The sequence below is a fragment of the Moraxella catarrhalis genome (assembly GCF_001632285.1).
Classification (GTDB): Bacteria; Pseudomonadota; Gammaproteobacteria; order Pseudomonadales; family Moraxellaceae; genus Moraxella; species Moraxella catarrhalis.
In genome coordinates this window covers 173,015-230,685 of the sequence record NZ_LWAH01000012.1, presented here as the reverse complement: position 1 = coordinate 230,685, position 57,671 = coordinate 173,015, and the positions used below count along the sequence as shown (strand labels likewise).

Here is a 57,671-nt window from a genome sequence, read left to right as displayed (position 1 = left end):
AAGCGCCTTGCCTTGAACAGTAAAGATTTTTGCATTTTCTTGAAGCAGGTCAGCACGCTCCATGCCAGGACCGCGTGGGCGAGCACCAACCAATAGTGCATAATCAGCATCTTTAAATGCTACTTTAGGATCATCGGTACCAATGACATCAACTAATAATGGAAAAGCACAGTCATCAAGTTCCATGATAACGCCTTGTAGTGCTTGTTGTGCTTTTTCAACAGGAATTTCAAGTAATTGTAAAATGACAGGCTGATCCTTACCCAGCATTTCACCTGATGCGATACGGAATAGTAAGCTGTAGCCAATTTGACCAGCAGCACCAGTGACAGCAACTCGTACAGGTTGTTTCATGAATAAAAATCCTTGTTTAAATTATTAAGAAATTTTAAAAAATAGATTGATTATACATTTTTAATAATAATATTATCGATAAAAATGTCAAATCATTGTTAGTGTATCATTTTATGGATTTAAAGACAAACCTTTTTGGTGTGTATAAGATGGCAAGTTTTGGATATGAGTTCGTAAAAACTGGCATTTAATCAGTCAAATAGACTCCCAAGTCCAGTCGCCACACTGGTCTTTTTAGATTTTAGAATAATTAGTAAGGGCTAACTGTACCCATACGCTGAGAAATTGGGGTATATTGACCTAAAAGTAGGCTATAAATTGTCGCATTTTCCATAACATGCTTGACATAAGCTCGGGTTTCAGCGTATGCGATGGCTTCTACATACTGATCGGCACTGATGGCACCATGTGTTGGTACCCAGCGACGAGCAGCATTAGGACCTGCGTTATAGCTTGCGGTTGCGACCGCAATTTGTCCTCTGGCACGGTTTGCCAAATCATTTAAAAACCAAGTTCCATAGCGTATATTAGTATCAGGATTGCTCATATTACCTGTAGATTCACCCAAGCTTCGGGCAATTTGGGTGGCTGTGCTGGGAATGATTTGCATCAAACCACCTGCACCTGCACCAGATTGAGCAGATGGCTGAAATCGGCTTTCTTGACGCATGATGCCATACGCCCAAGCAGGATCAATACCTGCATTGCGGCTGTGTTTTAAAGTACTGTCTTGATAAGGGGTTGGGTGTGATAATGCCGCATTACGGAGATAATCGGTAGTTTCGATGGCATGGATGCTACGGTGATAAAATCCTAAGTCATGGGCTTTTTTGGCGGCACTCAGCAGTAAAGTGGTATTGCCTAAGTCGCGTGCTTTTTTGACCGCCCAATTCCATTCACGATTAATATGTTCAAGGCTGGCATTGTTTTGCATGAGTAGTATTGCACGGGCAAAGTGCTGATCTGCCATCATACGCTGTTCATCGCTGGTGCTGATTGATGGTAATACATTGCCACCAATATCAGATAGACTTAAACGCTGTCCGATGCGATCTTTGGCAAGTAGCCCATAGTAATCGATCCCTTTTGCAAGATTGTGATAAATATGCTGTGCTTTGGCTTGCTGACCAAGCTGTTCATAAGCCCGAGCCAGCCAATACTGCCAAATCCGCTCTTGTTGTTCAACGGCTGTCATGGCACTAATTGCCGTAATGACATCTGACCATTGACCAAAATAAATTGCTGCTTGGGCATAGTCTTCTGCTTCTTCGTAATTAAAAGTTTCACCCAAGCTATTTCTAAACCAATGTACCGCATCCATACTATAGCCATCATCGGTGTTCATATTCATACGCTTGACCGCAATGCTACGCCAAGCATACTGACGAGCCATATCAGAGATGAGCTTTTGTGTTCTAAGTTCGTCTTGAGCAATGTCATAATTAAGCTGTATGGCAGCTTCTGAGTATGAACGGTGTGCCAGCAAACTGATGGCATAAACATATAGATATTGATTGGTGTTGCTGTAGCTTTCTTGAGAAAAGCGTGTCAAAAATTCATTGGGATTATTGCGAATTTCATTAATGGTTTGGTAGCTGACGGATATGTTTAATTGTCCAAGCAATGAGATGATATCGCCCGTTTTATCCAAAGGTGCTTGGCGGCTAGAAAGTTGCCGTTTATCAATGCGTAGCATACGCAAAAGTTGTTCATGTTTATCGATGTTGGTGATGCGTGGGTTATAAACCATTTCGGTGGCCAGTTTATCACATAAAGATTGGCGGATTTGAGTATTTAGCCATACATTGGGTTTTTGGTATAAAGCTCGCAGTGAATCACGACTTTGGTTAAATCCTAAGGCAATCGCACAAGCTTCAGATTCATCAGGGTTTTCAATGCTGTCTGCTACGGCACGCACAGACGCATAGTCACCTTGGCGAGCCTTAATCTCAGCATAGTCAGCGGCGAGTTTTTCACTCATGACAGTGCTTGGATATTGATGGACAAACTGATTGACTGCCTCGGGTGATTGACCAGATAGGTTATAATTTAGCCGCCAATAGGTAGGATACATCCCAAATAGTGTGCCTTGCATATTTTTTTCGTATTGGCGTAGGGCATTTGGGCTACTTTTTTGGCGTTCGACATCAAAAAATTGATAAATACTACCGTCGTTGGCATGACCTTGTGCACAGGCAGCTTGCATAATGCTGATTGTGGCAAGCAGTGCGGTGATGGTCAATTTATTTGCTGTTTTCATTATTAGCTTAAATGAGTTAAATTTTGCTTATTCTACCAATCACTGATAAAAAAGTCCAAAATTATCCAATACATGCATCAAATTGATATTGACAAAATGACACTGGCATATTGATATGATATAATAGACAAATTTTTTATTTTGCAGACCCTTGGAGAAAACCATGACCGTTGGCACTTTCAATCCTAAAACTCAAGCAACCGCCATCAAAAATCCAGCAACAGCCTTACATGAAATCAGGGAAGCTGATCGTGATACCGCTGTGCCAAAAAAAGTTTATATCGTTACCCAAGGTTGTCAAATGAATGAATATGACAGCCAAAAGATGGGCGATGTTTTGGGTAGTAGCCATGGTATGGTCATTACCAATGATATTAATGATGCTGATGTGTTGATTATGAATACCTGCTCAATCCGTGAAAAAGCACAAGAAAAAGTTTTTTCTGAATTGGGTCGTTGGCGTAAATTAAAAGAAAAAAACCCAAATCTTGTCATTGGTGTTGGTGGTTGTGTTGCCTCTCAAGAAGGTGATAATATCCAAAAGCGTGCGCCATATGTGGATATGGTTTTTGGTCCTCAAACCTTGCATCGCCTACCTGAGTTGTATGAAAGTACAACAAATCAAGCCAAAACTGATATGGGTCAAATCCCCAAAAATCGTATCGGTGTGGTTGATGTCTCCTTTCCAAGTATTGAAAAATTTGATTTTTTGCCTGAGCCAAGAGTTGAGGGTTATACTGCCTTTGTGTCTATTATGGAGGGTTGCTCAAAATATTGCTCATTTTGTGTTGTGCCTTATACTCGTGGTGAGGAATTATCACGCCCTTTGGATGATGTATTGGCTGAAATTGATAGCTTGGCTGAACAGGGTGTGCGTGAAGTCAATCTTTTGGGTCAGAATGTCAATGGCTATCGTGGTGAAAAAGATGATGGCAGTATTTGCCGATTCAGCGAGCTTCTACATTATGTGTCATACATTGATGGGATTGAACGCATTCGCTACACCACAAGCCACCCTTTGGAATTTACCGATGATATCATTGAAGCTTACCAAAGTATTGATAAGTTGGTATCACATCTGCATTTGCCGATTCAAAGCGGTTCAAACCAAGTTTTAGCCGCCATGAAGCGAAACCATACGGTCGATGTCTACATGAATCAAATTGCAAAATTACGCAAAATTCGTCCTGATTTACATTTATCAAGTGATTTTATCATTGGATTTCCTGGAGAGACAGACGAAGACTTTTTACAGACGCTTCAATTTGCAAAAGACTTAGATTTTGATCATTCATACAGTTTTATTTATTCTAAACGGCCTGGTACGCCCGCCTCTGATTTGCCTGATGATGTCAGCCTTGAAACCAAAAAACAACGCTTGGCAGTTTTTCAAGAGCTTATTAAGCGTTCAACTTTTGATAAAACACAAGCCATGGTCGGTCAGACGCTGCGTGTGTTGGCCGAAGAGCCTGCAAATCGCCGTCAGGGATATTTACACGGTACAGCGGATAATACCCGTTCGGTAATTTTTAAAGCAGATACTGATCTTTTGGGCAAGTTTGTTATGATTAAAATCACCAAGGCCATCAGCATGCATTTAGTTGAAGGCGAGTTGGTTGAGGTCTTGGGCTAATTTGATAGATACAGGCACGGAGTGGGATGTGAGATTAAATAAGCTGCGTGCTTGGTTAAGAGGGCAGTCTGATACGCCAACCATTGGTATATACTTTGGAGAAAAGGCGGTAACAGCAGTTTGGCTAGATGAGCATGATGGACGCTATCACTGGTTGGGTTCGGCATGTGTGTTTTATACCGATGTGGTGGTTTCTGGCAAAATTGTTGATAAAGAAAAACTTGCCCAGACGCTAAGACAGATGATGCAAACGCTTGGGTTAAGTCAGGCAAATGCCATCACTTGTGTACCTGATGATGCAGTCATGCAGACGCTCATCGATATGCCAGCTGATTTATCAGATGAGGATATCGAAGCACAAATCTTAGTTGATGCTGAGCGTTATATTGGGCGTAATATCCAAGATGTTTATTTTGATTTTCAAGTACTTGAGCGATCATCAGTAGCAACTCAAATCACTCTGACAGTGGCACACCAAAATAGTATCCATGACTGCTGTGAAGTACTTGCCATGGTGGGAATAGAGGCTGTAGCAGTTGATGTCCATACATCTTGCTTGGCACGCATGATGGCTAAAATGACAGCACAAGTCAGTGCTTTGGTGGAGATTACCGATCACGATATTGGCGGTTATATCACTCATCATGGCGTATTGCTATATCAGCAAAATGAGCCAATACATACATTGACAAATTTTGGCAATCAGCCATTGGATGAGCAATCAGAACTTGATCAGTTTTCTCAATTTACCCATGATGTTGATACGCCTAAAAATTGGCCCAATCAGTCACCCTTAACGATGAATTTTGGCGATTTGACAGATCGATTGTCCAAGACGAATGCATCAATCCAAAATGACTTTGTACAGCCTTTGCAAGACAATTTTATCCAAAAAACACCAGATATTGCGATAAAAGCTCAAACTGGCGACTACCATATCCGCTTTGATGATTGGGTGGATGACATGGCAGCCGATGAACTTTCATTTGGCGAAGCGTCGGCAAATACGCCACATATCAAATCATCTGATCGGTCTGAATTGGAAGTTGATCAGATGGCCACAAAAATCTTATCACTGATCAAGAATTGTCAGGCACAAACTGTTTTACCGATTGAGCGGCTATACATCAGCGGCACAACATGGACAAAAGCATCACAGTTAGCAGAGGCTTTACAGGCAAAGCTTGATATTTTGTGTCTGCCCATGCATCCTAAATACGCGGTCAATCACGCCATCGAAGATAATGATATGGAGCAAGCACCCATGTTAACAGCAGCAGCGGCACTGGCTTTGACAAGATCTGAGGGGATTAATCTTTTGCCATGGCGTGAAGAGCGTCGCAGTCAAGCTGATGCTAAGTTTCGTCAAATATTTGTGTCGGTGGTGGGGCTTGCTGTTTTGGTGATGATGCTGATTTTTGGTGCAATTTATTATCGGCTCAATCAACAACAAGCAATCAATGATGAGATTAAAACACGCATCAGCACCTTGGACGATAAGATCCATCAAATGCAGCAGCTCAAAGAACAGCTAGATACTGCCCAAAAACACAGTGAGGCGTTAAATGCTTTATCAGAAGATCGACAAGTTGCGTATCGCTGGCAACAATTATCAAACCTAATACCTGAGGGTGTGTATCTAGACGAAATGAGTCAGGCGGCAGATATGCTTAGCTTGACAGGAAAGGCGGTATCGACACAATCCGTGTCTGCATTTGCCCATCGGCTTGAGTTGTCTGGGCTGTATACTGATGTACTTGTGGTGTCTTTGCAACAAGCAGATCAAGCGATGAGTTTTACGCTCACTGCCACTCAGCTGCCACTTGATGCCAAAGATATGATACAGCCAGCGAACATAACAAATCACGATGAAAATACTGATGTGAACGAGCGTGGTAATGAATAATTTTGTGTATCAGCTACAAAGTTTTTGGTATGAGCTTAATCAGGTCAATCGTCATACCATTGCTCAATCACCCAAATATATACAGCTGACGGTACTTGGTTTGATCGTGATGATCATTGGCATTTTTGGCTGGCTACTTGCGATTTTACCAACCATTCAAAAGCTTAATGCAGCCCAAAGTCAAGAATCTGCCTTAATTGATGAATTTGCCACTAAATATCATAAAGCCCAGCAGTTTGACCATCTAAGCCATCAGGTCATACAAAAAAATACACAACTTGAAAATCAGCTCAATGCTCTGCCACGCACAGCACCGATGAGCGAGATTATCGGAATGATAAATACCAAAGCACAAGCGGTTAATGTGCAGGTGGTGAGTGCATCAGTTCAAGCAGGTCGTGAACAGGATTATTATACCGAACGCCCTATCGCAGTGAGTGCGACAGGGGATTATCATGCTTTGGGTCGATGGTTGCTTGAGTTGTCAGAGGCTAACCATTTGCTGACAGTGCATGATTTTGATCTGAAGGCTGGTTTGAACCATCAGCTGATGATGATTGTTCAGATGAAAACTTATCAAGCAAACAAACGCCCAAAACCAGTTGCTCAGCAGGTGCCTGATGTTCAATGAATATTATCGGTGGGGCATTTTGGGTGCTTGGATTTGGGTTGGGATTGGATGTGCTGATAGCACCAGTCAAGTTGTTGATGATAAGCTTGCACATATTACCCATGAAGAGCGTATGGCGATCAGTGAGCCTGTGCCGATACCCTTATCTGTGCCGATGATATATCAGCAAGGCAAAGATCCTTTTATCAATCCTTATAGAAATGTTGAGGTTCTTGATACCAATCATGCCGCTGATCAGCAAGATGAGCCAAAAACCGAATCTACCAAAGCTTGGCCTATGGCAGACACTATGCCATCTCAGCCATCTGATACTCATCAGTCTGCCAAGGCTCAGGCACAAGTCTTCAAAGGCGATCCGATAGTCATTGATACCAACCGTGTTCGAGAGCCTTTAGAAAGCTATGAGTTATCAAGCCTACGCTATCATGGTCGTATTTTTGATGATGTTAGACTTGTGGCACTCATTATGAGTCCTGATGGCATCGTTCATCGTGTGAGTACTGGACAATATCTTGGTAAAAATCACGGAAAAATTACCCATATTGACAGTCGTACGATACATCTGATTGAAGCGGTCGCTGATACACAAGGTGGCTATTATCGCCGTGATGTAAACATTCATTTTATTCATAAGCAATGACACATGGACAAAAAATTTTTAAAAAATAGCTTGGTAATCGCCGTGATGCTCGGTGTGGTTCATATGGAGGTACGTGCGGATACTCATATTGATCATGTGCCTGTCACTCAAACAGCAGAGCAAGCTTATACAGGTAAGCCCATTAGCCTTGAGTTTGCCGATATTCCTGTACGAGCGGTTTTTGATATTTTAGCAGGTTTTACAGGTATTAATATCATCACCGATGATAGTGTGACAGGCAGTATGACCATTCGCTTGATGAATATCCCTTGGGATCAAGCATTTGATGTGATTTTGCAAACACAAAATTTATCAGTATTAAAGCATGGTAATGTATGGCTGATCAGCTCAAAATCTATCCAATCCAATCAGCCGACAATAACCGAATACATTCGTCTAAACTATGCACTTGCCGATGATGTGGCAACACTCATCATGGGCGAAAAAACCCAGCGTGGTAATGTCAATCGAACCAATCACCGTGATGTTATTTATCCTGAAGCACCATTATCACGGGCCTATAATACCCAGACTGATGAACTTATTACCACCGCTGTGCGTGGGACATTACTGTCTGAGCGTGGCACAGTGACGGTGGATAAGCGTACCAATACTTTAATTATCCAAGATGTGCCTGCAAGCGTTGCCAATATCAAGGCACTGATTGAGCGTATTGATATCCCTGTTGAACAAGTGATGATTGAAGCTAGAATTGTTTCTGCTAATGAAAATTTTGGGCGAAAGCTTGGCGTAAGTTTTGGGGCGCATGGTCAAAATGGTAAAGTGCATTATGGCGGCTCTCAGGGAAGTTTGTGGACAATGCGGCAAGAGGGTGTGGCGGCAGGTGGTCATCAAAACAGTCATCTGAATGTTGATTTGGGCGTAGATAATGCCATGGGACGCATTGCTTTTGGGCTGTTAAATTTACCTGATATCATTTTAGATTTAGAACTCTCCGCCATGCAGGCAGAAAATCAAGGTGAGGTTATCTCAACACCAAAAGTCTTGACGGCTGATAAACAAACCGCGCGTATTTCATCAGGGCTACAAATTCCTTATCAAGAAACCACGCATTCAGGTGCCAGCACAACAAAATTTAAAGAAGCGTCTTTAATTTTGGAGGCGACACCAAATATCACACCTGATGGTAAAATTGGTCTTAAGCTAAATATCAAAAATGGCAATCCAGTACCAACACTTGGTCATATCGCCATCCAAGAAGATGCCATCGAAACGAATGTCATCATCGAAGATGGACAAACCGTCGTTCTTGGTGGTATCTATCGCACCAGCCAGAATGAAGGTGCAAATAAAGTGCCTAGATTGGGTGATATGCCTGTGCTTGGACGATTGTTTCGGCATGATTCCAAAGCGCATGATAAGTCGGAGCTTTTGATTTTTATTACACCCAAATTGGTAAGATAGCTGGCATTATATTGGTCAATAAAATAAATGAAATTTTTATCTAAGTAATCGGTATCTGAATGGTCAATACATAAAAATACTGGTAACAAATTGCCAAACATTGTATGATAAGATAATTTTCATTCATTTTATTAAGTCAAGTTGGCGCATAAATACCCATCATGGCGAATATGTTATATTAATTGGAAAATCACAATGCTTGATGACGATTCGGCTTTCATTGAAGAGGTGATGGTCGAAAAAGCAGGTAATGCCTTATCAAAACAACTACCTGCGATTTTTTTGGTGGGACCTATGGGTGCAGGCAAAACAACGATAGGAAAGCTGCTTGCCAAACATTTGGGGCGTAATTTCATTGATTGCGATTGGTATATCGTTGATCAAACGGGTGCTGATATCCCATGGATTTTTGAAAAAGAAGGTGAGGAAGGCTTTCGAGATCGTGAAACACGCGCACTACAAGAGCTGACCGCACTGCCTAATATTATCATGGCAACAGGTGGTGGGGCGGTTGGACGCACCAAAAATCGAGAACTGCTTAAAAAAGGCTTGGTGATTTATTTAGATGCCAGTGTCGATACACAGCTGGCTCGTACCAAAAAGGATAAAAACCGCCCACTGCTACAGGCACAAAATCCACGAGCAGTACTTGAGTCTTTGTACAAAAAGCGTCATCCGCTGTATCGTGAAGTAGCAGATATCATCATATTGACTGGACGAGCATATCCCAAGCAAATGATCGGAGAGATTTTAGAAGTGCTTGAAAATTATGCTTTGGATCATGCACCCAATAAATTAAAAACCGATCAACACGCTAAGGAAAATTCATGACCCAAGCACCACTTATTGTCAAAACCCAACGCCATGATTATCCCATTTTTATCCGAGCAAGTGATGATCAAATTGACTTGGTTAGCCAAATTATCCCATTTATCACCGCCAAACAAGTCCTTATTGTGACCAATGATGTGGTTGCGCCTTTATATTTGGCACAAATGCAAGAAAGGCTATTATCTGCTGGATTTCATGTTGAGGTATGCGTACTGCCTGATGGCGAGATTTATAAAAATCAAGACAGTATTAATGCAATCTATGATGTGCTACTTGGGGTGCATTTTGCACGAGATTGCACATTGATTGCACTGGGCGGTGGTGTGATTGGTGATATGACAGGATTTGCAGCTGCAAGTTTTATGCGTGGGGTAAATTTTATCCAAGTACCTACCACGCTGCTTGCCCAAGTGGATTCAAGTGTTGGTGGCAAAACGGGCATTAATCATCCATGTGGCAAAAATATGATTGGCGCATTTTGGCAGCCCAGCTGTGTTTTGGCAGATATGACGACATTTCAAACGCTGCCTGAGCGTGAATTTGCAGCAGGCATGGCAGAGGTCATCAAATATGCACTGATTATGGATGATGATTTTTTGATTTGGCTGGAAGAACATGCCGATCAAATCAATGCCAAAGATAGGCATTTACTTGCAGAGATGGTTTATCGCTGCTGTGATTTTAAGGCTCAAATTGTCGCTGCTGATGAGCGTGAATCTGGCAAGCGTGCGTTGTTAAATTTTGGTCATACCTTTGGTCATGTCATTGAGACACATCAAGGATATGGCAAATGGTTACATGGCGAGGCGGTGGCAGCTGGCATGGTGCAAGCTGCCCAAATGTCGTACAGATTGGGTCTAATTCGTGCTTGTGATGTCGAGCGTATTGAAAATATCATTAAAAAATATCATCTGCCGACCAAGCCTCCTAAGATAGATGTCGCACAAGCGCTGGATCTGATGGGGCATGACAAAAAGGTTAAACAAGGTCAAATCCGCTTGGTGCTACTGCGTCGTATCGGTGATGCGTTTGTAACAGCGGATTTTGAGTTATCAGACTTAGAAGCTGTGCTGGCAGGGCAAATAACGACCGCAAGTCTTTTAGTTGATGAATGAGTGGGTAAAATTATGTCAAAAATTCCCATGGTGAATGAAAAGTATTTTCGTCGTCAGGCACTTTATTGGTTGATTGCGGCGGCTATCATGGCAGGCTTGTGGTTGATTGTTTGGTTGACCAGCTCCGTACCAGCAATGATTAATAAACAAAACGCCAATCAAACATCGTCCTATGTTGCGACATTGCCGACCACAATCACAGCGTTAAATGAGCTTGATCATGTTGTTAAGCCCATGGATAATTCGGCACTTGTGCGAGACTTACGCAACTATCCACCTGAATTTAAGGACAAAGTTTATTTTAATGGTATTAGTGGTCGTTATACCATTGAGCTGATGAATGTTACCGAAAATGAAGTTATCGTGGATTATCTAAACAGCCGAGAAGATCGTAACAATTTTGCTTATTTTCGCTATACTGATGCCAATGATAATAAGCGATATGTACTGACTTATGGTAAATTTACCAGTCCAGCTGATGCAGAATCTGCTTTGCAAACCGTAAATTTTAGACTGCCAAAATCAGTGATACAAAAGACCACCAAAATCTCTGAGTTGGTCGCAGTAATGGACAATTATGAATTGGGTCAAGATGTGGTGGATTTGGCAGACTTCCAGCCTCGCCGAGTTCGCCTGCAAGCGACGCGTACCGAAATTCCAGTCAAAGCGGCCACGCCAGCAGATGAAGAATTGGCACGCCTAAGCCGTGAGCGTGCATTACAAACACAAATTTCCCAGCAAACTGAGTCGGTCAGGCAGCCGACTGATTTGGATATCCAAAACGATATCAATCGTTTGTCTAATCAAAGATCTCAAGTCAGCTCTAGCGATTTGCCTATGGCACCAACTGCACGCCCACAGTCACCGCAGCAAACAGCCGATATAGTACCCAAAAATGAAATATCTAAAGGCACTGCACCAACCCAAAGCCATTCGGCAGAGACAGAATCGCAATAAAAGATGGGCAAGGATATCCTATGTCAAATGAATATGCAAAACAGATTTTAAATGCACTTAAGGCAGGCAATGATCGATATGTGGAAAATCTATCAAGTACCAAAAAAACGCCATTATCACCACCAACTTTGGTTAAAGAGCACAAACCCAATGCCATTATTTTGGGGTGTTCAGATGCGCGTGTACCTGTTGAGCTGATTTTTGATCAAGGTTTGGGCGATTTGTTTGTGATTCGGGTTGCTGGTAATGTTGTTGCACCCAGCCAAATTGGTTCAATTGAGTTTGCTGCTGAAAAATTTGGGACACGATTGGTGGTGGTGCTTGGTCATTCGCATTGTGGTGCTGTGACCGCTTGTGTTGAAGCTTTAATCAATCCAGATCAATATTATTCACCAAATTTACAATCTATTGTAGATCGTATCCGCCCCAGTGTGTTAAACTTGCATGAAATTGCGACGGCATCAGGTGATGATGTGGATATGGATGAACTGATTGAACGCTCTGTGCGTGCCAATGTTGGTATGTCAGTTAGTCAAATCAAGTATGGATCGCGTATTTTAGAAGACATGGTCAGACAGGGGGATTTGCTGGTTATTGGTGCTGAATATGATGTCGCCACAGGCAAAGTACATTTTTTAGATGACTGACCAAAAACAAACCCATGATTAATGACAAAAGGAGAGTATGATGAGTATTCAACAACCCAAAAATGCTTTGGCTGCAGAAGGTGTTAAAGACATTCCTGTGCAGTCAGAGGGTTATATTCTTAATCACACCATGCTAAGAATCAAAGACCCAGTTCGATCTTTGGAATTTTATACTGGCATACTTGGTATGACTTTGCTAAAGCACAGTCGTTTTGCTGACAGTGGGTTTGATTTGTACTTTTTGGCCCGATTAACCGAAGATGAACGAGCAAATCTACCTGCTGGTGATGAGCTGAAAGATTTTGTATCACGCCAACGCAGTATTTTGGAGTTGACCCATAATTACGGTACCGAAAATCAGGCAGATTTTAGCTATCATGATGGCAATAGTGAACCACGAGGCTTTGGTCATATCTGTTTTAGCGTACCAAGTTTAAAAGAAGCGGTCGCTTGGTTTGATGAAAATGGCGTAGAATTTAAAAAGCGTCCTGAAGAGGGTACGATGAAAGACATCGCCTTTATCAAAGACCCAGATGGATATTGGATTGAAATTATTGAGATTAATAATAATCGCTAAATAGATGATAACACTAACACAAAAAACGCTGGCATTGTCCAGCGTTTTGATAAGATGGTGTGCTTGGCAGGAATCGAACCCGCGACCTTCAGCTTCGGAGGCTGACACTCTATCCAACTGAGCTACAAGCACAGAAATATTTTTTGGGTGCGTTTGGATGCATAAATATAAACCGCTCAATTGTAGCAAGTTTTTGGGAAAAATGCCACCTAAGCTGATAAAATAATGACAAATTTATGCAATTCTTGCTAAATTTTAACAGATTTTATAAAAAATATGGCTTTTTACCTGCCTTTTCCCTTATAATAATAGGGTGAATTTTATATTGTAGGGATGGTGGCTTTGCACAATGACTTGCACCGCTGTTCGACACCCCCAGAGCGATTGCTCAAGGCTAAAACGAGATGATGACAATGAAAAAAGCTGTTATGTTTTCTGTTGCTGCATTGTTAGCAGTGTCAACAATGGCAACCCAAGCACAAGAAGCTGTCGCACCTGCAGAAACTCAGACTGCTGATGCAACTGAAGTAACTACAGCGGAAGCCCCTGCTCAAGCGGCAGCGCCTGTAGAAGAAGCACCAAAAGAAAGTCCACAGGTTCAAAAGCTTGTGGCGATGTATCCCAATTTGATCGCTCGTATAGCACCTTATGGTAAAGTTTGTTTTGATGGAGAAGAATGTGATATTAATATCACAGTACTTGCACCAGCCGTTGAAGGTCAAGCTCGTGATGGCGAAAGCTTGTATAAAGCCATATGCTCAACTTGCCATGATGCAGGCTTGATTGGCGCACCAAAAATTGGTACCAGCGATTGGGCATCAAGAATCGGTAAAGGTACAGCAACGCTATATAATCATGCCATCAATGGTTTTAATGCGATGCCTGCTCGTGGCGGTGCTGATATCTCTGATGAAGAGGTTCAAAATGCGGTTGATTATATTATCCAGCAGTCAAGCTAAGCCATCATATAAATTATCTATTTAAACTATCCCAAATCATTGTTTGATGATTTGGGATTTTTTATGCCAGTCATTATAAGTCTTGAATGGTAAGCCTTGAAAATTTTACATTTGTCTATATTTATTTATCTTTTGTGGTATTATGATTTGTCTGATCAATCCAAAAGCATCAACCAATGTGCCAAAGCCTAAAATTTGTGATTCATCTTTAGAGTGCCATTATGACAAAAAGCCCAGATTATGCCCAACCAAACATACCCGCCTTGCAACTAAAAGGACTCAGTAAAACCTACCATAATGGTTTTACTGCTCTAAAAGGTATTGATTTGACTGTACCACAAGGTAGTTTTTTTGCGTTACTTGGTCCTAATGGAGCGGGCAAATCAACCACCATCAGTATTATCAGCTCTTTATTTCCCCCTTCTGCTGGGACTGTAGAAATTTTTGGTATTGATTTGGTCAAAAACCCTGCAAAGGCGAAGCAATTTTTGGGTATTGTTCCCCAAGAATTTAATTTTATGCAATTTGAAACAGTACAAGATATTTTAATCAATCAAGCAGGATATTTTGGCATTACCGCTAAAGATGCCAAGCTAAGAGCAGAAGAGTTGCTCAAAGCATTGGGTTTATGGGATAAAAAAGATACGACCGCAAGAATGCTTTCTGGGGGCATGAAACGCCGCTTGATGATAGCTCGTGCATTGATGCATCGCCCCAAATTATTAATTTTAGATGAGCCAACCGCAGGCGTGGACATTGAGCTGCGTCGCTCGATGTGGGAATTTATAGAATGCATTAACCAAGAAGAAAAAACCACGATTATTTTAACGACGCATTATCTTGAGGAAGCTGAGCAGCTGTGTAAATATATCGCTATTTTGGATAAGGGTGAAATTCGTATTAATACCGACATGAAAAGCCTGCTTGCCAGCTTGGATGTTGAAAGCTTTATTTTGGATTTTTCAAGACCATTTGAGCCGCCCATTGTGCTTGAGCAGGTCTTACATTATCAAAAAATTGACACACAAAGCCTTGAGGTCACGCTCAAAAAAGGTGAAAGTTTAAATGATGTCTTTGCACAATTATCCAATCAGGGCGTTCAAATTGCCAGCATGCGTAATAAATCAAATCGTTTAGAGGAGTTGTTTATGAATTTGGTTGAAGAAGGTATCACCAATCAGCTTGGTTAATCATACCTACTTAATTTTGACCAAATCGTTAATAACCACTCATCAGATAACCAGCCAATTTAAGAGTACGCCATGGATTTTAGTAAGCAATCGGTAGCATTTTTCACCATTTTAAAAAAAGAGATTAAAAGAATATTACGGATTTGGCTACAAACTTTATTGCCACCTGTCATTACGATGACTTTGTATTTTGTGGTTTTTGGGCAGATGATCGGTAGTCGCATCGGTGAGATGGGCGGCGTGTCTTATATGCAATTTATCGTCCCAGGCTTGATTATGATGGCGGTGATTACCAATAGCTACTCTAATGTTTTATCAAGTTTTTTTAGTATGAAATTTCAAGGTAGTATTGAAGAGCTTTTGGTTTCTCCACTTTCAAAACATACGATTTTATTAGGCTATGTGGGTGGCGGTGTATTTCGTGGCATTGTCATTGCATTGCTTGTAACGATAGTTGCACAGTTTTTTACTCAGTTGACGGTGGTGAATTTGGGTGTGATGCTGATGACTATCTTAGGTACTTCAGTACTATTTTCAATTGGTGGGTTGATTAATGCGATATTTGCTCGCTCATTTGAGGATATTTCCATTATTCCAAGTTTTGTGCTGACGCCATTGACTTATCTTGGCGGTGTCTTTTATTCGTTAGATAATTTATCATCATTTTGGCAAAATTTATCTTTACTTAACCCTATCGTTTATATGGTGAATGCGTTTCGCTTTGGTATTTTGGGGCATAGTGATGTCAATGTTTGGTGGTCGCTAATTGCAATTTTGGTATTTTGTATTCTGCTTTATGGTTGGGCGTATCGCTTGTTGGTCAATGGGTCGAGACTAAGATTATAATCTATTAACCAAAATTATTAAAAAATAATGAATAAAATCAACAATTTAAAGTATAAACTTAGCTTGAGTGATAAAGGAGCTAAACAATGAGTATTCATGGTGTTTTAGGTGAGACAACAAGTTATCCAAAAAATTATGATGCCAGTATATTATTTGCCATTTCTCGTAGTTTGGGTCGTGATGAAGTTTTAAAACAAACTGGCATTCAAGCTGATCAGCTGACAGATGGCGTGGATGTATGGCAAGCGTTTGAGTTGTCATGGCTAAACTTACAAGGTATTTGTAAAGTTGCGATTGCTCGCATTCGCATTCCTGCCAACTCACCTAATATTGTGGAATCCAAATCATTAAAACTTTATCTAAATAGCTTGAATTTTACCAAATTTGGTGACATGGCAGAGGTTCAAGCACTCATCCAAAAAGACTTGTCGGCTTGTGTGGGGATCAAGGTGAGTGTTGAGATTGTACCACTTGGCGGCAGCGGCTTTGAGGTACAAGAGCCACTGGGTGTCTGTATTGATGAGGTGCTTGATACAGAAGGTGAGGTTATTGCTTGTGATGATATTAATTCAGCGATATTAAGTCAGCCACCTGTGCATCAGATGATGACTTATCAATTTCATACCAATTTATTGCGCTCAAATTGCCCTGTGACCAGCCAGCCAGATTGGGGGACGCTGTCAGTTTCAATCACAACCAACAAAGCCTTAGATTACCAAAAAATCCTAAGATATGTACTTACCTTCCGTCAGCATAATGGTTTTCATGAACAATGCGTTGAGCGTATTTTTGCAGATTTTTTAGTGAATTTTGAGCCATCGGCCTTGATGGTGCAAGCCAACTACACTCGCCGTGGGGGTATTGATATCAATCCTGTCCGTGTGCTAAACCATGCTTTGCCAGCTGTAACCAGACAGGTGCGTCAATGAATGATGGATAAATTTGCTAAATTATTCAAAAACCTTGTCTTTATGACAAGGTTTTTTATAGCACTGATTTTATGATTTAAATTAAAATAATGCCAATAGTTCATCTAGGCTTAGCATTTGCTGATCACCTGTGGCTCGGTTGGTGTATTCGTATTTATTTTCGGCAAGATTTCTTTGTGAAACTACAATACGATGCGGAATACCAATCAATTCAAGGTCAGCAAATTTGACTCCTGCTCGCTCATCACGGTCATCAAGTAATACATTAATACCTCGAGATTTTAGGGTTTGGTATAGCGATTGGGCCTTAGCTTCCGCATCGCCATCTTTGGATTTCATCGGTACGATGGCAACATAAAAAGGAGCGATGCTATCAGCCTTGTCTTCTGGTTCTGCCCAAATGATGCCATTATCATCATGATTTTGTTCAATGGCAGCGGCGATGATACGGCTGACACCAATACCGTAGCAACCCATCATCAAAGTGACAGGTTTGCCTTCTTTTCCAAGGACAGAGCAGTTTAGGGCTTTTGAATATTTATCCCCAAGCTGGAAAATATGACCCACCTCAATCCCTCGCTTGATGCTAATGACACCGTTACCATCAGGAGAAGGATCACCATCAACGACATTACGAATATCAACAATTTGCGTGATGGTGGCATCACGATCCCAGTTCATGCCTGTGGTATGTTTGTGTTCAATATTTGCACCTGACACAAAGTCAGATAATGCCGCCGCCGCACGATCGACATAAACAGGCAGCTGCAAATCGGTACTGATATAGCCTTTGATAAGTCCAATTTCTTTGAGTTCATCTTCGGTTGCCATCGTCAAAGGCGTATGAGCATCGGCAATTTTTTCAGCCTTGATTTCATTGAGCGTGTGGTCACCTCGTAAAACCAAAGCAATAAATTTGGGTGCTTCTGGATTATCTTGGCTATGACGACCTTTGACAATCAGTGTTTTGACGGTTTGGCTGAGAGGAATATTTAGGTGCTCGGCAACCGCTTCACATGTGGTCATATTTGGTGTATCCACATCGGTGCGTGCTTGTGTTGGTGCTGCTCGCTTATCATAACAAACCGCCTCGGCAAGCTCTATATTGGCAGCAAAATCAGAATCGCTTGAGAACGCAATATCATCTTCACCGCTGTCTGCCAACACATGAAACTCATGTGACGCAAAGCCACCAATCGAGCCTGTATCTGCTTGTACGGCTCGAAAATTTAATCCTAAGCGTGTAAAAATGCGGTTGTAGGCATCGTACATGTCTTGATAAGTGTTGGCGAGCGATTCTTTATCAATATGAAAAGAATACGCATCTTTCATGGTAAATTCACGCGCACGCATCACACCAAAACGAGGACGGATTTCATCACGGAATTTGGTTTGAATCTGATAAAAGGTAATCGGCAGCTGCTTGTAGCTTTTAAGCTCATTGCGTGCAATATCAGTAATGACCTCTTCGTGTGTCGGCCCTAGCACAAAATCACGGCTGTGACGGTCTTTGAATCTTAAAAGCTCAGCACCGTAATCCTCCCAGCGTCCAGATTCATGCCACAGCTCTCCTGGCTGGGTAACTGGCATCAAAAGCTCTTGACTATCGATTTTCTCCATTTCCTCTCGGACAATACGCTCAACGCGTTTTAGTACACGCAACCCCATCGGCATCCAAACATACAACCCTGAGGCAAGCTTACGAATCAGACCTGCACGAAGCATCAGCTGGCTTGAGGCAATATCGGCATCATTGGGTGTTTCTTTTAAAGTGGCAAATATAAATTGGCTAGCTTTCATAAAATAACTCTTATAAGATGAAATAATTTAAACAAGATAATTTAAACAAGATAATTGATAATTTGATTTAAAATTAAGGTGTATTTACTGGATTTTATCCAATAAAGTGTGATAAAAATGACAATAAAAGTTTACCTGATTCAGCCAATTTGATGAAAAGATCATACAATCAACGCATGGCACTTCAAAAATCAGCATTCAATGACTTATATTACGGTAAATCTTAGATAATATGCAACAAATTTTTGTTGATTTTGCATACATTTGTAAGCTTTTGTGGTATTTTAAGCACTTATTATTTTCAGCTGTCAAATGTGTTTGGCTGATTGCGTGATTAAGGTGATATGAAACAAGTCAAATTTTGTGGTTTAACACGCCCTCAAGATGTCAGTGCTGCTGTTTGTGCAGGGGCTGATGCGATTGGACTGGTATTTTATCCACCCAGCCCCAGAGCGGTTGATGTCTTACAAGCCAAACAGCTTGTGGCAAATATTCCTGCGTTTGTCAGTGTTGTTGCCCTTGTGGTAAATATCGATGATGATATGCTGATTAAAATTGCCCAAGCAGTCAGCTTTGATATCATTCAGTTTCATGGCGATGAAACGGCGGATGAATGCCAACGGCAGGCGGCACTTGTAAATAAGCGTTGGATTAAAGCCGTGCGTGTTGATGCATTACGCTATGACGCCAAGGGTATTCAAAAGATTATCGATGATTATCATGCCAAAGGTGCTGCATCGATTTTACTGGATGCTTATCACGCTGATAAATTTGGTGGTACAGGCGAGCGTTTTGACTGGTCAATTATTCCAAAACAGTCATCATTACCGATTATTTTAGCGGGTGGCTTGACGCCTAACAATGTTGCACTAACTCGGCAATTGCCAATTTATGCAGTGGATGTTAGCGGTGGCATCGAATTAGCCAAGGGCATCAAAGATTTTGATAAAATGAAAGCTTTTATTGAAGCGGTTAGATAGATTTTGCTTGAAAATAGATGGTGGCTGGATTGGTGGTATCAATCTGCTCAAACCTATGCAAAACTTGCGATTGCATGAGATATTTAAATTGAATAACACCTAATTTAAACGATTAAAAAGGGCAATATATGACAACACAATTTAAGTTTGGACAATATCCTGATATCAATGGATATTTTGGTAGACACGGTGGTCGTTTTGTGTCCGAAACTTTGATGGCGGCACTTGAAGAGCTTGACGAAATTTATCAAACTGCCAAAGCTGACCCTAAGTTTTGGGATGAATTTATGGCGGATTTAACGGACTATGTTGGTCGTCCGACACCGCTATATTTTGCTGAACGCTTGACCCAACAAGTTGGTGGCGCTCAGATTTTTTTTAAGCGTGAGGATTTAAACCATACAGGTGCCCATAAAGTCAATAATACCATCGGTCAAGCATTGCTCGCCAAACTGGTGGGCAAAAAACGCATTATCGCTGAAACAGGTGCAGGACAACATGGCGTTGCAACCGCTACCATTGCCGCACGCCTTGGCTTGGAATGCGTGGTTTATATGGGTGCAGATGATGTTGAGCGTCAAAAGATGAATGTATATCGCATGCGCCTTTTGGGGGCAACTGTTGTGCCTGTTACTTCAGGTTCTCGCACCTTAAAAGATGCCATGAATGAGGCGATGCGTGATTGGGTGGCAAATGTTGACACCACTTATTATATCATTGGTACAGTCGCAGGCCCGCACCCATATCCGATGCTTGTGCGTGATTTTCAGGCGATTATTGGTCGTGAGGCACGCATACAACATTTACAAAAAACAGGCCGCTTGCCTGATGCATTGGTTGCATGTGTTGGTGGCGGTTCCAATGCCATTGGGCTATTTTATGATTTTTTAAATGATCATGAGGTGGTGATGTATGGTGTGGAAGCCAATGGGTTAGGCATTGATACACCCAATCACGCCGCTCCTTTGCAGGCTGGGCGTGTCGGTGTATTGCACGGCAACCGAACTTATCTAATGGCAGATGATGATGGTCAAATTCTAGGTACGCATTCGATTTCGGCAGGTTTAGATTATCCAGGTGTTGGCCCTGAACACAGCTTTTTAAAAGATATTGAGCGTGTTCATTATGTCGGTGTAACGGATGACGAGGCATTACACGCCTTTAAAGAAGTGACTTCAAAGGAGGGTATCATTCCAGCACTTGAAAGCTCACATGCGGTAGCTTATGGGCTAAAATTGGCGGCGACCATGAAGCCTGAGCAATCAATGATTATTAATATGTCAGGTCGTGGTGATAAAGATTTACATACGGTTATGGCAAAAGATGGCATGCAAATTGATTAAGCCACCCAAGCGACCGATAGCGAATGATTTGATGAGAATATGATGAAAACAAGAATTGAAATGACTTTTGAGACATTGCGTCAAGCGGGCAAAAAAGCCCTGATTCCTTATATCATGGCAGGCGACCCATGTCCTGATGTGACGGTTGATTTAATGCATAAGCTTGTTGAGCATGGTGCGGATATTATTGAGGTGGGGTTGCCTTTTAGCGACCCGATGGCAGATGGTCCCATCATTGCCCATGCTGCCGAAAGAGCATTGGCGGCAGGCGTTAGCACTCGTGATGCACTAAATATGATTGCTAAATTTCGTCAAACCAACCAAACAACGCCTGTTTTAGTCATGGGTTATTTAAACCCTGTTGAAATCATTGGTTATGATAATTTTGCTAATTTGTGTGCTGATGCTGGCGTTGATGCAATTTTGATGGTGGATTTACCGCCCAACGAAGCAGATGGCTATGCAAAATCACTGACCGAGCGTACCGATCATCCCATGAATCAAATTTTTTTGCTGGCACCAACCACAAAATCAGATCGCCGTACCAAGGTTATCGAAAACTGTAGTGGGTTTATTTATTATGTATCACTCAAAGGTGTCACAGGTTCAGGTGCGCTTGATGTCGCAGCCGTGCGTGAGCAGGTAGCAAAAATTAAGCAACAAACCACAATACCTGTGTGTGTGGGCTTTGGGATTCGTGATGGTGATTCAGCCAAGGCATTGGGTGCGGTTGCTGATGGCATCATTGTTGGGTCTGAATTGGTCAAGCATTTTGCTGATTGTGGTCATGATGAACAAAAAATTCAGCAAGCCAAGGCTGGGTTATTAAACAAAATGGATGAGCTTAGAAAATCACTTGACGAGCTTACATCAAGTACCAATTAATATTAAATTAACTTTAACAAGTTATTTAGTTTTATCATGATTAAGTGGTGCCAAAAATTTACAAAGTTTGGTTGATGAGTTTGGTTTATAATAAATGCATCATAAGACCAAAGAGTGATTGGGTAAATAGTGTTTGCCAAAATTAATTTACAAGTGTAAACTATATGCCGTATTGGGTGGATACCCAAGTATGTTTAAAGGATGAATTATGAGTCAAACCCAACCGACAGAGCCAGTTATTTGGCTAAAGCGTGAAGTACCGGGCGTTAAACGCACAACCGTTCCGACACTAACGGCTGTTGAAACTGAGCCATCAACCGAATGCCCAAACTGCCATGCACTGATTACCAATACCGCATTAATCTTAAATCAGTATGTATGCCCTGAATGTGATCATCATTTGACCATGACGGCTCGCCAGCGTTTGGAGTGGTTTTTAAGTAGTGTAGAAACAGAGCTTGGTCAAGAATTTATAACAGGCAACCCATTAAATTTTATTGATTCTAAGCCATATCCTGAACGTATGAAAGAAGCTCAAAATAAGACGGGTGAGTCTGAAGGCTTGGTGGTCATGGCAGGCAAGCTTAAACATTTGGATATCATTGCTTGTGCGTTTGATTTTCGGTTTATGGGCGGTTCGATGGGTTCTGTCGTGGGCGACCGCTTTGTACAAGCCGCCGAAAAAGCCTTGACAGAGAACAAGCCTTTGGTATGCTTTGCTGCCTCAGGTGGGGCTCGTATGCAAGAAGGCTTATTATCACTGATGCAAATGGCCCGCACTTCAGCAGCTATTGAAAGATTGAGGCTGGCAGGCGTACCTTATGTGGTTATTTTGACCAACCCTGTCTATGGTGGTGTGACAGCATCTTTGGCAATGCTTGGCGATGTACATATCGCCGAACCTAAAGCAATGATTGGCTTTGCAGGTAAGCGAGTGATTGAGCAGACTGTGCGAGAAGTGCTGGGTGAGCCTTTTCAGCGTGCTGAGTTTTTGCTTGAAAAAGGTACGGTGGATATGGTGGTGCATCGCCATGAGCTTATCAATACCACGCATCGTATTTTAGCAAAACTAACAAAATCTGCCGTTTAGCCTTCACTTAAATTTGATGCATTAAAGACGCTTTGTGGGCGTCTTTTTTATTATCAAAAGATCATCTTGAATAATGAATTGTATCTTGATAGAATTACTTCTTATTTGTAAATGAAAACTGGTTATGGAGAATCTTATGCATATAAAAATGGCTATGATGGTAAGCTTATTAAGTTTGGGTTTATTAAGTCAAAATACATACGCACAAACGCCCAGCGATGAATCGATCGCTCAGTGGGCGCGGATTACTGATTTTAAAAATGATTTTGAGCAAGGCGTGGTAATTGGCTATATCAACTCTGCTAAAACAAGAATCTTATTATCCATTAAAAAAGCTTATCCTGATGCCACGGCTGAACAAATTGCCGCTGCCGATCAGCTAATTGAAGATATGCTTAAGCAACCCGCCGAACGAGTTTCTGAAAACCCACACTTTTATCAGAAAGTGCAACAAGTATTTAATAAGACGGTAAAACAGCATTTCACGCAACAACAGATGGATGCTTTGATTGAGTTTTATAGTTCACCAATAGGTAAAAGTATACACAAAAAACAAATGGCGTTTAATCGAGATCTCATAAATAGCTTATCAAATATCGTCATGGAGATGGATGAATTGGGTACGCCCAAAGAAGAGCTTGAAGCGATATATGATAAATTGTTCCCGCAATTACATCAAATTTTTGAAAAATAAAGTCACACTACTGCCTTGAATAAAATCCTCCAACCCTGAGTGATTTTTGTTTTAAAAGCCCACCAAACCAAGTACAATAGCCTAAAGTATTTGGGAATCATAATTATGACAAGAACTTTAAGCCAGTGGCTAGAATATATTGGCGGCATTCATGTGTCTGCCATTGATATGGGGCTTGAGCGGGTGCTGCCTGTGGCAAGTTATTTGGGCATTATCCCGATAAAGACCCAACAAGATCAGACGGACAAAAAACCAATCATTTTTACTGTCGCAGGCACCAACGGCAAAGGCTCAACCACGAAAACTATCGCTGCCATTTGTGAAGCTTGTGGTCTAAAAACAGCACTGTATCAGTCGCCACATTTGGTATCTTTTACAGAACGCATTTGTATTAATGGCAATGAAATTAGTGAAAGTGATTTGGTGGCAGCGTTTGAGGCGGTAGAAAATGCACGAGTGGCCAAAAATGTCACGCTGTCATTTTTTGAGATGACGACTTTGGCGGCATTTTGGCATTTTAATCAAAAAAAATGTGATGTTTGGGTACTAGAAATTGGGCTTGGTGGGCGATTGGATGTGGTTAATATCATCAATCCTGATGTGGCAGTGATTACCAATATTGGTATTGACCATGTGGATTGGTTGGGTGATGACATTGAGCGTATCGGTCAAGAAAAAGCAGGTATCATTCGAGAAAATATTCCTGTCATCTTGGGTGCAAGGCAGCTACCAAATAGTGTGCATGAGCTTGCAAATCGTTTGACAAAGCATGTGCATCAGCTGGGTGTCAATTATGATTATATGGAGCAAGGTGAGACATGGATTTTTTCAAATGCAGCGTTAACCATACAATTACCCAAACCAAAATTATCGTTACAAAATGCTGTTAATGCTGTTGCAGCAGTGCTAGAAAGTGGGATAAAAATTCATTTAGATAGCGTGATAGACGGACTTCATCAGGTACAACTGGCAGGGCGATTTGATCGGCGTATCATTAATGATCGGCATTGGATATTTGATGTGGCACATAATTCACATGGGATAAGATTTTTTTTGGCACAATGGGCTGATGAATGGCATAAACACAAAAAAATATATCCGGATGCTAAGCTTAAGGTCATATTTTCAATGTTGGGCGATAAAGATGTTGATGCGGTTCTTGAGGTGATTAAAGCTGCCCTTGATGATAAAAAAATAAGCATCCATGATTGGTCTGTCGCCGCAATTAATCATCCTCGTGCGATGGATTTACAGACGCTTTTGGGCCATGTTCATACGCATATCCAGCCATCAAACCTTAAAATATACCAAGATTTAGCACAAGCTGCCCAAAGTGTCTCAACCGATGCCAGCACCCAAGATTTGATTGTGGTTTTTGGCTCTTTTCACACCATCAGCGAAACTTTGGTGGCGTTATTGGGCAGACCGTATTAGGACATCAATCAGCTTTTATGTACTGGTCATTTAGACAAGTGTGATTGTTATCGCTTTGGGCAGTAATCATAATGCCAAAAATAATAGCGTATGCAAGATTTACGCTATTATTTTGGTAGATAGTGATGCTATCCTGCTCTGCCATCAATACGAGGTGTTCGCCATATATTCATGTAGCTGACGCTAAGCAAGAAAAAGGCTATCAACCATAATATTTGTGTGTGAATGATCCATATTACCAGATGTTGTGGCATAAGCCACGGTAAAATCACACGAAAAACTGTTGCCACGCTTAATAAACTGATAGCCCAAGGCACTGTTTTTGGTGGTTGATGGATGCTACGCCCTGAGTGTCCAAGGCTGACGCGTGCCATCATAGAAAGACTGAGTATGCCAATGCCGCCAACTGCCATCATATGCATTGCTAATGAATTGGTGATGCCAAATTGGAAAATTCGCAAAAAATACATGAGCTGCCCAAATACAATGCAGGCCATCGAAATAAACATACTCCAGAGCAAAGGTTTTTTCCAAATCCCTCGCGTATACCACCCTTGAAGCCGCCAAGCTTGTACTAATGCACAAACCAACGCACATAAACTGGCAAGCAGCTGCTGTGAGGCAAAAACCTCAAGCAAGAAGAAAATCACGAAACTAATCAAGCTGATGCGATCGATGTAGTGATTATTGCGTGGTTCAAACGCATAGCCCACACCCCGTGAGATAAAAAAAGGCGTTACCCGCCTTCCTATGGTAAGGACAAGACCGATAATCACAAAAGCCCCTAAATAAAGTGCATAATACCAACCAATGTGCCAGCCTAATGTTGCTGCAAGACAGAATAAATTTGCAATCAGCATTAGGATAATTTTTGATAAAATGCCCATTTGTCGCCATTGTTTGGTTTTTATCACAGGCTTTGTAATACTTATTAAAAATAAAATCGTAAATACAATATCTGCCAATACACCTAGCCATAAAAACTGTGGTAAAACAATGAAAATAATGCGTGCAAATAACCACGGCAACCAAATAAGATAAAGTTGTTGTCCGCTCGGCATGGTTTTTCCTGTCCAGTTACCAACAGCGGTCAATAAAAATCCTGCCACAACTGCCATTGAGTAGCCAAAAACCATTTCATGACCATGCCAATATTGCGGTGCAATGCTCATATGGGCACTAAACACGCCGCCACGATATACAAATAGCCAAAGCACCATACTAATCACAGCATATACCGCCGCACTTGCAAAAAATATTCGGAAACCCAAATTAAAAATTGCTCGATCTGCCAGATTCGGAAGCATTTTATTCATCAAAAAATCCTTACTCGCCAAATTTTTGATTTAAATTCATCATATATATGATTTAAATCATAAGTATATTATAGTCAATTCATTTCAAAATAACACATGATTTTAAAATTAATTATCATATGACATTCATCTAAGAGGTTTGATAGAATCAAAGGTATTTTGATAAGATTGATGATAAAATAAAATATTTTGGTGGCAGATTGGTCATATCACACAAATTTTATCCATGATAATCTTGACAATTTGATAAAAAAACTATATTTTTAATGGTTTGGGATAAAATTAGCCTTATGATTACACATGCAAATTCTATCCATAAAGTCAATAACAGGTCGGTGGTTTGGTTATGATTTCTAAACAAATTGTATTGGGCATTACGCTGGTCATTGGTAGCGGCGTGGCTTTTTTTGCCTTGGCAAAAAATGACACTCAAACAACCAAATCAGTACAAACGCCCCAGCAGATACCAAGTGATACCAAGGTGGCAAAACCTGTGGTTCAGCCTTTGACGGCAGATATAGCTACCGAAGAAAAGCTACTTGCCGAAAAGCAGCGTGTGCGTGAAGCACATACGCTTCAAATGCAAAAGCAAGCGGCTGCCTTGCTTGAAGAACAAAATAATGCACGCAAACAAGCACTTGAAAAAGCCAGTGCCGAAGCTAATGGACGCATGACGAACGATACCCAAACAGTTTCAGCGGACAGTGCTGCCAAAAGTGAGTTGATCGCAGCACCAACAGTTCAGACACGCCCCGAAGCAATCGAAGCTGCCCGTAAGGCCGAAGAAGCCAAAAAGGCTGCTGAGATGCTTAAGAACTCTGAACAAGAAACAAAGGATGAAAAAGCCAAAACCGCTGATAAACCCACCGAAAATAAAGCTGAAAATAAAAAAGAGAATAAAAACACCCAAACCAAAGCACCTGCGAAGGCGGGTACTCACGATGTTCAGCGTGGTGAAACTTGGCAGGGTATTGCGAATCGTTACGGCATTTCGGTTGCCGCCTTGGTTGAAGCTAATGGCGTGACACGCAATGATGTTTTAAGAGCAGAGCGTCGTATCAAGATACCATCTGCATCTCAAATAGCTCGTTTGGAGCGTGATAATAAAGCCAGAGAATCCGCATCTAAAGACGGTAATAAAAAATCTGACAATCAGCCTCAATCTAAGACAGATAAAAAAACTGAATCAAAATCTCAAAGTTCCCAAACATCTGAGCGGTACATGGTTCAAGTGGCAATCTCTCCAGATAAAGATCGGGTTGATGAGGTGGTTAAAAAGTATCGTGATGCTGGCTATAAAGTCACAACCAGCAATACAAGTCGTGGGTTGCGTATCTTGGTTGGTAACGAAAAAACAGAAGAAGAAGCAAAAGCACTGCGTACTAAGATTGCCGCAGATTCTCGTGTCCCTTCATCGGGTGCTTTTGTGCATAAAGCCCAATAATCATAAGATACGCTGGGTAAATTGTCCTGTCAAGTAGCAAAATGTGGATAAACGCCGTACTTTTTTATATTGCTTGATACAAAAAAAAGATAAAATATTGGATAATCATCTTATTTATGGACTGATTGGTTATTGATTTTTATTTCAATATGTATTAAGTATGACGCCATTACCAAACCAAAAAAGGGCAATGATGGAACAGTTAAAGACACTGACTGTACAAATCGAACACCAAATCGCCACCATCACACTCAACCGCCCCAATAAAAAAATGCCATCAGCTTTCAGATGATGGATGAGCTGATTAAGGTTGCTCATAAACTCAAGCGTAATCGTGAAGTTCGAGCGGTGATTTTGATGGGTGCAGATGGGAATTTTAGCTCAGGGCTGGATTTGGCGGATTTAAATGATCCTAAAAATTTAGGTCTTGCTTTGTATGAACTTGCCAAACCGACACCCAGTAAGTTTCAAAAGGTTTGCTTGATTTGGCAGAGTTTGCCTGTGCCAGTCATTGCTGTTGTACAGGGTGTGTGCGTTGGCGGCGGTCTTCAGCTGGCACTTGGGGCGGATATTCGTATCGCAGCGATGGATGCTTGCTTATCAGTGCTTGAGACTAAGTGGGGTTTGGTTGCTGATATGGGCATTACGCATACCGCTTGTGATATTCGCTGAGATGTGATGCAGCAGATTGCCATGACCGCTGAGATGATGGGTGCACCGATTGCCAAGGATTATGGACTATTGACGCATATCAGCGATGACCCTGTTTGTATGGCGATATCTTTGATAGATGCCATCAAGATGCGTTCACCTGATGTAGTACTTGCAAGCAAGCGTATGATGAATACCACGCAGCGGCAAGATTATTTGGCACTGTATCAAGAAAAGCTTTGGCAGATCAAACTGATGCTCGGTGCCAACCGAAAGCTTGCCATCAAAAAAGCAAAAGATAGCACGGTGCAATTTATTCAGCGTCAATTTGGGTGATTGATTTGGGGTATTACGGCTTTGGCATCAAGCACGCTTAGCATTGATGATATTTTTATAACATACGATCAAAACTTAAAACCCTATCCATGATTGTACTAAAAATACCCCCATATATTAGGGGCATTGATAGGGAGATTAAACGACTGCTGGGCGTGCTATTTTTTCTTATAAGCCTTATGGCAAGAACCACACTGGCTGGCCATTTCACCATAGCTTGCTTCAACATCAGCCGCCGAGGCAGCTTCTGATGCTGCTAAGGCAAGTGCATTAATTGAGCTGGTAAACGCTTCGATTTTGGTTTGAAAGCCTTCAGGGTCTGTCCATATCTCATCTTTAGCATGACCACCTTGAGCCATTTCTCCTTCAAAGTGTACCCACATGGTGGCATTGGTATCAGCAATAAAATCAGCTCGCTCTTTAAAGGTGATGGCATCAAAGCGACTTGGGTCTTCAATCATTGCCTTCATACCTTCATTGGCATGACGCCAATCTTTCATGAGTTTGGCACGGTCTTCAACCTGTGGATTATTGGCGGTGGCAGTCCCTGAGCTGTTGCAACCTGCTAAAATAACAGTCATAAAACATGCAGCAGCTAAGGTAATTTTATGAAACATGGCGGCGGCTCCGTTTTGTTAAAATACCTTATTTTGGTAAAACAGGTTATTTGGTAACCTAATATTATTTACCAAAATGATTGATGAAATGTCTATTCTGATTACAAACAATGATGACATGCAATCAGGATAACAGTGTTTTTTGATGAAACAATACCTAAAAAATTGACCAAATTTGATTGACCAGCCAAGACAACGGCAATTTATGTTATGGCTTATCTGATAAGTTTAGCCAATCTTGGGGTTTTAGATAAAAATCGGTCAACTCAAATTCGGGCGTCCCTTGCTTGGGTTCATATCTGTATTCCCAAGCTGCCAGCGGTGGCATAGAAACCAAAATTGATTCGGTACGCCCATTAGATTGTAAACCAAAGAGCGTACCACGGTCAAATACCAAATTATACTCCACATAACGACCACGGCGATATAGTTGGAATTGGCGTTCATGCTCGGTATAGCTTTGGTGTTTATTACGCTCAAAGATTGGTATGATACCCTCAATATAGCCTTGTCCGACGGCCTGCATGAACTTAAAACATGTCATAAAGTCCCAGTTTGTGGATGCTGTATTCATGTCATCATAAAACAAACCACCCACGCCACGACACTCATGACGATGTTTAAGATAAAAATATTCATCACACCAAGTTTTATACTTGGGATAAACTTCATCGCCAAAAGGCTGGCATAAATCATAAGCCACCTGATGCCAATGCTTGACATCATTGAGATTTGGATAAAAGGGCGTCAAATCAAATCCGCCACCAAACCACCAAATTGGTGTGCTACCATCGGTGGGTGTGGCAACAAATAACCGTACATTGGCATGGCTTGTCGGTACATAGGGGTTTTTGGGGTGGACAACCAAAGAGACCCCCAGTGCTTGTGCTTGAGCACCAACCAGCTCAGGGTGGCGTACTGTCGCAGAAGCAGGCATCTGCTTGATATGAATATGGCTAAACATGACGCCTGCTTTTTCGATGACTTGCCCACCTGATAAGACACAAGAGCGACCCCCGCCACCTTCGGGACGCTCCCAAGTATCTGCGATGAATTTGGTATCAGTACGACCATCGAAACCACCTGAATTTTCTTGGTTTTCAAGGGCGTGAACGATGGCTTGTTGTAAGTTTAACAAAAACTCTCTGACTGCTTGGATTTGTGCTTGCATAAGATGTTCCTGCTGGATTAGGGTTTTTGGCTCAAATCATCTGTATTGATATAGTGATTCATGCGTTCACCTTTAACGGTTAAATAAGAAGTGTTGTGTTGATTGATGCCAACAATCAGAGGAATTCGCTCAACCACTGTGATGCCCAATTCATTTAACTCATTGACTTTATTGGGATTATTTGTCATTAAAGCCACTTGATTAATGCCTACATGTGCAAGCATTGCTTGGCACATCTCATAAGTGCGTGCATCAGCTGGCAGACCTAATAATAAATTTGCCTCTAGTGTATCATGCCCTTGATCCTGTAGAGCATAGGCGCGTATTTTGTTGGTTAATCCAATCCCACGCCCCTCTTGTCGCAAATACAAAATTGCACCCACGCCATGTGATTGAATGGCACTCATGGCAGCATTTAGCTGTGGGCCGCAGTCGCATTTTAGTGACCCAAACGCATCGCCCGTTAGGCATTCTGAATGGATACGGATAAGGGGTAATCTATCTGTATGATTGGGTAACCCTGTACTTAATAAAATATGCTCTTGACCATCGTCATTTTCAAAAATATGAATGTCAAATTCACCATGAACGGTCGGCAGTTTGGCTTTGGTAATAAACTTATACAAGGGAAAATACCTTAAACATTTTTTAAAATCGGTTTTTTATCATAAATAATTGCCCAAATCTTTGGGTCGGTCTAACCACTTAAGCGATGGGTAACGAGTGTTTTTACGATTTGAGTGTTACTAACATCTCAATTTCAATAAAAATGAAGCAATCAATGGGGTTTTTCTAGCAAAAATAAAGCTTGTCTTGTAAAATAACGCATCAGTACCATTGTGTAAACTGATAATAATAAAGCCGTAATTTTGTTAAAAGATTGGCGGTATATCATCAAAAATGCTATTATGCCATACTCTTTTTGATGATGAAATATGAATTTCTTGATAATTGGAAGCGAAACAGTCATGACGGATTCAGCCACCTACCGCCAACCATATACCGCCAAAGTCTTTGATGAGATTTTGACGATGCGTCCTGACACGCCGATTTTGGATTGTATCGCCAGCCCTGATGACCTAAAGGCACTGACAAACGATCAATTGATTCAGTTGGCTGATGAGCTGCGTGCGTATTTACTTTACTCAACAGGCGTAAGCGGAGGGCATTTTGGTGCTAATCTTGGCGTAGTTGAGCTGACGATTGCACTACATGCTGTGCTAAATACCCCTTATGATAAGCTTGTTTGGGATGTTGGGCATCAAGCTTATGCGCACAAAGTTTTGACAGGTCGCCGTGAACGCCTTCCAAGTATCCGTTCAAAAGATGGTCTGACCGCCTTTCCTGAGCGTGAAGAAAGCCAGTATGATACTTTTGGCGTGGGTCATTCATCAACCTCAATATCAGCAGCGTTAGGGATGAGTTTGGCGGCACGATTACTTGGCGAAAATCGTACCGTGGCAGCTGTGATTGGCGATGGTGCGATGACAGGCGGTATGGCATTTGAGGCGATGAATGATGCTGTCCAACAAAATGCCGATTTACTGGTTGTCTTAAATGATAATGACATGTCAATCTCAGCGGCAATTGGTGGTTTTTCACGCCATTTGGCAAAGCTATGGCAGCGTGGACTTGCCATGGATATTGATAAGCATGGTAATATTTTGATGGTCAAACGCACCATCTCCTCTGATGACCGCCGTATTCGTCATTATTTGCATATGGCAAACGGTGCTTTTGAAGATGTTTCAAGTCGCCTACCGAGTAAAATCAGCGAAAAAATCAGTGAGCTTTTTCATGGCGTTACCTCTTCACCTTTGCCAGATAAAATTGCTGAAAAAATTGGCGATAAATTATTTGCAGATAATCTATTTAAAGCCATTGGTTTTACTTATCTTGGGCCGTATGATGGGCATGATTTACCCAAACTCATCCAAGTGCTTGAGCGTGCCAAACAGTTAAAAGGTGCTATCTTAATTCATGTACATACCATCAAAGGTAAGGGTTTTTTACCTGCCGAAGCTGATCCGATAGGCTATCATGCTATCGGAAAGTTACCCAAAGCAGGCAAAAATCAAGCACCCACATCTGCACCAACTGCCAAAAAATATTCACAGATTTTTGGTGATTGGTTGTTGCATTGGGCAAATATTGATGAGCGCTTGGTTGCCATCACGCCAGCTATGGCGGAAGGTTCAGGTATGGTTGAGTATGCCACCAAATACCCCAAGCGATTTTTTGATGTGGCGATTGCTGAGCAGCATGCGGTAACTTTGGCGGCAGGCATGGCAACTTCAGGCAAAATTAAACCTGTGGTTGCGATTTATTCTACTTTTTTGCAGCGGGGTTATGATCAGCTGATTCATGATGTCGCCCTACAAAATCTTGATGTTACCTTTGCTATTGACCGTGCAGGTTTGGTCGGTGAAGATGGTGCGACTCATGCTGGGGTTTTTGATTTGGCATTTTTACGCTGTGTGCCTAATGTCATAATCGCTGCCCCAAGTGATGAACATGAGTGCCATCAGTTATTGAACACTTGTTATCAGTATGACGGTGTGGCAGCCGTACGCTATCCTCGTGGTGTTGGCGTGGGGCGTAAGGTTGATATGACAGATGAGCATTACCCAATTGGGCGGGCCAATGTGGTCTGGCAGTCATCAAACTTTGATACAAAAAGCACCAAAAAACTGGCAGTATTATCGTTCGGCACTCGCCTAAAAGATGCTCTGACCGCCGCCCAAAGACTGTCAGAAAGTCAAGCAATCGCTTGTATCGTGGTGGATATGCGTTGGGTTAAGCCTTTGGATGAGGCACTTATTTTAAGGCTGCTTGAGATGGGTGTGACGCATATTGCTACTGTTGAAGAGCATCAAATCACAGGCGGTGCAGGCAGTGCGGTGAATGAATTCATCGTAAGCCTACAAGCGTTGGTTAAGCTGTTAAATATCGGTATCAAAGATGCGTTCATTCATCATGCCAGCCATGAAGAACAGCTGTTGTATTGCCGATTGGATACTGATGGTATTTATCAATCTTTAAGTAATTTAATCATCAAAAACTAAATCCTTGTCGGGTTGGTTGTGTTTTGTGTATTTGTTGCCATGACCATAATTTTCATTGGTTTTTTGGCAGTTTTTGGCGTATAATAAAAACCTTTTGCGTGATGAGTGCAAATTAACTCTTTAAGCAGTTTAATTCAATAAAGCAGGTGTAGTATGGAACCGATGGTTGTCATGGCGGCAAACGCAGCCAAAAAAGTGGGTCATGAAATTTTGCGAGCACATCAAAATCGCCATCGCCTTGATTTGGCGGTAGAATCCAAGGGGCTTGATGGCTTGGTTACCCAAATTGACCGTTATGCTGAAGAGCTGACGATTGCTACACTCAAAGAAAGCTATCCCAATCATTCGTATTTGGGTGAAGAATTTGGCTTACAAGAGGGTAAGGGTCATGATGCTGATTGGTGTTGGGTGATTGATCCACTAGATGGCACCCAAAACTTTGTCCATGGCGTCCCACATTTTTGTGTGTCTATCGCTGTCCAAAAAAATGGCGTCACTGAGCATGGTGTGATTTATGATCCTGTTCGAGATGAAATGTTTTCTGCCAGTCGTGGTCGTGGTGCTGTCATGAATCAGCGTCGCTTGCAGGTGAGTGAACGCAAGACCATTGAAGGCGGACTGTTTACGACAGGTCATCCCTATGAGCGTATGGTGGGCGAAGAGCGAGTCAGCTTTGCCCGTCAGCATTTTGCCAGCTTGCAAGCCATCTGTGAAAATGGTGGTCAAGTACGCCGCTTTGGTTCTGCTGCCTTAGATTTGTGCTATGTTGCAGCAGGTCGCTATGATGGTTATTTTGAGATGTCGCTTAAGCCTTGGGATATGGCGGCAGGCGAGCTAATTGTCACCGAAGCGCGTGGTGTGGTGGTTGATCACAAAGGTGCATCAAATGCGATGACAACTGGCTCTGTGTTTGCTTGTAATGTCAAATTGCTCAAACCATTAATGCAATTGGTCGTACCGCGTTGGGAAAATGCTTTGGTGGGCTAAACGCCTTTGCATGTATCATGGTCATATCTAGTAACGCTCATTTTTGAGCGTTATTTTTTATTGGGATTGATTAAATTTAAGGGGATTGCCTTAAAATTAATAAAGATGTGACAAGATATGTCAAAAATGAAACAAGTGTTTACACTTTATGGGCATAAATTGGCAATAATTGGTTGTGTACATCTGTAAACATAAGCTATACTAATCTCAACAAATCAATCAAACACCAAAGCAAATTTATAACAGCTGCTGGTGATAGACATAGGATATGACAATGAATCAGCCAAAACGCCAAAACATTGAAATGAATATTTTATCCAAAGGTACCGAAAAGCCAATCACCACCGAGATGATCACTGCTGTCCTAAAAAAACTTGCCAAAGGTCATTGTGAATCATTGGCACTAACTGCTTAAATGCATAACTAAATTATTTAATCGTTTATTATTTAATCATTTCTCCAAAACTTGTTGGCTTTCAAGCAGACATACCGCCTTTAATGGCGGTTTGTTTGTTTTGGCTAAAATATCATCGAGATTGATATCATAAACGGTCTTAGCTGACCGATTTATCAAGACTTAGGATATGAGTTGTTATTGTTATCAAGTATTGTGTATAAAAAAGGGCTTGCAAACTTACAAACCCTTTTTTATGAATTGAAAATGGTAGGCCCAGCAGGACTTGAACCTGCGACCAAAGGATTATGAGTCCTCTGCTCTAACCAACTGAGCTATAGGCCCAAATTTGGATAAGAAAAAAACCAATGATGAATGTCACTGGCTCTTTTAAATTTGGTGGGGACGGAGAGACTCGAACTCTCACACCTCTCGGCGCTGGAACCTAAATCCAGTGCGTCTACCAATTCCGCCACGTCCCCAAGTTGTTTTTCAAGCGATATACGCATTCTTGATGTTGGGTATTATATAGATTTTTAAAATTTTGGCAAGCTTTTTTTTGATAAAATGATAACAATTTCATAAAAATTTTATAAATTTTTGATTTTATTGGTTATTTATAAACTCATTTCGCCTGCTTGTTGGATTTTATATGAGAATCAGGGGTATTTTCACGAATTTTGTGGGAAAATTCTGCCGATGATATGGGATTGTGATGATTGTATTGTTCAACTTTTGGATTGATGAATGCCAAAGCTTTAAGCTCATTAAAACTTAATCTGTATCGATTATACCAATTTCGTATAAATATTCAGGAAAACGACCCGATAATAAGATGCGATAGTCATTGGGCGCGTGCGTATTGGATTTATTAAATCAAATATTGCTGTTGTACTGTTTTTTAATAAAGTATTATACCAAGAAGGGTGGGTGGCAAGAGTTTTAGCGGCATACAAATAAGCCAAATGAAAGCAAAGTATGTGCGATATTGTCGTTATCCCAAATTGAGACAATCAAATCCAGTGATTTAATTTGGGATAAATCATAGCGGCGTACTTCCCATCTAGGCAAATAGTCGGTTTTGCTGATCCATTCAAAATTTCTGACATTTTTGACAGTAACTTGATCACCGATTTGATGAAATTGGATCTGTGCCTTAACTTCATCTTGCCAAGGTCGATCATTGCTTGGCTTTTGAGCATATAACCAAAAGGTTGTTATGCTTAGCGTGGCTTTTAATAACAGTGTCTAAGTGGCAGCTGAGCGTCGAAAAGCGTATAGATAAATGATTGGGTAATACTAGTATGACAGGATAAGCTGCTGAGCCAAATGGTCTATGCACCAACGCTAATACTGCCCAAATTTTCCATAGCCCAAATGCCAAGTGCCGTAAAAAAGATGCCAAATCCGCCAAACTGGGCTTAGCAAATGGATTTGGGTGCTGTAATTTTTGTCGTAACTGATTGGGCTTAAATGGTATCATGGGTATTGATGAAATAATTTTTAATCATCATAGCATATATGATAAACTGAGTATATGTGATAAACTGATTGATAAGAATTATTTGGATAACTAAAGGTACTAGCAATGATTACTGAGCTTAAGATAACTGAATTTACACCAACCAAAGATAAGGTCATTTGGGATGTGCGTGATGCCGAGCAGTACCAAGAAGGGCATATTGAACATGCGGTCAATCATCCGCTTAGTACAATTGATAAAACGCTTTTGGATGCCACAAAAGGTGATATTTATGTCTTATGTGGCGGCGGTACTAAGGCACAAAAAGCAGCAAAGCTCATCAATGAGCTGGATAATGACCGTCGTATCATTCATTTAACTGGTGGTACCCGAGGGGCAATCGCCAGTGGCATGGCGATTATTTCTGAGCAACCGTTAGAAAGAAATTAATATTTTTTATATTAAAATCAATAAGCTATAGATTTTATGGTTTATTTTATAAATTAGTGGTTGACAGCTTGGAGCCTTAGTTGTATTATACGCACCACAACGACGAGCTGATAAAGAAGCTTGAAGTGATAAAATCGGAGTGTAGCGCAGCTTGGTAGCGCATCTGCTTTGGGAGCAGAGGGTCGGGGGTTCGAATCCCTCCACTCCGACCATTTAAAGCCTGATAAGCTTTTTTGTTGGCATTGTCAACACATTAAGACACTCGAGCGCCTGTAGCTCAGTTGGATAGAGCATCTGCCTTCTAAGCAGGTGGTCGCAGGTTCGAATCCTGCCAGGCGCGCCATATGCCTGCATTACTATGGCGGCTATAGCTCAGTTGGTAGAGCCCCGGGTTGTGATCTCGGTTGTCGTGGGTTCGAGCCCCATTAGTCGCCCCATTTTTCAAAATCCCATCAATAAATTATTGATGGGATTTTTTGTTTGTTGCCATAGTTGAAATTATAGGGTGAATGATTGTCATAAAAAGGTCTTTACTGTACAATATTTGGCGTATTTCATATTTCATGATGATGAACCAATCAAAGCATGAATAATACTAAATTTAGATGTTGTGAGGGTAATATGTTGGATCAATTGATTATTGGCAGTAGAAGTTTTAATTCGCGTTTGTTGGTTGGTACAGGTAAGTATAAAGACCTAAATGAAACCAAAGATGCCATCCATGCCAGTGGTGCCAATATTGTTACGGTTGCCATTCGCCGAACTAATATTGGACAAAATAAAGATGAGCCAAATCTTTTGGATGTGATTTCACCGAATAAATACACCATTTTGCCAAATACCGCAGGGTGTTTTGATGCCGATAGTGCGGTGCGTACTTGCATGTTGGCACGAGAGCTGCTTGATGGTCATAATTTGGTTAAGCTTGAAGTGCTTGGCGATGAAAAAAACCTTTATCCGAATATCACCGAAACACTAAAAGCAGCAAAGGTGTTGATTGATGATGGTTTTGAGGTCATGGTCTATACTTCAGATGACCCGATTGTTGCCAAAGAGCTTGAAAGCATGGGCTGTGTGGCAATTATGCCATTGGGTAGCTTGATTGGCTCAGGGCTTGGGATTTTAAACCGCCACACTCTAAGCTTAATTATTGAGCAAACCAAAGTACCTGTTTTGGTCGATGCAGGCGTAGGTACAGCATCAGACGCTGCAATAGCGATGGAGCTTGGTTGTGATGGTGTTTTAATGAATACTGCCATCGCCCATGCCAAAAATCCAGTGATGATGGCTTCGGCGATGAACCATGCAGTTGTCGCAGGTCGAGAAGCGTTTTTGGCAGGGCGTATGCCTGCACGCCATATGGCACAAGCAAGCTCACCGCAGACAGGGTACTTTTTTAAATAGCCAGATGGTATCTTAAATTGAGCGGTTGTCGCTTGATTTGGTGATGAAATACTTAATGGTATCAAAAATAAAATTTGAAAACTTATCATTAATCCAAAATTTTGTTAGCATAGAAAATTTTGGGTGATTTTAGGTTAAGGGAACTTGGATTATGCGTGCGCTGAGCATTGTGGATTCACTATTTTTATGGCTAGAAAATACCAAACAACCCATGCATGTGGCTGGCATTTGTGTATTTGAGTTACCCAACGATCAAGATGAGATCAGCTTTATCAATGTGCTTGCCAACCAAATTGACTCTGATGCTATTCCTAATTTCCCATTTAATCAAGTGCTTTTCCATAAATTTGCTTGGAAAACCATTCGCAAATTTTATATCGACCGTCATTGTTATCGGCACAGCCTACAGGTTGGCAAAATGTCGGAGGCACTCGCTCAAATCTCAAGACTGCATGAACAGCAATTGGATCGCACCAGACCATTATGGGAGCTGCATTTATTTGATAATCTTGAGCCAGAAACGCAAAACGGCACTCGGCGATTTTTATTGTACCTAAAAGCTCATCATGCCATGATAGATGGCGTTGCTGCAATGCGTTTATTTCAGCGTTCGCTATCGCACTCACCTGATGAAAAGCTGTCTAAACCAATTTGGCTTCGTAATATTCGCCGCAAAGAATCAAGCTTTGTCATGGATAAAAAGCCAATCGTTGAGCATTTTAAAGACCAAATTGTAGGTCTAAAGCCAGTATATCAAGAGCTTAAATCTGATTATCAGCTTAGCCAGTCCACCGCATCCCAAATACCAAAAACGCAGTTTATCAGCAGTTTGCAAGCTCCGTCATCAATACTTAATCAACGCATTGGTACCAGTCGGCATATCTGTGTTCTGACCTTAAAAAAAGCACGGTTTGTCCAAGTTGCAAAACGGCTCAATGTCAGTACCAATGATATAATTTTGGCAGTTTGTTCCACTGCCATCAGAAACTACCTATTATCTCAAAATGCTTTGCCAGATATGCCATTGATTGCTTTTGTGCCGATTTCTTTACGAAAAAATGATACTGCGTTGGGCAATCAAATCTCATTTATTCCAACCAATTTGGGTACAAATAACCCTGATGCCATCGCACGCCTTAGGTTGATTCATGACAGTGTGCAAGCAGGCAAGATGCGCGCTGGGCGTATGACACAAGCTGAATTTATCAATTATACGGCAGTGCATTATGCTTGGGCAGGGATAAATTTGGCAATGCGTCTTTATCCAGCTAAGCAGGCATTCAACCTAATCATCTCCAATATCCCAGGTGACAGTACGCCTTTGTATTTAAATGGGGCGAAGCTGACAGCCATGTATCCTGCTTCGGTTTTATTTGATGGTCAAGCACTCAATATCAGCTTTACCAATTATCAAGATTGCATTGACTTTGGGATTACGGCATGCCAAACAGCCCTACCAAATATTCAATCATTACCATCATTGCTAACACAAGCACTTGTCGAGTATGAAGGCAATGATTATAGTAGCAATCAAGTATAAAAACTGGTCAAAGACGAGTTTAACCAGTTTTTATGAGTTTGATTTGTCTTGATAAAGTTAAGCCAAAACCGCTCCGATGGGCATGGTGTCAGGCAGTGTGATGACTGTTAATACCCCTTGTTTTTCAGCTGATAAAATCATACCCTCTGAGATACCAAACTTCATCTTGCGAGGTGCTAAGTTGGTTACACAAATCACTTTTTTATCGGTCAGCTCTTCAGGTTGATAAAACTTGGCAATACCGCTAAATACATTGCGAGTATGCTCCTCGCCCACATCTAAAGTAAACTGTAGGAGCTTATCAGCACCTTCAACACTTTGGCATTTGACCACATGGGCAACTTTCATAGTCACTTTGGCAAACTTATCAATACCAATGTATGCCGATTTGGCGGTATCCGTATCATCCAAAACTGTTTTTTTGGTGTTATCAGTGCCTGAGGTTTGGGTAAGATTTTCTTTAGAGTCATGAATCATCGCATTAACTTTATCTTTATCTATACGCTGCATTAATGGTGTAAAGGGGTTGATGTGATGGCTGAGTAAATGGCGATGGCGTGTATCAAACTCTAAGCTGTCAATATTTAAAAATTCACGGGCTTGTTCGGATAATTTTGGTAAAATGGGTGCAAGATAAATGATCAGTTTATGAAAAATATTCAGCGAAACTGTACAAACCTTTTGAACTTCATCAAATTTACCTGCTTTATTTAATGCCCATGGTTTTTGGGTATCGATATACTCATTGGCTTTGTCAGCACAGGCCATAATGAGACGGGTGACCTTGGCAAACTCACGCGCCTCATAAGCGGCAGCAATCTCATCACCTGCACAGATAATCTCATCAATCAGTTTGGGTTCGGTCAATTCATCTGATAATTTACCATCATGATTTTTGTGAATAAATCCTGCTGAGCGAGAGGCAATATTAACCACTTTACCAACCAAATCTGAATTGACTTTTTGCATAAAATCTTCAAGATCAAGGTTAATATCCTCGACATTTGCTGACAGTTTGCTGGCAAAGTAATAGCGTAAATATTCAGGATCTAAATGCGTCAAATAGGTTTCTGCCTTGATGAATGTGCCACGAGATTTACTCATTTTTTCACCATTGACGGTCAAAAATCCATGTGCATTAACCGCTGTTGGGGTGCGATAGCCTGCACCTTCAAGCATGGCTGGCCAAAACAGTGAATGAAAATATACGATATCTTTACCGATAAAATGATATAGCTCAGTTTGACTGTCTTTATTAAAATATTCATCAAAATCCATATCGGTACGGTCGCACAGATTTTTAAAGCTTGCCATATAACCAACAGGGGCATCTAGCCAAACATAAAAATATTTATCAGGCTCATCTGCAGGTGTATCTGGAATCTTAAAGCCAAAATATGGTGCATCACGACTGATATCCCAAGGTGCAAGACCTGCGTCAAACCATTCAGATAGCTTATTATAGATGCTGCTTTGAAGTCGTCCTTGAGACTTTGTCCAAGTCCTTAAAAATTCATCAAACTGCGGTAAATTGAAAAAATAGTGCTTAGATGATCGAATGATGGGTGATGAGTTTGAGAGTGTTGAATAAGGGTTTTTTAGTTCGGTGGCATTGTAGGTGCTAGAGCAGACTTCACAATTATCGCCGTATTGATTGGGTGCGTCGCATTCAGGACAAGTGCCTTTGACAAAACGGTCAGCCAAAAAAAGCCCTTTTTCAGTATCAAACAGCTGTTCCACATCTTTGGTAAAAATATAACCATTTTGCTTGAGTGTGGTGTAAATTTTTTGGGAAAAATATTGATTTTCGGAGCTGTGGGTAGAGTGGTAATTATCAAAATCAATCAAAAATCCTGCAAAATCCTTTTCATGACTTGCCTTAACGGTAGCAATTTGTTCTTCTGGGGTGATGCCATTGTCTTGTGCTTTTAGCATGATTGCGGTGCCATGTGCATCATCGGCACACACATAAGTCACATTATGCCCCATGGCTTTCATGGCACGCACCCAAATGTCAGTTTGGATGTATTCAACCAAATGCCCCAAATGAATGGGTCCGTTGGCATAAGGTAGGGCAGAGGTTACCAAAATTTTACGGCTTGTTGTCATAAAAATCCCATTAAAAAATTGCTATAAAAATGGTCTCATTATAGCATAATCGTATCAAAATAGCTCAATCGTGCATCAACTCAATCAAAACTCAGTTTGATGATAAAAGACATTAAGCATCTGGCATGGTAATCTTTAAGATGCCAGTATGTATGCTAAAGTTACTTTACTGAAAGTTAAGGCCATTTGATGATGGTTTGGTTTGTTTTTTGGTAAAAATGTTTTGATAAATTTACTGAATTTAACAGCAAAATTTGTTATGATGGCAGTTTTTATAGTGATGTTTGGAAAATAAAACCATGAGTGCATTACGCCAGACCCAATCGCAGTTACAACTTTATGATACCCTAAGTGCCAGCAAGCGTCCATTTAAACCGATTCATGCAGGGCAAATTGGGATTTATGTGTGTGGTATGACAGTTTATGACTACTGCCATATGGGTCATGCGCGTGTCATGGTGGGGTTTGATGTGATTGTACGCTGGCTTAGAGCCATTGGCTATCAGGTTAATTATGTACGAAATATTACGGATATTGACGATAAAATTATTCAAAGAGCCTACGATAACGGTGAGACCATTACCGAGCTGACCGACCGCTTCATCACAGCTATGCATCAAGATGAACAATTTTTGGGTTGTCAATCTCCCAACATAGAACCTCGTGCGACCGAACATATTGAAAATATGCAGCATCTGATTGATGTTTTGCTGACAAAAAACTTGGCCTATCAAGGCAGTGGCGGCGATGTGTATTATGCAATCGAAAAATTTCCTAATTATGGCAAGCTCTCCAAGCGTCATGTAGATGATATGCAAGCAGGTGCATCAGAGCGTGTGAGTACCGCAGAAGATAAACGCCATCCTTTTGATTTTGTATTATGGAAAACCGCCAAGCCGTCTGAACCACATTGGCAATCGCCGTGGGGTTTGGGTCGACCTGGTTGGCATATTGAATGTAGTGCCATGAGTACTTGCTGTTTGGGCGAAACTTTTGACATTCATGGCGGTGGGCATGATCTGCAGTTTCCACATCACGAAAATGAGATTGCCCAATCTGAAGGTGCAACTGGTAAAACCTATGCCAATCATTGGATGCATATGGGGTTTATTAATATTGATGGCGAAAAAATGAGCAAGTCTTTGGGTAATTTTTTCACCATTCGTGAGGTTGTGGATAAGTTTCATCCTGAAACGATACGGTTTTTTTTATTATCCAGTCATTATCGCAGTCCTGTTAATTTTTCAGATACAGCACTCAAAGAAAGTCATACCGCATTATCACGCATCTACCAATCACTAAAATCGGCCGAAAACTTTGGCGTCATATCAATCATGCCAAATGCTTGGGAGAGTGAAGCAGGGCAGGCATTTGCCAAAGCGATGAATGATGATTTTAATACCCCCAAAGCGGTGAGCGTGCTTTTTAGCGTTGTTACTGAGATTAATCGAGCCATGAAAGCAGGCGAATACCAAAAAGCCACTCAAGAAGCATCGACGCTCAAGACGCTGGCCTCGGTGCTTAATATCGCCCAATCATCGCCCCATGAGTTTTTGCAAGCCAATATTGGTAATAAGCCTGATGGCTTAAGTGATGCCGAGATTGCCAATAAAATCGCCCAAAGACAACAAGCCAAAGCTCAAAAAAACTTTGCCAAGGCAGATGCGATCCGTGATGAGCTTAACCGTCAAGGCATTGAGCTTGAAGATGGTCGTATGGGTACGACTTGGCGACGGATATAAGGCATAAGCGTTTTAAAGGGTAATTTGCTCTTTACCAAATTACCCTTGTCATTGTGCCAAAAATACCCATAATAAAGGCTGATTTTATATATGAGAACGCTCTTATGAAAATGTTGATATGGTCGCTGATGGTTTTGGGTTTGGTCGTGGCATCAAATGCGTATGCTGATATCGAAAAAATATACGCTCAAAGCTGTGCAACTTGTCATGATAGCGGTACTTTTAATGCACCCAAAAAAGGTGATGTTGCCATATGGCATCGCCTAAATCAGCAAAAGGGTCAAGAGGCATTGATTAAATCAATCCGCCAAGGCATGCCGCAGATGCCTGCCATGGGTCTGTGCCAAAATTGCACAGATGAAGACTTTGCTAAGCTGATTGACTATATGAGCAGATAAATTAAATGATAAAAATCGGTCTGCTTGGCTGTGATCAAAATGTCATTCATACCATCATTTTATCAATAAAATGACGATTATTTGAAAAAATGTTACCAAAACCACAATTTTTGTAGGAAAATTTAGCTAACTCTTGCTATAATAACAAAAGTTACTCAGATAAATTGCCATAAGTAGTTTTTTGAATTATAAATGATGGGCTAAATAAACCAAGATTTAGCCACAATATCACCCAAGACTTAGCCAAGTTAGTAGGAAATTATTATGAAACCTGCCAAAAAAGCAACTTTAGCCAAACTCACTCTAGCCTCAGGAATTGGTCTTGCCAGTTTTTCAGCGTATGCTGCTGTCACTGTCCCGACATATGACATTGAAGCAGGCAAAGCCATCGTTGAAGCCAACTGTGCTGCCTGTCATGGTCTTGATGGCATGAGTCCTGTGCCTACTCAGCCAAACCTCGGTGGTCAAAATATCAAGTATCTTTATAAGCAGTTGGTTGATTTTAAGACCAAAGCACGCCGTAATGGTATTATGGAAGCTCAGCTGGCTGGATTGACTCAGCAGGATTTGGCAAATTTGGCAGGTTATTATGCCAGTAGAACCCCTTGGACACCAGGCTATGGCAATAAAGCAACAGTTGCCGAAGCAACCAAACTATACTTAGGCGGTGATAAAACTCGTGGCGTTATTCCGTGTTCAGGTTGTCATGATCCCAAAGGTGCAGGTAATGCGTACGCAGGCTTTCCTCGCTTAGGTGGTCAGCACGCTGCCTATTTGGCAACACAATTAAAACTGTTCCGTGCCGCAGGTCGTGAAGATGATGTTTCGTCAGATACAGAGGTGCGTACCAACGATTCTGCCAAGGCAGGTGATAAAGGCATGATGCAGATGGTGGCATCACGATTATCAGATCGTGATATTAAGATTTTATCTGAATATTTATCAGCACTTCACTGATACACGAGGCGATGATATACATCAAGCTGCTTAAGTCTTAAATATGATGATTAAAACACAAACATAACAACGATACGATAGCCATCAACGGTTAGCGTTAGGCATATACTTTAGATTTGATGGTCGGTATAACAAGTGTATCAGAAAATCTACCATTATATCTATTATTGTATTAAAAATATTGTATTAAAAAGCTCCCAAAAAGGGGGTTTTTTAATGTATGGCAGTTTTAGGGCTTTATTGGTTTTTGTGTTAAAATATGCCAAATCTTTATCATGGTATCAAATATGCTTCATCGATATACGGTCTTTTTTGTGGCGTGTGCTTTGCCTTTGATGTTCATTGGTCAAGTTGCACCAAATATGGCACGAGAATTGGATTTTTGGCTGCTTTGGGTGGCAGCGATGGTTTTGGTTGGCTTGCCTGTCTTATTTGCTGAATTTGCCTTGTCGGCGCGTTCAGGTGATATGCCGTGGCAGGGTATGCAAAAACTGACCCGTGAAGCAGATGCAGGCTTAGTTTGGCGAGGTTTTGCGCTGCTGTCTGTTGTTATCTCAATATTAATCGCAGCCAATCTCTCAGGGCGGATTGCTATAAGAGCTTATGTACACTTTGGTTCGGTGTTACAGCAGTCAGGTATTCCCATATTTGGTATGGCAGCAGGCTTGATGGTCATTGCATTGATATTAAGCTTATTAAAAAGTCGTTTGCTGATGGTGGGCGTCTTGTTGATTTTATTGGGTTCACTGTTGTCGTTATATGACAGTGCGGTTAGCGTTCCTGTCATGACCGAGGTTGGACTGCTTGAGTGGTCTCGTGCAGTCATACTTGCACTTTTGTGCGTTGGTATTGGTACAGGCTTATACTGGTTTGGGGGTATGGCGACCGCACCAAGTTTGATGACTGCCAAAAAATCTTTGGCAGGCTATATTTTGCCTGTTTGGCTCACTCAGCTAATCTTTGGTTCAATTGCCATCTTAGCAGGCTCAGCTTTGGTAGGCGTGGCGTCATTTGTCGTTACCAGCCTAGGCATGTTATTGGTTGCGGCATTTTTATTATATTATGCGTACACACAGCTTAGTACACGCTTTGGCATACTGATGGCGGTGGCGATGGTATTATTATTGGCGATTGTGTTTAGTATTATTCCTGCCAATATTTTATTAATCATCATTATCTGTCTAAGCTTGGTGGCGGTTTTGATGTTGTCTATTTTTTCAGGATTTGTGATGAAAATTAGCCATTTAAGAAAAACGCTGAATATGAGTAGTGAGCTTCGATATAATACTTGGCGTGTTTTTGTACGCATTATTGTGCCTATTGCCATTATTGTAGCAATCATCGGTTTGGTGCTTGAATGGATTGTTTAGAGCAATGTATGACCATCGCCATCAGCCATGTTGCGTACTCAGGTAAGCAGTATTATAGTGAACTTAGCCTACCGATGGGTACAACCATCTATGAAGCATTGACGCTTGTGCCTTGGGTGCATAGCGAAGAGTTTGAAGATTTTTGGCATTGGGTACAAAATAATTTGGACAACAGCCCAAATCATAAGTCTTGGTATGTGGGTATTTTTAGCCAAAAAAAACGCCTTGATACCATACTTTTGGCAGGCGATCGCATAGAAATCTACCGACCCTTGACCATTAATCCAATGGCTAAGCGAAAGGCACTTTCAAAAAAATAGCCAACAAAATCATTAGTTTGATGGATATTAATCTTAAAGTTTTCCTTACAGTTCTATATTAATAAAATGCAGCCAGCAATTTTGACTGCATTTTATTAATGGTGGTACTTATCTTAGATGAGATTACATCAAAGCAGGTGAGTCGGTACGGCAATGTAGCGTATGTTCTTGATCTGTTTCACCAAGGATGACGGATAATAAAGCCTCAGAGCCTTTGGCATGCCAATCATAGACACTGTTTGGATTGGTGTCATTAACAAAACGCATGCCTGATGCTCTAACAGCTGGACGCATCACGATCTCTTGGTTGTGTAGGTGCCAAGTTGGTGCGCTGACGGTCAATACTGCACGATCATTTTCTGGTTGATAGTTTGCCACAACTTTGGCACCTTCATCACATTGATAAACCGCTGTGATGTCTTGCCCATAAACGCCATGTTGGTGTTGGGTACCATGATGATGAGTACCAGCTGTTGGCACAACAACAACGCCTGCTTGATTGGCTGGCACACTAACAGTTGATGGTGTTGTACAGCCTGTAATTGCCATCATAACAGCAGCAGAACTCAAAAGTAATTTTTTCATAAGTTATCCTTTTATTTAGATAAAAAGCCAGAATTGGTAAATTCATTATAGGTCAAATCATGATGGGCTGAGTGATTTTTGATGGCTAATCTGTGATAGTCATGTGAAAAATGTTGCTTAACTCTTTCTTTTATTGATTGTTAGTTGCTTTGGTGCTTGGTGTGGGTCAAGATTTCGACGCATCACCAAACCAAGCTTAGATGTGTGGGCTTGGTTTGATAATTTTGGTTGTTAGAGCGTGCCTGATTTTGAATAATTTACGACGGCTTTACTGTTTAAATAGGTATTTTTTATCATAACTAGCAAAGATAAATATACCTTATTTAAATGGATTAAGCCTGAGCGTCGTGTTGTGTGGGAATAAACCCTTCGCCTGTATCTTTGGCAAGGACGGGATGGTCAGCATTTGGAATATTGCCTCGTAAAATCATATAACCGATCACGCCTGAAATGATTGAGCCTAAAATAATCCCTAGGCGTGGATCAAAATCCTTAGGAGTGTTGCCAAACGCCAAGCCTGAGATGAATAAACTCATCGTAAAACCAATACCACACAGCAAAGATACCCCATACAACTGCTTGATGGTTGTGCCTTTTGGTAGGGACGCTAACCCAAGCTTTAAACATAAAAAGACCGCTGCCATCACACCGATTTGCTTGCCAATGAATAATCCTGCGGCGATGCCAAGTGGGACTGAATGTAATAAACTGTCAATGCCTGTTCCTGCCAACCCAATGCCTGCATTGGCAAAAGCAAATAAAGGCAGCACGCCAAAAGCGACAGTATTGTGTAAATCGTGTTCAAGCTCTTCTAGGGGCGAATGCTCAGGGTCGCTTTTATTACGCAAGGGGATAAAAAATGCCAGCAAAACCCCTGCTAAAGTGGCATGAACACCTGATTTTAAAAATGCCGCCCACATGACCAAACCAATCAATAAATAAGGTGTCAGTCGCACGACATTCATTTTATTTAGAATGAACAAAAATGGAAAACAAACTCCAGCCACCGCCAAAGATGATAAAGATAAATCGCTGGTGTAAAATAAAGCGATGATGACAATTGCACCAAGGTCATCAAAAATGGCGATAGAGACCAAAAAGACTTTTAAAGCATTTGGGACACGATTGCCCAATAAGCTTAATACCCCCAAGGCAAACGCAATATCGGTAGCGGCAGGAATCGCCCAGCCTGCCAACTGTTCAGGATTGCTCTGATTAAAAGCAGCATAAATTAACGCTGGCATAATCATACCGCCAACCGCTGCCAAGGCAGGCATTAAAATTTGTTTAACATCAGACAGCTCACCAATTAAGGCTTCTCTTTTTAACTCAAGTCCAACCAAAAAGAAAAATATTGCCATCAAACCGTCATTAATCCAATGATGGGCATCTTTGGCAATTTGAAATGTGCCTATTTGAACCACAACAGGCGCATGAATAAAGGCATGGTACATCTCGTCAAGCGGTGAATTGGCAATAATCATCGCCAGTAAAGCTGCCGCTGCCAGTACAATACCGCCTGCAGCTTCAAGCTCTAAAAATCGTTTGAATTGTGCAAACATAAACTTCCCAACTTAGGTGCGTTCAGCTAACAGGATCTAAAAAATCAGTTGACCAGTTAGGATGATTTAATTTTTGTTAGCTGATGGCAAAATTGATAAATTAGATTAATTTGGGATTAACTTTATCATAAAAATATGGTAATGATAAAGGCTTGATTACAAAATTTGAGAAATTTTATTTTGGGCATGCTCTAAAATAGCCATTGCCCTAAAAGTTGCCTTGATAAAAGTTGCCTTGATAAAAGTTGACAGTTTATTTTTTAGTTTTTTGATTAAAATTTGCCTGAAAACTTGTCTCATAGCGTGATTGTGCGTGATGATAAAGGCGTTATCGTGTATAATGATGGTTTTTGCCAAATGTCAGATGAAGGTTATGACTCAATTACCAAAAATTTTATTGGCGGTGACAGGGGGCATTGCTGCCTACAAGTCTGCCATGCTTGCTCGCCTGCTGATTAAATCAGGCTGTCAGGTGCGTGTTATGATGACAGCAGGGGCGTGTGAATTTATTACACCTTTGACATTTCAAGCCTTGACGGGGCAAGCGGTACATACTAAGCTACTTGATGAGACTGCCGAGCGTGGTATGGGACATATCACGCTTGCTAAATGGGCGGATTTGGTGGTTGTCGCACCTGCGTCTGCCAATACCATCGCAAAACTTGCAGGCGGTTTTGCTGATAATTTGGTAACAACGGTTTGCCTTGCAACCGATGCACCCATACTCATTGCACCTGCGATGAATCAGCAAATGTGGGCAAATGCCATCGTCCAAGATAATCTTAAAAAATTACGCCAATTTGGTTATCACATCATGACCCCAGATAGCGGTGAGCAGGCGTGTGGTGATGTGGGATTGGGGCGCTTGCCCGAACCTGAAGACTTGTGCCAGCAGATTCTGGCGTTTGATAAGTGCCGACATATCCAGCCGTCATTATTAGGTAAAACAGTTGTCATTACAGCTGGTGCAACAGTTGAACCGATTGATCCTGTGCGTTTTTTATCCAATCACTCAACAGGCAAGATGGGTTATGCTTTGGCAAATGCGTGTTATCATGCAGGTGCCGATGTTATTTTAGTGTCAGGTAAGCATGTCAGTTTAAAGACACCGTTTGGGGTTCGTCGCCTTGATGTGGGTACAGCAGAGCAAATGCTAAAGGTTTGTTTGAGCGTCTGCCAAAAGGCAGATATATTCATTGCAGCTGCCGCAGTGGCTGATTTTAAAGCGGCATCAGTTGCTGACCATAAAATCAAAAAAACCAAAGACCAGCAGACCATGACACTACAATTAATTAAAAATCCAGATGTGCTTGCCACAATTTGTCATACTTATCCCGATCTTATCTGCGTTGGCTTTGCCGCAGAAACTCAAGATGCTAACAATTGTGCCAAAAGCAAGCTGGCCGCCAAACAGTTGGACATGATTGCGGTGAATGATGTTTCGGATAAAACCATAGGTTTTGGTAGTGAAAATAATGCGATGACCGTTTTTTTTGCCGAACAATACGACCAAATGCCCCAAAATCTACCCAAGGCACATAAATCAAAAATTGCTGAGCAATTGGTGGCATGTGTGGTAAAAATCATGAATCAAAAACAATGAATCAAAAAATCATCTGGCGGTATGATGGGTTCATCATTTGTAGGCGAATGATTTTGTCATCATTTAGAATTTAGATTAAATCATCTACATATGGTAGATTTTAACGCATTTGTCAATAAAAAATAATGAAGTATGATTCACAAAAATAGGTTGTCAAGTATCGGTAAGCTTTGTAGGGTGGTATGATCGTGCATGATGCATCGTGTTTGTGTTTGAGGCTTTTTGTCTTTTTTATTACTTTTGATACAATACATCATCATAAATAGGAGTGTTTATGACTCATTATTCAGACTTTATTACGCCAGCGGATCGTGCTTGGCAAGCAACTTATCAAAAAAATAAGTTAGACATTCAATTGACCATGCCCAAAGAGGTATCGTCATTACTTGATTTTTTTGATGTTCATTTTCGTGCCAATCGAGGGCAGCGTGGCATAACATTTATGGGCGTACATATTGGCTATGATGAGCTAGATGGTATTAGTCAAAATATCGCAGGTTATTTGCAGTCTTTGGGCTTAAAAAAAGGCGATAAAGTGGCGGTGATGATGCCAAACACACCGCAGTATTTGGCCGTGATGATAGGCATTGTACGAGCAGGCTATATATTGGTGAATGTCAATCCGCTGTATACCGCACATGAGCTTGAGCATCAGCTCAATGACTCAGAAGCCAAAGTGTTATTTATTGTAGAAAATTTTGCCCATACTTTTGAAAAAGTGGTGAATAAAGGTCAAATTCAACAAGTAATCATCACAGGCATTGGCGATATGATGCGTCTAAAAGGCTTGCTAATTAATGCTGTGGTGCGTCATGTCAAAAAAATGGTGCCTAATTATTGTATCCCTAATAAAATAAAATTTAAAGATATATTAAATAAAAAATATCCATACACTAAGCCAAGTGTCGGTTTGGATGATATTGCTGTATTGCAGTACACGGGCGGTACAACAGGTGTGGCAAAAGGTGCGATGCTAACCCACGGTAATTTAATTGCCAATGTCGAGCAATGCACAACTTATGTCAAATCTGGATTTGAAAAATCCCATCAGCATGGTGAATATATGGTGGTAGCGTTACCTTTGTATCATATTTTTTCATTTATGGTAACGATGCTTGGCATGAAAATGGGCTTTGCACTTTTATTGATTCCTAATGCACGAGACTTAGATGATCTAACCAAGCAATTTGGCAAATATCGCCCACAGTTTTTCCCTGCGGTGAATACATTATTTAATGCTTTAGCACATCATGATGGTTTTAAATCATTAGATCATAGTAATCTTAAGGTATCATTGGGTGGCGGCATGTCGGTATTACCAAGCACAGCTGATGCTTGGGAAAAAATAACAGGCAGCTATATTATCGAGGGCTATGGTTTGTCTGAAACCTCACCTGTTTTGACCTTTAATCCATTGGGCAGTTATACAGGTAAAATCGGCATTCCTTTTCCTTCAACAGACATTCTTTTATTGGATGATGAGGGCAATCAAGTTGCTCAAGGCGAAGTAGGTGAGATTGTCGCCAAAGGTCCTCAAGTTATGAAAGGCTATTGGAATCAGCCTGAAGAGACCGCACGAGCGATGACAGCGGATGGTTATTTTCGTACAGGTGATATTGGTGTGATGGACGAAAATGGTTACTTTAAAATCGTTGATCGCAAAAAAGACATGATTTTGGTTTCAGGATTTAATGTCTATCCTAATGAAGTTGAAGAAGTGATTGCAAGCCATTCAGGCGTTTTGGAGTGCGGTGTTATTGGCGTGCCTGATGAGCATAGCGGTGAGGTGGTTAAGGCCTTTATCGTTAAAAAAGATCCTGAATTGACCGAAGCAGATATCAAAACTTGGGCAAAACAAAATCTGACAGGCTATAAACGCCCCAAAAAAATTGCTTTTTTGGATGAATTACCCAAGTCTAATGTCGGTAAAATCTTAAGAAAAGAGTTAAGAAATCTTTAAATTAATACTTGAGATAAATGAATACTTGAGAGTAATATATAGCAGCGGCATCAAGCGGGGTTTTCTTGCTTTGTTGCATGACATAAGATCACAAAGTAAATTGTAATTTTTTGGTCATAATTCTTGTCTAATTAGGTAACTTGTGCTAGATTGACAAGCATACCATACGCTATACATCATGCCTCTTTTTTGGCTTTTGATGGCTTGATTTGATATAAGGAAATAAATGAATATGAGTAACATGACTGATTTTACCGTTTCAACGGATGCACCTTGGTATAAAACCTATCAAGAACATGGTCTTGATTTTAACTTTGATTTGCCTGACAATATCAATTCACTCATGGATATTTTTGATCAGGCATTTGCACGCTTCGGTAATCAAGTTGCGTTTACTTGCATGGATAAATCTATCACCTATCGACAACTGGATAACTATAGTCGTCAAATGGCGGCATATTTACAATCGCTAGGCTTGGTCAAAGGTGATAAAGTAGCGGTCATGATGCCAAATATTTTGCAATATCCGATTGCGATGATTGCGATTGTGCGTGCTGGATTGACATTGGTGAATGTCAACCCTTTGTATACCTCGAATGAGCTTGAACATCAGCTCAATGACTCAGAAGCTAAAGCGTTATTTATTGTAGAAAATTTTGCTCATACTTTTGAAAAAGTGGTTAATAAAGGTCAAGTTCGCCATGTAATTGTTGCATCTTTGGGCGATATGCTTGGCTTAAAAGGCTTTTTGGTCAATGCAGTGGTGCGTCATGTTAAAAAAATGGTGCCTGAATGGAATATCCCTGGTCATGTATCATTTAAAGACGCACTCAACAAAGTGCCGATAGGTAACTACAATCGCCCTAATTTGGCTTTGGATGATATTGCTGTATTGCAGTATACAGGCGGTACAACAGGCGTGGCAAAAGGTGCGATGCTCACCCATCGTAATCTTGCTTCAAATGTTGAGCAGTGTGCGCCATTTCTTAGCTTGGTATTTTCTAAAGACAATCTATCTGGTCAGTATATCGCAGTTGCCTTACCGCTTTACCATATTTTTTCATTCACAGCGTGCGGTTTGTTGGGGATGAAGATGGGTTTTAGTATGTTATTAATTACCAACCCAAGAGATTTTCCAGCACTGTGTAAAGATTATGCCAAATATAAGCCTGCATTTTTTCCTGCAGTGAATACTTTATTTAATGGTTTGGTGCATCATGAAGGATTTCGGTCACTTGACCATAGTAATTTAAAATTATCATTAGGCGGTGGCATGTCAGTTTTATCCGATACTGCCAAAGCATGGGAGCGTTTGACGGGTAATTATATCATCGAAGGCTATGGTTTATCTGAAACCTCGCCTGTTTTGACCCTAAATCCACCAGGTGGATACACAGGTAAGATTGGTATTCCAATTCCTGCCACCGACATTAAAATTTTGGATGATGAGGGCAACGAGTTGGCGATGGGCGAGGCTGGTGAAATTTGTGCCAAAGGTCCACAAATCATGGTCGGCTACTGGAATCGCCTTGATGAAACCGAAAAGGTTATGACCAAAGATGGGTTTTTTCGTACAGGCGATATTGGTGTGATGGATGATCGTGGCTTTATTAAAATTGTTGATCGCAAAAAAGATATGATTTTGGTGTCTGGATTTAATGTCTATCCCAATGAGGTTGAAGATATCATTACTGCCCATCCAAAAGTCATTGAATGTGGCGTGATTGGTGTGCCTGATGATCACAGTGGTGAAGTGGTTAAGGTCTTTGTGGTCAAAAAAGATCCCTCCTTGACCGCCGACGAGGTGCGTGCTTGGGCAAAAGAAAACCTAACAGGTTACAAACGCCCCAAATATATTGAGTTTATCAGTGAGCTTCCCAAATCTAATGTTGGTAAAATTTTGCGTAAGGAATTAAGAGTACTTGAGCAAAGCAAATAACAATCATCTGTTATGACAATTTTTTAAAAACCGCCACAAAAACCCGCCACAGTTGGTGGGTTTTTGGCATTTACAATAAAACATAAGATTTAGCCATTTTTCATGCAAATTTCATGCAAAAATAATTATTTTATTTTTATAAGCTGTTTAAACTATCGATGATGCGATAAAGGCTAAGTACACCCCTAGGTTACCCTGATATTTTGTAATATCATACATAACCTGATAAAATAATGCTTACAATCGTTAACAAAAATGTATAGTGAGAAAAATTATGCGTAGCAACAATCGCCAAAATAACGAGCTTCGTCCCATTCATTTTATCCGCCAATATACCAAACATGCCGAAGGTTCGGTATTGGTGTGTTTTGGGGATACCAAAGTTTTGTGTACTGCCAGTATCGAAGCTGGTGTGCCTCGTTGGCTTAAAGGTCAAGGTAAGGGCTGGCTGACCGCTGAATATGGTATGTTGCCACGCGCGACAGGTACTCGTACACAGCGTGAAGCAGCACGGGGCAAGCAATCAGGACGCACCCAAGAGATTCAGCGTTTGATTGGACGCTCACTGCGTGCCATGCTTGACTTATCAAAACTTGGCGAAAATACCATTTATATCGATTGTGATGTTATACAGGCAGATGGCGGTACACGCACAGCCAGTATCAGTGGTGCTGCGGTGGCACTTATTGATGCTTTAGAACACTTGCAGCGTCGTAAAAAGCTTACCCAAGATCCGCTTTTGGGCTTGGTGGCAGCGGTTTCTGTGGGTGTTAATCAAGGCCGTGTATTGCTTGATTTGGATTATGCTGAAGATTCAACTTGTGATACCGATTTAAATGTGGTCATGATGCAGGCAGGTGGGTTTATTGAGATTCAAGGCACAGCAGAAGAAAAGCCATTTACTCGTGCTGAAGCTAATGCGATGCTTGATTTGGCAGAGCTGGGAATTGGGCAGATTATCGAAGCCCAAAAGCAAGTATTAGGCTGGTGATATGCTAATCGTTGAAGATAATGGCGTGATCATCACATTAAATGGACAAGTAAAAGACCCATTATTTTGGTGGTCGATGATATTGCTGCTGCTGGGTGTCTTGGTGGCAATCATTTGTTTGATTGCACCCGTTTTTTATGCAATCGGTGCGTTGGCTTTATTTGCAGTTGTGGTATTTGTGTTTAATATTCAAAGGCAAAAAGCCAAAACTTGTCATATGTTTTCACAAGGTCGCTTAAAGATTACGCCCAAACGCTTTGAGATTCATAACAAATCACTAACCTTATCAGCATCGGCAACAATATCTGCTAAAGATAACAAAATGACAATTGTTGATCGGGGCATTGAATATCATTTTACAGGTTTTGCTGATGACCGTGAAATTAATATAGCCAAACAGGTACTTTTGGGAAAGTCAATCAAAACCAATGCGGTGGCGGTAACATTGGCTAAGTAGTTGTTGTGATACAGACAGGTTGGATGGTCTTTAACTCCACCCACCTAACTTTTTCTTTGTTTGGATTTAAGAGTATGTTATGATGGGCAGGATTTTATTTTAAGTCATCATTTAATGCAATCAGTTGTCCAGAGTAGCCGTTCATGAAAGTTTCACTGTCTACATTGACTTTATCTATTTTGTCATGTTTTGCTATCCTAGCCATTCAGCAAGCAAAAGCTGTACCAAATCCTGTGGCATTTGTTGACGAAGTACGCAGTGAAAATGATCTTGGGCAAGACAATGAATTACCCATTGATGTCCAAAGTGCGACACAATCAGCGTCTACTGATACGGCTAATCCTTTAGACGAACATGAACCAGAGCTTTATACGACAGCTTTAGAAAATAAAACCATGCTGATTAACTGCTCAGCACTTAATCAAGATATCATGCGTTTGGCGTGCTATGACACTTTGGTGCATGGTGAGACGCCAGCGGTAATTAAAACCAAGCGTTCCATTCGCCTTGATGAAACAATTTGGCAGACCATCAAAGGCAAACCCCAGGTTGTCTATCAAGAAACGACAGATCCGATTTTTTTAATGGGTAATGAAAAAGGCATGCTGACCAAAAAAGATGCCAAACAGCTTGAATATGCAGCCAAACAGTTTACACCACTGAGCTTATCATTTGATTTAGACCGAAATAATACACCACTTTGGTCATCACGACCACACAATCCGATGTATGTATTGCCCATATTTATGCACGGTAAGCCTAATCGAAGCCCAAATACGCCCAGTCATGAAGCAAAACAATTTACCCCAAATGAATTTCGTGCTCCCGAGCTAAAATTTCAGGTTTCTGTTAAGGTTAAAGCTGCTGAGGATTTATGGGGGACGGATTCAGATTTATGGTTTGGATATACACAGCAATCGCACTGGCAGATTTTTAATGGAAAAAACTCTCGTCCTTTTAGAGTACATGACTACCAGCCAGAGATTTTCTTAACTCAACCTGTATACTCAGACTTACCATGGGATGGCAAAGTCCGCATGATTGGCATGGGTGCGGTACATCATTCCAATGGTGAAAGTGCCAAACTGTCTCGCTCATGGAATCGTGCTTATTTGATGGCAGGCATGGAATGGAAAAACCTGACTGTCATGCCACGCATTTGGGGGCGTATCTTTAAAGAGGGTAGTGGCAGCCAGCCAGATGATAATCCTGATATCTTGGACTATTATGGTTATGGTGATGTGCGTTTTTTATATCAACTAGAAAATAAAAGTAATATTTCAGGTACGGTACGCTATAATCCACGCTCAGGCAAAGGTGCGTTGCAACTTGACTATGTCTATCCGCTTGGTAAGGGAATTAGTGGCTATTTTCAAATATTTCAAGGCTATGGGCAGTCTTTGATTGATTATAATCATGAGGCGACAAGCTTTGGCGTCGGACTTATGCTTAACGACTGGATGGGTCTATAACTCAACGGCAAATCAATATGGAACACGGCTTGATAAACTTGCTAAAAAACCATAAGCATAAGCGGGCTTTTAATCAGGGCGTTTTAGCTAAGCCTGTATTTGATCAACCATACTGGGTGCATCATCAGGCCGCAATTTGGCTATTTAGGTTGCATCGTCGCTGTGTTTTATGCCAATTACACCATCTGGATTATCAGATGGGTCGGATGAATTTTATTTGTGCTGATTGCCAAGCAAACATTG

Annotated in this window: 53 protein-coding genes and 6 tRNA genes (2 of these 59 running past the window's edge); 44 read left to right on the top strand and 15 right to left on the bottom strand. The window is 41.1% G+C overall.

The genetic code is table 11. The features are described from left to right. Positions 1-354, bottom strand: partial view of a malate dehydrogenase gene (locus tag A4U55_RS03145; protein ID WP_003657661.1) — the 5' end (the start) only. The gene continues 633 nt to the left of window position 1, outside the view; the window shows 354 of its 987 coding nt (coding positions 1-354); its start codon is at positions 352-354; the stop codon falls past the left edge of the window. A 250-nt stretch (positions 355-604) separates the two neighbouring features. Further along, complete coding sequence (locus tag A4U55_RS03140; RefSeq protein ID WP_003660381.1) at positions 605-2,614, bottom strand: lytic transglycosylase domain-containing protein; 2,010 nt, start codon at positions 2,612-2,614, stop codon at positions 605-607. Between the two features lie 163 nt (positions 2,615-2,777). Here A4U55_RS03140 and miaB point away from each other — a divergent pair, with 163 nt between their 5' ends. From miaB to gloA, 10 genes are all read left to right on the top strand, one after another. After that, positions 2,778-4,247, top strand: a complete 1,470-nt coding sequence (miaB, locus tag A4U55_RS03135) for a tRNA (N6-isopentenyl adenosine(37)-C2)-methylthiotransferase MiaB (RefSeq protein WP_003662052.1) — start codon at positions 2,778-2,780, stop codon at positions 4,245-4,247. 28 nt (positions 4,248-4,275) lie between these two features. Continuing rightward, positions 4,276-6,153: a pilus assembly protein PilM gene (pilM, locus tag A4U55_RS03130; protein WP_003657658.1), complete on the top strand. Its 1,878-nt coding sequence runs from the start codon at positions 4,276-4,278 to the stop codon at positions 6,151-6,153. Next, a complete protein-coding gene (locus A4U55_RS03125; protein ID WP_003657657.1) occupies positions 6,146-6,784 on the top strand; it encodes a type IV pilus inner membrane component PilO in 639 nt (212 codons plus the stop codon). The genes pilM and A4U55_RS03125 overlap by 8 nt, the downstream gene beginning before the upstream one ends. After that, a complete protein-coding gene (locus A4U55_RS03120; RefSeq protein ID WP_003657655.1) occupies positions 6,774-7,424 on the top strand; it encodes a pilus assembly protein PilP in 651 nt (216 codons plus the stop codon). The genes A4U55_RS03125 and A4U55_RS03120 overlap by 11 nt, the downstream gene beginning before the upstream one ends. A gap of 3 nt (positions 7,425-7,427) precedes the next feature. Beyond that, complete coding sequence (locus A4U55_RS03115) at positions 7,428-8,849, top strand: type IV pilus secretin PilQ (RefSeq protein ID WP_003673336.1); 1,422 nt, start codon at positions 7,428-7,430, stop codon at positions 8,847-8,849. A gap of 231 nt (positions 8,850-9,080) precedes the next feature. Continuing rightward, positions 9,081-9,680, top strand: a complete 600-nt coding sequence (locus A4U55_RS03110; protein ID WP_371258030.1) for a shikimate kinase — start codon at positions 9,081-9,083, stop codon at positions 9,678-9,680. After that, positions 9,677-10,795 carry a 3-dehydroquinate synthase gene (gene aroB, locus A4U55_RS03105; protein ID WP_003657652.1) on the top strand — a complete coding sequence of 373 codons (1,119 nt, stop codon included), beginning with the start codon at positions 9,677-9,679 and terminating at the stop codon, positions 10,793-10,795. Before A4U55_RS03110 ends, aroB begins: the two co-directional genes overlap by 4 nt. A gap of 12 nt (positions 10,796-10,807) precedes the next feature. After that, positions 10,808-11,752, top strand: coding sequence for a hypothetical protein (locus tag A4U55_RS03100; protein ID WP_003660376.1), 945 nt, complete (start codon positions 10,808-10,810; stop codon positions 11,750-11,752). A 20-nt stretch (positions 11,753-11,772) separates the two neighbouring features. Next, positions 11,773-12,399, top strand: a complete 627-nt coding sequence (locus tag A4U55_RS03095) for a carbonic anhydrase (protein WP_003657650.1) — start codon at positions 11,773-11,775, stop codon at positions 12,397-12,399. Positions 12,400-12,439: 40 nt separating this feature from the next. Then, on the top strand, positions 12,440-12,976 hold the full coding sequence (gene gloA / locus A4U55_RS03090; RefSeq protein WP_003660374.1) for a lactoylglutathione lyase: 537 nt from the start codon (positions 12,440-12,442) through the stop codon (positions 12,974-12,976). Between the two features lie 55 nt (positions 12,977-13,031). Here the strand turns inward: gloA and A4U55_RS03085 are convergent. Next, a tRNA-Arg gene (locus A4U55_RS03085) sits at positions 13,032-13,108 on the bottom strand. A gap of 272 nt (positions 13,109-13,380) precedes the next feature. Between A4U55_RS03085 and A4U55_RS03080 the strand changes: the two genes are divergently transcribed. The 4 genes from A4U55_RS03080 (at position 13,381) to queF (ending at position 16,900) form a co-directional block, all read left to right on the top strand. Then, entirely contained in the window at positions 13,381-13,935 is a 555-nt protein-coding gene (locus A4U55_RS03080) for a c-type cytochrome (protein WP_003657648.1), read from the top strand. 221 nt (positions 13,936-14,156) lie between these two features. Beyond that, positions 14,157-15,125: an ABC transporter ATP-binding protein gene (locus A4U55_RS03075; RefSeq protein WP_003670175.1), complete on the top strand. Its 969-nt coding sequence runs from the start codon at positions 14,157-14,159 to the stop codon at positions 15,123-15,125. A gap of 72 nt (positions 15,126-15,197) precedes the next feature. Continuing rightward, positions 15,198-15,971: an ABC transporter permease gene (locus tag A4U55_RS03070; RefSeq protein WP_003657646.1), complete on the top strand. Its 774-nt coding sequence runs from the start codon at positions 15,198-15,200 to the stop codon at positions 15,969-15,971. An 86-nt stretch (positions 15,972-16,057) separates the two neighbouring features. Next, positions 16,058-16,900 (top strand): NADPH-dependent 7-cyano-7-deazaguanine reductase QueF, encoded by an 843-nt coding sequence (gene queF, locus A4U55_RS03065; protein ID WP_003657645.1) that lies wholly within the window; start codon positions 16,058-16,060, stop codon positions 16,898-16,900. A gap of 81 nt (positions 16,901-16,981) precedes the next feature. Here the strand turns inward: queF and A4U55_RS03060 are convergent, their stop codons facing one another. Next, positions 16,982-18,700, bottom strand: coding sequence for a proline--tRNA ligase (locus tag A4U55_RS03060; protein ID WP_063453993.1), 1,719 nt, complete (start codon positions 18,698-18,700; stop codon positions 16,982-16,984). A 344-nt stretch (positions 18,701-19,044) separates the two neighbouring features. Between A4U55_RS03060 and A4U55_RS03055 the strand changes: the two genes are divergently transcribed. The 6 genes from A4U55_RS03055 to A4U55_RS03030 all read left to right on the top strand — a co-directional run bounded on the left by A4U55_RS03055 (position 19,045) and on the right by A4U55_RS03030 (position 25,126). Further along, the gene (locus A4U55_RS03055) at positions 19,045-19,680 is read left to right on the top strand and encodes a phosphoribosylanthranilate isomerase (RefSeq protein WP_003660372.1); all 636 of its coding nucleotides are present in this window, start codon (positions 19,045-19,047) and stop codon (positions 19,678-19,680) included. 128 nt (positions 19,681-19,808) lie between these two features. Next, positions 19,809-21,023 carry a tryptophan synthase subunit beta gene (trpB, locus tag A4U55_RS03050; protein WP_063453992.1) on the top strand — a complete coding sequence of 405 codons (1,215 nt, stop codon included), beginning with the start codon at positions 19,809-19,811 and terminating at the stop codon, positions 21,021-21,023. Between the two features lie 42 nt (positions 21,024-21,065). Beyond that, positions 21,066-21,908, top strand: a complete 843-nt coding sequence (trpA, locus tag A4U55_RS03045) for a tryptophan synthase subunit alpha (RefSeq protein ID WP_003667672.1) — start codon at positions 21,066-21,068, stop codon at positions 21,906-21,908. A 208-nt stretch (positions 21,909-22,116) separates the two neighbouring features. Continuing rightward, entirely contained in the window at positions 22,117-22,998 is an 882-nt protein-coding gene (gene accD, locus A4U55_RS03040; protein ID WP_003657638.1) for an acetyl-CoA carboxylase, carboxyltransferase subunit beta, read from the top strand. Positions 22,999-23,134: 136 nt separating this feature from the next. Further along, positions 23,135-23,692 (top strand): DUF2059 domain-containing protein, encoded by a 558-nt coding sequence (locus A4U55_RS03035; protein WP_003657637.1) that lies wholly within the window; start codon positions 23,135-23,137, stop codon positions 23,690-23,692. A 105-nt stretch (positions 23,693-23,797) separates the two neighbouring features. After that, complete coding sequence (locus A4U55_RS03030; RefSeq protein ID WP_063453991.1) at positions 23,798-25,126, top strand: bifunctional folylpolyglutamate synthase/dihydrofolate synthase; 1,329 nt, start codon at positions 23,798-23,800, stop codon at positions 25,124-25,126. 128 nt (positions 25,127-25,254) lie between these two features. Here A4U55_RS03030 and A4U55_RS03025 read toward each other — a convergent pair whose 3' ends face one another. Beyond that, entirely contained in the window at positions 25,255-26,442 is a 1,188-nt protein-coding gene (locus tag A4U55_RS03025) for an NnrS family protein (RefSeq protein ID WP_063453990.1), read from the bottom strand. A gap of 346 nt (positions 26,443-26,788) precedes the next feature. On the opposite strand from A4U55_RS03025, the gene A4U55_RS03020 reads away from it, so the two are divergent. From A4U55_RS03020 to A4U55_RS09170, 3 genes are all read left to right on the top strand, one after another. Next, complete coding sequence (locus A4U55_RS03020; protein WP_063453989.1) at positions 26,789-27,886, top strand: SPOR and LysM peptidoglycan-binding domain-containing protein; 1,098 nt, start codon at positions 26,789-26,791, stop codon at positions 27,884-27,886. A 288-nt stretch (positions 27,887-28,174) separates the two neighbouring features. Then, entirely contained in the window at positions 28,175-28,558 is a 384-nt protein-coding gene (locus tag A4U55_RS09175; RefSeq protein ID WP_053089157.1) for an enoyl-CoA hydratase-related protein, read from the top strand. A 6-nt stretch (positions 28,559-28,564) separates the two neighbouring features. Continuing rightward, a complete protein-coding gene (locus tag A4U55_RS09170; RefSeq protein ID WP_152708116.1) occupies positions 28,565-28,873 on the top strand; it encodes a Clp protease/crotonase-like domain-containing protein in 309 nt (102 codons plus the stop codon). Between the two features lie 158 nt (positions 28,874-29,031). On the opposite strand, the gene A4U55_RS03010 is transcribed toward A4U55_RS09170, so the two are convergent. From A4U55_RS03010 to ribA, 3 genes are all read right to left on the bottom strand, one after another. Then, positions 29,032-29,490: a c-type cytochrome gene (locus tag A4U55_RS03010; RefSeq protein ID WP_003657631.1), complete on the bottom strand. Its 459-nt coding sequence runs from the start codon at positions 29,488-29,490 to the stop codon at positions 29,032-29,034. A 208-nt stretch (positions 29,491-29,698) separates the two neighbouring features. After that, positions 29,699-30,661 (bottom strand): oxygen-dependent coproporphyrinogen oxidase, encoded by a 963-nt coding sequence (gene hemF / locus A4U55_RS03005; protein ID WP_063453988.1) that lies wholly within the window; start codon positions 30,659-30,661, stop codon positions 29,699-29,701. Between the two features lie 17 nt (positions 30,662-30,678). Further along, positions 30,679-31,287, bottom strand: coding sequence for a GTP cyclohydrolase II (ribA, locus tag A4U55_RS03000; RefSeq protein ID WP_003673330.1), 609 nt, complete (start codon positions 31,285-31,287; stop codon positions 30,679-30,681). A 342-nt stretch (positions 31,288-31,629) separates the two neighbouring features. Here ribA and dxs point away from each other — a divergent pair, with 342 nt between their 5' ends. From dxs to A4U55_RS09035, 3 genes are all read left to right on the top strand, one after another. Further along, positions 31,630-33,726, top strand: coding sequence for a 1-deoxy-D-xylulose-5-phosphate synthase (gene dxs / locus A4U55_RS02990; protein WP_003665690.1), 2,097 nt, complete (start codon positions 31,630-31,632; stop codon positions 33,724-33,726). Positions 33,727-33,879: 153 nt separating this feature from the next. Next, positions 33,880-34,713 carry an inositol monophosphatase family protein gene (locus A4U55_RS02985; RefSeq protein WP_003660355.1) on the top strand — a complete coding sequence of 278 codons (834 nt, stop codon included), beginning with the start codon at positions 33,880-33,882 and terminating at the stop codon, positions 34,711-34,713. A gap of 274 nt (positions 34,714-34,987) precedes the next feature. After that, entirely contained in the window at positions 34,988-35,128 is a 141-nt protein-coding gene (locus A4U55_RS09035; RefSeq protein ID WP_003657625.1) for a hypothetical protein, read from the top strand. A 247-nt stretch (positions 35,129-35,375) separates the two neighbouring features. Here the strand turns inward: A4U55_RS09035 and A4U55_RS02980 are convergent. The 4 genes from A4U55_RS02980 to A4U55_RS02970 all read right to left on the bottom strand — a co-directional run bounded on the left by A4U55_RS02980 (position 35,376) and on the right by A4U55_RS02970 (position 36,590). Then, positions 35,376-35,452: transfer RNA gene (locus A4U55_RS02980), tRNA-Ile, on the bottom strand. 52 nt (positions 35,453-35,504) lie between these two features. Further along, positions 35,505-35,589 (bottom strand) — tRNA-Leu (locus A4U55_RS02975). Between the two features lie 460 nt (positions 35,590-36,049). After that, a complete protein-coding gene (locus A4U55_RS09425) occupies positions 36,050-36,178 on the bottom strand; it encodes a lipoprotein N-acyltransferase Lnb domain-containing protein (RefSeq protein ID WP_003674097.1) in 129 nt (42 codons plus the stop codon). A gap of 109 nt (positions 36,179-36,287) precedes the next feature. Further along, positions 36,288-36,590 (bottom strand): hypothetical protein, encoded by a 303-nt coding sequence (locus tag A4U55_RS02970; RefSeq protein WP_003657622.1) that lies wholly within the window; start codon positions 36,588-36,590, stop codon positions 36,288-36,290. Between the two features lie 105 nt (positions 36,591-36,695). Here A4U55_RS02970 and A4U55_RS02965 point away from each other — a divergent pair, with 105 nt between their 5' ends. The 6 genes from A4U55_RS02965 to A4U55_RS02940 all read left to right on the top strand — a co-directional run bounded on the left by A4U55_RS02965 (position 36,696) and on the right by A4U55_RS02940 (position 39,963). Next, positions 36,696-37,019: a rhodanese-like domain-containing protein gene (locus tag A4U55_RS02965; RefSeq protein ID WP_003657621.1), complete on the top strand. Its 324-nt coding sequence runs from the start codon at positions 36,696-36,698 to the stop codon at positions 37,017-37,019. 135 nt (positions 37,020-37,154) lie between these two features. Continuing rightward, a tRNA-Pro gene (locus A4U55_RS02960) sits at positions 37,155-37,231 on the top strand. Between the two features lie 54 nt (positions 37,232-37,285). Next, a tRNA-Arg gene (locus A4U55_RS02955) sits at positions 37,286-37,362 on the top strand. Positions 37,363-37,380: 18 nt separating this feature from the next. After that, positions 37,381-37,456 (top strand) — tRNA-His (locus tag A4U55_RS02950). Positions 37,457-37,640: 184 nt separating this feature from the next. Further along, positions 37,641-38,423 carry a thiazole synthase gene (locus A4U55_RS02945; RefSeq protein WP_003657620.1) on the top strand — a complete coding sequence of 261 codons (783 nt, stop codon included), beginning with the start codon at positions 37,641-37,643 and terminating at the stop codon, positions 38,421-38,423. A 151-nt stretch (positions 38,424-38,574) separates the two neighbouring features. Continuing rightward, on the top strand, positions 38,575-39,963 hold the full coding sequence (locus A4U55_RS02940; RefSeq protein ID WP_063453987.1) for a wax ester/triacylglycerol synthase family O-acyltransferase: 1,389 nt from the start codon (positions 38,575-38,577) through the stop codon (positions 39,961-39,963). A gap of 57 nt (positions 39,964-40,020) precedes the next feature. On the opposite strand, the gene metG is transcribed toward A4U55_RS02940, so the two are convergent. Then, positions 40,021-42,072: a methionine--tRNA ligase gene (gene metG, locus A4U55_RS02935; RefSeq protein WP_063453986.1), complete on the bottom strand. Its 2,052-nt coding sequence runs from the start codon at positions 42,070-42,072 to the stop codon at positions 40,021-40,023. A 299-nt stretch (positions 42,073-42,371) separates the two neighbouring features. Here metG and cysS point away from each other — a divergent pair, with 299 nt between their 5' ends. The 5 genes from cysS (at position 42,372) to A4U55_RS02910 (ending at position 46,859) form a co-directional block, all read left to right on the top strand. After that, positions 42,372-43,814: a cysteine--tRNA ligase gene (gene cysS, locus A4U55_RS02930; RefSeq protein ID WP_003660348.1), complete on the top strand. Its 1,443-nt coding sequence runs from the start codon at positions 42,372-42,374 to the stop codon at positions 43,812-43,814. A 104-nt stretch (positions 43,815-43,918) separates the two neighbouring features. Further along, positions 43,919-44,212 carry a c-type cytochrome gene (locus tag A4U55_RS02925; RefSeq protein WP_003657616.1) on the top strand — a complete coding sequence of 98 codons (294 nt, stop codon included), beginning with the start codon at positions 43,919-43,921 and terminating at the stop codon, positions 44,210-44,212. A 264-nt stretch (positions 44,213-44,476) separates the two neighbouring features. Then, the gene (locus A4U55_RS02920; protein ID WP_003657615.1) at positions 44,477-45,169 is read left to right on the top strand and encodes a c-type cytochrome; all 693 of its coding nucleotides are present in this window, start codon (positions 44,477-44,479) and stop codon (positions 45,167-45,169) included. A gap of 287 nt (positions 45,170-45,456) precedes the next feature. Further along, entirely contained in the window at positions 45,457-46,539 is a 1,083-nt protein-coding gene (locus A4U55_RS02915) for a hypothetical protein (protein WP_063453985.1), read from the top strand. Further along, positions 46,527-46,859, top strand: coding sequence for an RnfH family protein (locus A4U55_RS02910; RefSeq protein WP_003660347.1), 333 nt, complete (start codon positions 46,527-46,529; stop codon positions 46,857-46,859). The genes A4U55_RS02915 and A4U55_RS02910 overlap by 13 nt, the downstream gene beginning before the upstream one ends. Before the next feature lie 123 nt (positions 46,860-46,982). On the opposite strand, the gene A4U55_RS02905 is transcribed toward A4U55_RS02910, so the two are convergent. Further along, positions 46,983-47,444: an MliC family protein gene (locus A4U55_RS02905; protein ID WP_003657612.1), complete on the bottom strand. Its 462-nt coding sequence runs from the start codon at positions 47,442-47,444 to the stop codon at positions 46,983-46,985. 332 nt (positions 47,445-47,776) lie between these two features. Continuing rightward, on the bottom strand, positions 47,777-49,006 hold the full coding sequence (nhaA, locus tag A4U55_RS02900; RefSeq protein ID WP_003660346.1) for a Na+/H+ antiporter NhaA: 1,230 nt from the start codon (positions 49,004-49,006) through the stop codon (positions 47,777-47,779). Between the two features lie 340 nt (positions 49,007-49,346). Between nhaA and coaBC the strand changes: the two genes are divergently transcribed. From coaBC to A4U55_RS02860, 7 genes are all read left to right on the top strand, one after another. Further along, complete coding sequence (coaBC, locus tag A4U55_RS02890) at positions 49,347-50,609, top strand: bifunctional phosphopantothenoylcysteine decarboxylase/phosphopantothenate--cysteine ligase CoaBC (RefSeq protein WP_003660345.1); 1,263 nt, start codon at positions 49,347-49,349, stop codon at positions 50,607-50,609. A 274-nt stretch (positions 50,610-50,883) separates the two neighbouring features. After that, a complete protein-coding gene (locus A4U55_RS02885) occupies positions 50,884-52,569 on the top strand; it encodes an AMP-binding protein (protein ID WP_063453984.1) in 1,686 nt (561 codons plus the stop codon). Between the two features lie 232 nt (positions 52,570-52,801). Next, positions 52,802-54,508 carry an AMP-binding protein gene (locus A4U55_RS02880; protein WP_003660343.1) on the top strand — a complete coding sequence of 569 codons (1,707 nt, stop codon included), beginning with the start codon at positions 52,802-52,804 and terminating at the stop codon, positions 54,506-54,508. A 274-nt stretch (positions 54,509-54,782) separates the two neighbouring features. Beyond that, complete coding sequence (rph, locus tag A4U55_RS02875) at positions 54,783-55,499, top strand: ribonuclease PH (RefSeq protein ID WP_003660342.1); 717 nt, start codon at positions 54,783-54,785, stop codon at positions 55,497-55,499. A gap of 1 nt (position 55,500) precedes the next feature. After that, positions 55,501-55,956: a hypothetical protein gene (locus A4U55_RS02870; RefSeq protein ID WP_003660341.1), complete on the top strand. Its 456-nt coding sequence runs from the start codon at positions 55,501-55,503 to the stop codon at positions 55,954-55,956. Positions 55,957-56,099: 143 nt separating this feature from the next. Next, the gene (locus A4U55_RS02865) at positions 56,100-57,428 is read left to right on the top strand and encodes a phospholipase A (protein WP_003673324.1); all 1,329 of its coding nucleotides are present in this window, start codon (positions 56,100-56,102) and stop codon (positions 57,426-57,428) included. A gap of 17 nt (positions 57,429-57,445) precedes the next feature. Beyond that, positions 57,446-57,671 carry the start of a ComF family protein gene (locus A4U55_RS02860; protein WP_013108106.1) on the top strand. 623 nt of this gene lie beyond the right edge of the window, so the window shows 226 of its 849 coding nt (coding positions 1-226); its start codon is at positions 57,446-57,448; its stop codon lies off the right edge, out of view.

Coding starts and splice junctions, on each gene's coding strand:
- A4U55_RS03140 (WP_003660381.1), bottom strand. CDS start 2,614: ATGAAAACAGCAAATAAATTGACCATCACCGCACTGCTTGCCACAATC.
- miaB (WP_003662052.1), top strand. CDS start 2,778: ATGACCGTTGGCACTTTCAATCCTAAAACTCAAGCAACCGCCATCAAA.
- A4U55_RS03125 (WP_003657657.1), top strand. CDS start 6,146: ATGAATAATTTTGTGTATCAGCTACAAAGTTTTTGGTATGAGCTTAAT.
- A4U55_RS03120 (WP_003657655.1), top strand. CDS start 6,774: ATGTTCAATGAATATTATCGGTGGGGCATTTTGGGTGCTTGGATTTGG.
- A4U55_RS03115 (WP_003673336.1), top strand. CDS start 7,428: ATGGACAAAAAATTTTTAAAAAATAGCTTGGTAATCGCCGTGATGCTC.
- A4U55_RS03110 (WP_371258030.1), top strand. CDS start 9,081: ATGGTCGAAAAAGCAGGTAATGCCTTATCAAAACAACTACCTGCGATT.
- aroB (WP_003657652.1), top strand. CDS start 9,677: ATGACCCAAGCACCACTTATTGTCAAAACCCAACGCCATGATTATCCC.
- A4U55_RS03100 (WP_003660376.1), top strand. CDS start 10,808: ATGTCAAAAATTCCCATGGTGAATGAAAAGTATTTTCGTCGTCAGGCA.
- A4U55_RS03095 (WP_003657650.1), top strand. CDS start 11,773: ATGTCAAATGAATATGCAAAACAGATTTTAAATGCACTTAAGGCAGGC.
- gloA (WP_003660374.1), top strand. CDS start 12,440: ATGAGTATTCAACAACCCAAAAATGCTTTGGCTGCAGAAGGTGTTAAA.
- A4U55_RS03080 (WP_003657648.1), top strand. CDS start 13,381: ATGATGACAATGAAAAAAGCTGTTATGTTTTCTGTTGCTGCATTGTTA.
- A4U55_RS03075 (WP_003670175.1), top strand. CDS start 14,157: ATGACAAAAAGCCCAGATTATGCCCAACCAAACATACCCGCCTTGCAA.
- A4U55_RS03070 (WP_003657646.1), top strand. CDS start 15,198: ATGGATTTTAGTAAGCAATCGGTAGCATTTTTCACCATTTTAAAAAAA.
- queF (WP_003657645.1), top strand. CDS start 16,058: ATGAGTATTCATGGTGTTTTAGGTGAGACAACAAGTTATCCAAAAAAT.
- A4U55_RS03060 (WP_063453993.1), bottom strand. CDS start 18,700: ATGAAAGCTAGCCAATTTATATTTGCCACTTTAAAAGAAACACCCAAT.
- A4U55_RS03055 (WP_003660372.1), top strand. CDS start 19,045: ATGAAACAAGTCAAATTTTGTGGTTTAACACGCCCTCAAGATGTCAGT.
- trpB (WP_063453992.1), top strand. CDS start 19,809: ATGACAACACAATTTAAGTTTGGACAATATCCTGATATCAATGGATAT.
- trpA (WP_003667672.1), top strand. CDS start 21,066: ATGAAAACAAGAATTGAAATGACTTTTGAGACATTGCGTCAAGCGGGC.
- accD (WP_003657638.1), top strand. CDS start 22,117: ATGAGTCAAACCCAACCGACAGAGCCAGTTATTTGGCTAAAGCGTGAA.
- A4U55_RS03035 (WP_003657637.1), top strand. CDS start 23,135: ATGCATATAAAAATGGCTATGATGGTAAGCTTATTAAGTTTGGGTTTA.
- A4U55_RS03030 (WP_063453991.1), top strand. CDS start 23,798: ATGACAAGAACTTTAAGCCAGTGGCTAGAATATATTGGCGGCATTCAT.
- A4U55_RS03025 (WP_063453990.1), bottom strand. CDS start 26,442: ATGAATAAAATGCTTCCGAATCTGGCAGATCGAGCAATTTTTAATTTG.
- A4U55_RS03020 (WP_063453989.1), top strand. CDS start 26,789: ATGATTTCTAAACAAATTGTATTGGGCATTACGCTGGTCATTGGTAGC.
- A4U55_RS09175 (WP_053089157.1), top strand. CDS start 28,175: ATGATGGATGAGCTGATTAAGGTTGCTCATAAACTCAAGCGTAATCGT.
- A4U55_RS09170 (WP_152708116.1), top strand. CDS start 28,565: ATGCAGCAGATTGCCATGACCGCTGAGATGATGGGTGCACCGATTGCC.
- A4U55_RS03010 (WP_003657631.1), bottom strand. CDS start 29,490: ATGTTTCATAAAATTACCTTAGCTGCTGCATGTTTTATGACTGTTATT.
- hemF (WP_063453988.1), bottom strand. CDS start 30,661: ATGCAAGCACAAATCCAAGCAGTCAGAGAGTTTTTGTTAAACTTACAA.
- dxs (WP_003665690.1), top strand. CDS start 31,630: ATGACGGATTCAGCCACCTACCGCCAACCATATACCGCCAAAGTCTTT.
- A4U55_RS02985 (WP_003660355.1), top strand. CDS start 33,880: ATGGAACCGATGGTTGTCATGGCGGCAAACGCAGCCAAAAAAGTGGGT.
- A4U55_RS09035 (WP_003657625.1), top strand. CDS start 34,988: ATGAATCAGCCAAAACGCCAAAACATTGAAATGAATATTTTATCCAAA.
- A4U55_RS02970 (WP_003657622.1), bottom strand. CDS start 36,590: ATGATACCATTTAAGCCCAATCAGTTACGACAAAAATTACAGCACCCA.
- A4U55_RS02965 (WP_003657621.1), top strand. CDS start 36,696: ATGATTACTGAGCTTAAGATAACTGAATTTACACCAACCAAAGATAAG.
- A4U55_RS02945 (WP_003657620.1), top strand. CDS start 37,641: ATGTTGGATCAATTGATTATTGGCAGTAGAAGTTTTAATTCGCGTTTG.
- A4U55_RS02940 (WP_063453987.1), top strand. CDS start 38,575: ATGCGTGCGCTGAGCATTGTGGATTCACTATTTTTATGGCTAGAAAAT.
- metG (WP_063453986.1), bottom strand. CDS start 42,072: ATGACAACAAGCCGTAAAATTTTGGTAACCTCTGCCCTACCTTATGCC.
- cysS (WP_003660348.1), top strand. CDS start 42,372: ATGAGTGCATTACGCCAGACCCAATCGCAGTTACAACTTTATGATACC.
- A4U55_RS02925 (WP_003657616.1), top strand. CDS start 43,919: ATGAAAATGTTGATATGGTCGCTGATGGTTTTGGGTTTGGTCGTGGCA.
- A4U55_RS02920 (WP_003657615.1), top strand. CDS start 44,477: ATGAAACCTGCCAAAAAAGCAACTTTAGCCAAACTCACTCTAGCCTCA.
- A4U55_RS02915 (WP_063453985.1), top strand. CDS start 45,457: ATGCTTCATCGATATACGGTCTTTTTTGTGGCGTGTGCTTTGCCTTTG.
- A4U55_RS02910 (WP_003660347.1), top strand. CDS start 46,527: ATGGATTGTTTAGAGCAATGTATGACCATCGCCATCAGCCATGTTGCG.
- A4U55_RS02905 (WP_003657612.1), bottom strand. CDS start 47,444: ATGAAAAAATTACTTTTGAGTTCTGCTGCTGTTATGATGGCAATTACA.
- nhaA (WP_003660346.1), bottom strand. CDS start 49,006: ATGTTTGCACAATTCAAACGATTTTTAGAGCTTGAAGCTGCAGGCGGT.
- coaBC (WP_003660345.1), top strand. CDS start 49,347: ATGATGGTTTTTGCCAAATGTCAGATGAAGGTTATGACTCAATTACCA.
- A4U55_RS02885 (WP_063453984.1), top strand. CDS start 50,884: ATGACTCATTATTCAGACTTTATTACGCCAGCGGATCGTGCTTGGCAA.
- A4U55_RS02880 (WP_003660343.1), top strand. CDS start 52,802: ATGAGTAACATGACTGATTTTACCGTTTCAACGGATGCACCTTGGTAT.
- rph (WP_003660342.1), top strand. CDS start 54,783: ATGCGTAGCAACAATCGCCAAAATAACGAGCTTCGTCCCATTCATTTT.
- A4U55_RS02870 (WP_003660341.1), top strand. CDS start 55,501: ATGCTAATCGTTGAAGATAATGGCGTGATCATCACATTAAATGGACAA.
- A4U55_RS02865 (WP_003673324.1), top strand. CDS start 56,100: ATGAAAGTTTCACTGTCTACATTGACTTTATCTATTTTGTCATGTTTT.